The following is a 53286-nucleotide window of genomic DNA, read 5'->3' as shown; positions in this document are numbered from 1 at the left end:
CTTGGCGGGCGCCTTCTTGGCAGCAGGCTTCTTCGCCGGTGCCTTCTTGGCGGCAGGCTTGGCATCCGCCTCGCCCTCGTCAGCCGCCTTCTTGGCCGGAGCCTTCTTGGCCGGCGCTTTCTTCGCGGCAGGCTTTGCGTCCGTCTCGGCGTCGTCGGCCTTCTTGGCAGGGGCCTTCTTCGCCGGAGCCTTCTTGGCCGCGGGCTTTGCCTCGGCCTCATCCTCGGCAGCGTCGTCGGCCTTCTTCGCAGGGGCCTTCTTTGCCGCAGGCTTCTTGGCCGCTGCCTTCTTGGGTGCGGCGTCCGCTTCCGCGCCTTCCTCGGCCTCGATCGCGGCCTGCAGTTCCTCACGCGTCACTTCGCGCTCGGTCACGTCGGCCTTGTCGAACAGGAAGTCGACGACCTTGTCCTCGTACAAAGGCGCGCGCAGCTGGGCGGCGGCCATCGGTTCCGAACGGACATATTCCATGAAGCGCTGGCGATCCTCGGGGCGGTACTGCTGCGCCGCCTGCTGGACCAGCATCTGCATTTCCTGATTGCTGACCTCGACGCCGTTGGCCTGGCCGATTTCCGACAGCAGCAGGCCCAGGCGCACGCGGCGCTCGGCGATCTTGCGATAGTCGTCCTTCTCGGCCTCGATTTCCTTCATCGCGGCTTCGGGATCTTCCTCGTGGCTGGCTTCGTGCTGAAGCTGCTGCCAGATCTGCTCGAACTCGGCATCGACCATCTGGCCGGGGACCGGGAAATCGTGACCGGCGGCCAGCGCGTCGAGAAGCTGGCGTTTCATCTGCGTGCGGGTGAGGCCAGCGGTTTCCTGCTCAAGCTGCGCCTTGAGCAGTTCCTTGAGCTTGTCGAGACCTTCGAGGCCGAGCGACTTGGCGAACTCGTCGTCGATTTTGGTCTCGCCCGGGACCTTCACCGCCTTCACGGTGATGTCGAACTGGGCTTCCTTGCCGGCGAGATGCGCGGCGGGATAATCTTCGGGGAAGGTAACCGTGATGGTCTTTTCCTCACCGGTCTTCACGCCGGTCAGCTGTTCCTCGAAACCGGGGATGAAGCGGCCCGCGCCGATTTCCAGCGGAGCGTCCTCGGCCTTGCCGCCTTCGAATTCCTCACCGTCGAGCTTGCCGACGAAATCGATGATCAGCTGATCGCCTTCGCCCGCCTTGTGCGTCTTCTTGGCGTCCTCGAAGCTCTTCTGGCCCTCGGCGAACTTGGCAACCGCCTCGTCCACGGCTTCGTCGCTGACGGGAACGACCAGGCGCTCCAGCTTCAGCCCGTCGGTGTCGGGCGTTTCGATCGCGGGCAGGATTTCCAGCTCGATCGAGACTTCGGCGTCCTTGCCTTCTTCATAGTCTTCGCCAAGAGAAACGGCGGGCTGCATCGCGGGGCGCAGCTTGTGCTCGGCCATGACCTTGTCGACGCTTTCGCGCACGGTCTTGTTCAGCACGTCGGCGTGGATCGCCTCGCCATGCATCTTCTTGACCAGATTCGCAGGCACCTTGCCGGGGCGAAAGCCGGGCATACGGACCTGCGGCGCGATCTTCTTGATCTCGGCGCTGACCTTGTCGGCGATCTCGCCGGCAGGAATCTTGACGGTGTAGGCTCGGGCAAGCCCGTCATTCTTGGTTTCGGAAATCTGCATGATGTCTCTTTCAGGCGTCGCTGTATTGCGTTCTCTGGGAGCCGCACGGACTGCAAAGGGCCGCGATCAATGCGCGGCGAGCCTGGTGCGGGCGAAGGGACTCGAACCCCCACATCTTGCGATACCAGAACCTAAATCTGGCGCGTCTACCAGTTCCGCCACGCCCGCGTTGCCCCGTGCCGACCAGCGGACAGGATTTTCAGGCTCGCGGGCCTCTATCGGACGTACGGCAAAAGAGCAAGCGCATTGGCGGATGGCGGCCGGATGCCGCAAGCCGCGGCCGGATCATTCGCCGCGCCCACGCGTTTTACCGGCATGGCTACACAACCCAATATCCCATCGCCCGACACGATCGAACCGGCCGCGCCGCCCGAAGCGCCCGTGACGCCCACGCCGCAGGAAGCCCCCGGCGAGCCCGCTCGCCCCGACGAGATCGAAACGCCGACACCCGATATCGACAATCCCGATCCGGTCTTGCCGGAAACGCCGCCCCCGCCCGATTGACCGGATCAGAGACCCAGGCGCGACAATATCAAGCGGGAGAGCGGTTTCTCATCCCCTGCCGCTTGCGCCGTGGGCATCGACGGGCAAGCGAAACACCGCGCCTGCATCCTCGGCCTGTCGAGCAGGGCCGTAATGTCGGCCAGCGACCGGCCCGCAGCCATGTCCCGCCGCGCCATCAGCACCGAGACCATGTCGCCGTCATCCGTCGATTCCTCGGGAGCGGCCATCGCTTCGAAGAACGCCGTGAATGCGTCCGGCTCGTCCTCGATATATTCGGCATGCCACTCGCCCGCCGAAAGCCCCGCCTTTTGCGCGGCATAGGCCAGCGCCTCGTCCATGTTGCCAAAGCGATCGATCAGCCCGACCTGCCGCGCCGGACCCCCAGCCCATGTCCGCCCCGCCGCGATATCGCTGCGCAGGCGCGCGGTGCTGATATTCCGGCTGTCGGAAACGAGTCCAAGGAACAGGTCATAGCTGTGTTCGACCTGCGATTGCAGGATGGCATCCATTTCAGGCGTGAAGCCGCCCAGAAGATCGGGCTGGCCCGATAGCGGGGTGGTGCGGATCGAATCCGTGGTCACGCCCCATTCGGGCAGGGCATTCTCTGCACTGGGTACCGCCAGGAACACGCCGATGGATCCGGTGATGGTTGCGGGATCGGCAAAGATCGCATCGCCCGGCGTCGCCACGTAATAGCCGCCGCTGGCCGCGACATTGGCCATCGACACGACCACCGGTATGCCGCTTGCCTTGTGACGCAGGATCGCCTGCCGGATCCGTTCCGAAGCCGTGACAGAGCCCCCCGGCGAATCGACCCGCACCACCAGCGCCGCCAGATCGTCCTGCAACGCGTCGTCCAGCAGGGCGGCAATGCGGTCGCCGCCAGCCGTGCCCGGCCCCGCCTCGCCGTCGACGATGCTGCCCGCGACGGTGATGACGCCGATGGCACTGCCCGCCTGCGACGGGGCGACGGCCTTCACCCAGTCGTCGTAATAGGTATGCGCAAAGCCATGCGGTTCGTCGGGAGCCTCGGGATCGCCGCCGACCAGCTCCGCCACGCGAAGCGAGAAATCCTCATAGCTCCCGATCCTGTCGACAAGCCCCGTCTTCAGCGCCGCCTGTGCGCCGTTCCCACCCGCCGCGCGAATGGAGGCCACCGGATCGGTCGCGACCTGCCGCACCTGCGCCTTGGGGCGTGCCGTGCGGACTTCATCCAGCCAGTCTTCCCACAACGATTCATAGGTCCCCGAAATGTCGCTGCGCGCCGCATCGGAAAATCCGGTCAGCGTATAGGGTTCGACCGCGCTCTTATACTCGCCCGTCCGATAGACGTGAACGTTGACCTTCAGCCGCTCCGCGATGTTGCCGAAGAACAGATAGGTTCCGCCCGGACCCGCCACCGGCGCGCCGCCCAGCGGATCGACCCACACCTCGCTGGCATGGGCGGCCAACTGCATGCTGTCGCCGGTATAGGCGATGGCATGGGCCAGCACCGGCTTTTTCGCGGCGCGCACCTTGTCGAGCGCCTTGCCGATCTCGCTCATATGCACCTGCCCGCCGCCGAGGAAATAGTCGAGGTCGAGGACCACGGCCTTGATGCGCTCGTCAGTGGCCGCCCCTTCGATGGCGCGGACCACGTCGCGGGCGCGGTGTTCCCGGATCGGCGTGCTTGTCGACAGGAACATCGAGAACGGGTCGGCTCGCTGCGGCTCCTCCACCACGACGCCGTCGAGCCCGACCAGCAGCGCGCCTTCCTGCACCGATGCCGCCATCGGGCGAAAAGTCAGCACGGCATAGAGCGCCGCGAAGAACAGCAGCATGAACAGCAGGACCAGACCGTCCTTGATCGCAACCAGCAGCTTCCAGACCTTGCGCGCGAACGCCATCATGCTTTTCCTTCCTGCTGCGCATGGCGGGACGATTCACCGCGATGCGCGCATTCGCCCGCTAGTTAGGAGCGTGAATGGCCTGTCGCAAATGCGAAACGCGCACAGCTTTCGCCAGCCGGGCCGTGCATCGGCCTTGCCGGACGGCGAAAGGGCGATTAGACGCCCGGTTTCAGAATGAGCGATGAACCCACCCCCTCCTCCACCCGCTATCCCGCCGGTGGCGATGCGTTTCCGCACAAACACCTGATCGGCATCGCGCCGCTCGCCCCATGGGAAATCCATTATCTGCTGGACGAGGCGGAGCAATGGGTCAGGCTGAACCGCCAGCCGGCCAAGCATGCCGATGCGCTGGCGGGCCTTACCATCATCAACGCCTTCTTTGAAAATTCGACCCGCACGCTGCTGTCGTTCGAGATCGCGGGCAAGCGGCTGGGCGCGGATGTCGTCAACATGCATGCCGCGCAGTCGAGCGTGAAGAAGGGCGAGACGCTGATCGACACCGCGACCACGCTCAACGCGATGCGCGCCGATGCGATCGTGATCCGGCATTCATCGTCGGGTGCGGTTCAGCTGATCGCGGACAAGGTCGACTGCCCGGTTCTGAATGCGGGCGACGGGCAGCATGAGCACCCGACTCAGGCGCTGCTCGACGCGCTGACGATGCGGTTCTGGCTGCGCAGCGACGATTGCCCGCTCAGCGACGAATTCGCGAAGCTCAAGATCGCGATCTGCGGCGACATCATGCACAGCCGCGTGGCGCGGTCGAACATATTGCTGCTGACGACACTGGGCGCCGAGGTGCGTGTCTGCGCCCCGCCCGCGCTGATGCCCGCCGCGATCGAACAGATGAAGGTCACGCCCTACCACGATTTCGACGCGGCCATCGAAGGCGTCGACGTGGTCATGATGCTGCGCCTGCAGATGGAGCGCATGGCGGGGCCCTTCATTCCTTCCGCCCGCGAATATCGCCATCTGTTCGGCCTGACGCCCGAGCGTCTGAAACGCGCCGCGCCGCATGCGCTGGTGATGCACCCCGGCCCGATGAACCGCGGGGTCGAGATCGATTCGTCGGTCGCCGACATGCTTGAACGTTCGGCCATCACCCGGCAGGTTGAGATGGGCGTGGCGCTGCGCATGGCCTGCCTCGACGTGTTGACGCGGCGCGCGCGCGGTGTCGAAGGTTGGAATTCGCTATGATCCCGCGCGAGCCCCTGACCATCACCGGCGGCCAGTTGCTGACCGGTAGCGGCGCGCCTTCTGCCGGATCGATCCGCTGCGAAGGGGACCGCATCGTCGCGACCGGAGACGTCGCAGCGCAAAACGGCGACCGCACCCATGATGCCAAGGGCAAGATCGTCATGCCCGGCATCATCGACCTTGGCGTGTTTGAGATCGACAAGCCCGCGTTCCATTTCGGCGGCATCACCCGCGCGGCCCTGATGCCCGACCAGAACCCGCCGCTCGATTATCCGGCGCGGGTCCGTTTCGCCGCCAGCTATGGCAAGCCCGATTTGTGGGTCCACCCCATCGCCGCCGCCACGCGCGGCCTTTCGGGCGAAGAATTGCCGGAACTGGGGCTGATGCAGGAAGCGGGCGCGCGCGCCGTGTCCTCGGGCCGCCAATGGCTGGCCGATTCGGGCATGATGCTGCGCATGATGCAATATGCCGCGATGCTGGGACTGCCCGTCATCTCCCATGCGGAGGACGCAGGGCTGACCGGCGGCGCGGTCGCGACCGCGGGCGAAATGGCGACCCGACTCGGCCTGCCCAGCGCGCCTGCCGAAGCCGAGGCGCTGGCGATCATGCGCGACATCGCTTTGGCAGAGATCGCGGGGGCGCATCTGCACATCAGGCAGGTGACGACGGCGGCGGGTCTCGACCTCGTCCGCGCGGCGAAGAAACGGGGCCTGCGCCTGACCTGCGGCGTATCGCCCGCCTATTTCATGCTGTCGGACATCGCGACGGCGGGGTTCCTGACCTTCACGCGCCTGTCGCCGCCCTTGCGCAGCGAAGCCGACCGTCAGGCCGTGCGGGCCGCGCTGGCGGACGGGACCATCGACACCATCGCATCGGGCCACGATCCGCGCGGCCCGGAAGACAAGCGCCTGCCCTTCGTCGATGCAGCCCCCGGCATGGCGGGCGCAGAGACATTGCTGCCGCTGACGCTCAGCCTTGTCCGTGACGGGGTGATCGACATGGCGCGGCTATGCGAATTGCTGTGCGTGAATCCGGCGCGCATCCTTGGCGTGGAGGCCGGACGGCTTGAGCCGGGGATGGAGGCCGATATCGCGGTGATCGACCCCGACCGCCCGTGGATCGTCGATTCCAACCGCATGGAAGCGCAGGCAGGCAACACGCCTTTCGACAAGCAGCCGGTGCAAGGGCGCGCCATCGCCCTGTTCAAGGGCGGACAGCGGATCGAGCATTAATCGGCGCGCGGATTGCCCGCCGGTCTTTCACTGGTCAGTGTTTCCGGTGATGCCCCATCCGGCCCCGGCACGGTCCAGATCGCGACATTGATCGCCAGCACCACGGCCAGCACCAGCATCAGGCCGCCCTGCTTGCGGTCGCCGCGCCGGAACGCGAAAAAGGCGGCGACGATCATCACCACCGCACACAGAACCATCAGGGAAAGTGCAATATCGGCCATGCCGAGCGCATAGACCGGCACCCCGCGCGCGAACAGTCCAAAATAATGCTCCCCGATGGTCCCCGCCTTGCTATGATGCGAACGGGCTTGGACGGATCACAAGGAGTTCGACATGGGAATTTTCAGCAAGATCCGCGATTCGATTTTCGGCAAGAAGGAAGAGAAGCCCAAAGCGCCGCCGCCCTCCGCGACCAAGCCTGCCGCCGCCCCCAAACCTGCGGCCGCGCCCGCAAAACCGGCGCCGATGGCCGAGGTGGATGTGGAGGCCCGCCTTGCGAAGATGGCCGAGGGCAAGGACCTCAACTGGCGCACATCGATCGTCGATCTGATGAAGCTGCTCGACATCGACCCCAGCTATGCCAATCGCAAGGAACTGGCGACCGAGATGGGCCGCACCGATTACGAAGGTTCGGCCGAGGACAATATCTGGCTGCACAAGAAGGTGATGCGCGCACTGGCCGCGAATGGCGGCAAGGTTCCGGCCTCGCTGACCGACTGACGGATCGGCGAACCGACCGGGCGGACGACACCCGCCCGGTTACGGCGCCACAATCGCATCAAGGCGCCTATTTCTTTCCGAAGAAACCTTGCGCCATTCCCATGATGTCGTTCAGCGGATTGCCGTCGCCATCGCGGTCGAGCATGTCCAGGATGCTGGCCGCTTGCGGATTGTCCCTCAGCATCTGCGCGAAATGGGACAGCGATCCTTCGCCGCCGATCTGCTGCACGATGGTCGACAGAATCGACGGTGCCAGCCCGGTACGCGCCGCGGCAAGCTCTACCGTGTCGCCGGGCGCCTGATGCGCCTGTCCCAGCGCGGCGATGGCTTTTTCTGCCGTGGCAGGCTGGATACCCAGCTTGCGCGCAAGATTGTCGACATCGGGCGTCTCGCTGCCAAGCTGCCCCAGAAGTTCATCGAAAACGGCCATGTCGTGTTCCTCGATACCGGTGGACCCAGCGAAGCGACCTTTCGCTGCGCGCCATGATAATCCGGATAAGGACCGTGACCAGTGACAATCACGACGTTCTGACGCGACCTCACAAAAGAAAACGCCCCGGACGCGCTGGTCCGGGGCGTTTCGCATCAAAGTCGGTCGATCAGGCCGCGGTGGGGGCAGCCTTGCGCACGCCCTCATCGACATGGCTTTCGAACTGGCCGAAATTGTCGACGAACAGCTGGACCAGCTTGTGCGCGGTCGCGTCGAACTCGTCCTTGTCGGCCCAGGTCGCGCGGGGATCCAGGATCGTGCTGTCGACGCCGGGAACCGCCACCGGCACTTCAAAGCCGAAGTTGGGGTCCTTGCGGAATTCCACGTCGTTCAGCGAACCGTCGAGCGCGGCGTTCAGCAATGCGCGGGTCACCTTGATCGGCATGCGATTGCCGGTGCCGTATTTACCGCCGGTCCAGCCGGTGTTGACCAGCCAGCACTGCGCGCCGCCCTGCGCGATGCGCTCTTTCAGCAGATTGCCATAGACGCTGGGATGGCGCGGCATGAACGGCGCGCCAAAGCAGGTCGAGAAGGTCGCTTCCGGCTCGGTCACTCCTATCTCGGTACCCGCGACCTTGGCGGTGTAACCCGACAGGAAGTAGTACATCGCCTGATCGGGCGTCAGCCGCGCGATCGGAGGCAGCACGCCGAACGCATCGGCGGTCAGCATGATGACGTTCGACGGCACGGGCCCGAGGTTTTCTTCCGAGGTGTTCGGAATGAAATCGATCGGATAGGCGCCGCGCGTATTCTCGGTCTTGCTGGTGTCGGTGAAGTCGATGGTGCGGGCATCCTCGTCCATCGCGACATTTTCGAGGATCGTGCCGAACATCTTGGTCGTGGCGTAGATCTCGGGCTCACCCTCGGCCGACAGGTCGATCATTTTGGCATAGCAGCCGCCTTCGAAATTGAAGACCGCCGAATCCGACCAGCCATGCTCGTCATCGCCGATCAGCGTGCGGCTGGCATCGGCCGACAGCGTGGTCTTGCCGGTGCCGGACAGGCCGAAGAAGATCGCGGTCTTGCCGTCTGGGCCGACATTGGCCGAACAATGCATCGGCATCACGCCCTGTTCGGGCAGCAGATAGTTGAGAAGGCCGAACACGCCCTTCTTCATCTCGCCCGAATATTCGGTGTTGGCGATCAGGATCAGCTTTTCCGTCAGGCTGACGGCGATCATCGTGTCGCTGCGGCTGCCATGACGCTCAGGATCGGCCTTGAAGCTGGGCAGGTTGATGATGGTGAATTCGGGGACGAAGCTTTCCAGTTCCTGCTTCGTCGGGCGCACCAGCATGGTGTGCACGAACAGCGAATGCCAGGCCATCTGCGTGATCACGCGCACGTTGACGCGGTAATCGGGCTGCGATCCGCCGAACAGGTCCGCCACATACAGCTTTTCCTGGTCACCCAGAGCATCCATGAAATCCGCCTTGAGATTGGCGAAATGCTCAGGGCTCATGGGCTGGTTGATCTTGCCCCAGTTGATCGTATCCTGCGTCATGTCGTCGCGGACGACGAACTTGTCCTTGACGCTGCGACCGGTGAAACGGCCGGTATCGACGACAAGGGGGCCATCGGCGGCCAGCCGGCCCTCGCCATTGGCCAGTGCATGCTCGATCAGCTGAGCGCGGCCCAGATTGCCGTAGATGCGGGCATTGGTGGCGAAGCCTTGTTCAGACAAGGAAATGTTCAGCGACACGTTGCTCTCCTTCCAGTGCCCCTCGGAAAACGGGGCGACCGCGCGGCGCAAGCGCGGTAGTTGATGCAATCCTCTCGGGATTTTCCGGGGTCGGTAAGCCTGCGACCTTCGCCCCGCTGTTATCGATTTTCAGATGCTCACAAATCATGTGCGAGTCAAATATTCTGCCGAGGCCTGTCACGAATTGCACCGATCCGCCCCCGCTTCCTCTCCGGAAGGGTTATGCATATGTCATCCGCAAGCCGTTTGGCTGGCGCGGACGAATTGGCTAAGCCGAAACGAACAAGGCGAGGCGCACGTTCTGGCGGGCAGGAATCGCGACAAGAAGGTTTTGATTATGGCGCATGTAATCGCCCTGGTGGACGACGACCGAAATATCCTGACCGGGCTTTCGATTGCCCTGCAGGCCGAGGGTTTCGACACGAGGGTCTATTCCGACGGGGCCGCCGCGCTGGAAGCGCTGGTGGAGAATCCGCCGGATCTTGCCGTGTGCGATATCAAGATGCCGCGTATGGACGGGCTGGAACTGCTACGCCGCCTGCGCGAAAAATCCTCGCTGCCGGTCATCTTCCTGACGTCCAAGACGGATGAGCAGGACGAGGCGCTGGGCCTGGCGATGGGGGCCGACGATTATATCGCAAAGCCCTTCAGCCAGCGCCTGCTGATCGCCCGCATCCGCGCGCTGCTGCGGCGCGAGGAGCTGGTGATGAGCCGGCTGTCGGGTGACACCAGCCAGCCGCCTGCCGAGCTGATCACGCGCGGCCGCCTGACCATGGAGCCGGAGCGTCACCGGGTGACGTGGGACGGCCACCCCGTCTCGCTGACCGTGACCGAATTCCTGATTCTGGAGGCGCTGGCGCAGCGTCCCGGCGTGGTGAAGACGCGCAACCAGCTGATGGATGCGGCCTATCAGGACGATGTGTTCGTCGACGACCGCACCATCGACAGCCATATCAAGCGCCTGCGCCGCAAGTTCCGGCAGGTCGACGGCGAATTCACGGGCATCTCCACGCTCTACGGCGCGGGCTACAGCTTTGCGGGGGACTGAACCCCATTCCCAGTCGGCGCATTTGCCGAGCGGCACGCAAAACGCGGCATCCGAATCGCCTGCCGCCTCCGATGGCGATGCCGGTCTCGCCGGAGCAAGGGCACCGGGCGACTCGAAAGGACCGGGCGATGGGCCTGATCCGCTATTCTGGACGCGCCGCTTTTCGCTGACGACGCGCATTCTTGCGGTCAATCTGCTGATCGTGGGGCTGGTGCTGGGCGGGCTGTTCGTGCTCGACACCAATCGCAAGCAGCTGATCGCCGAACGCTCGCGCCTCGCCCGGTCCGAGGTGGAGATCATCGCCAATGCCCTCGCCGAGGCGCCCGCCAGTGAACACGCCGCGCTGCTGGCGCGCATCGGCGACCAGCAGAGGCTGAGGCTGCGGACCTTCGATTCGCAAGGCAAGCTGCAAACCGACAGTTTCGTGGTGGGCGAACCGGCCTTCGCCTTTGCCGATCCGGACGCGCAGGACTGGACCCACTCGCTGGCACGCACGATGGACCGGATCGTCGATTTCCTCGTCTTCGCGCCGCCCGTTCCCGATTACGATCCGGCCAGTGACGCACAGCCCGCGCGCAAGTCGCAGTGGCCCGAGGTCTTCGTCGCCGAACAGGCGCGCGCGGGCACGGTGATGCTGCGCCATGCGCCCGACCGCACCCCCGTTATCACCGCCGCCGCTCCCTATGGCGCGCAGGGCGAGACGCTGCTGACGATGCGCAATGCGACCGACATCACGACATCGATCCGCGCCGCGCGGCAGACGCTGCTGGTGCTGCTGGCGCTGGCGGTGATCTTCTCGATCCAGCTGTCGCTGTTCCTTGCGCGCACCATCGTCCAGCCGGTCCGCACCCTGTCGCGCGCCGCCACCCGCGTCAGCGCCGGGCGCGAGCGCGAGGTCGTGATCCCTCGCCTGCCCGAGCGTCAGGACGAGATCGGCAATCTCGCACGCTCGCTGTCGGACATGACGCAGGCGCTGCGCGACCGGATCGACGCGGGCGAGGCCTTTGCCGCCGATGTCAGTCACGAGCTCAAGAATCCGCTGGCGTCGCTGCGCAGCGCGCTCGACACGCTGGAGACGGTGGAAGACCCCAAATTGCGGCATCAGCTGGCCGAAATCGCGCAGGCGGACCTGCGCCGGATCGACCGGCTGATCACCGAGATCGCCGAGGCGAGCCGCCTGGATGCGGAATTGTCGCGCGCCTCGTTCGAACCGGTCGACCTGCTGGGCGTCGCGCGCAACGTGCTGGGCGGACGCACCGCCGCCACGCGCATCAGCGCCGAGCGCGATCTGCATTTCGTCGTCGAGAGCGCGCCCACCAGCGCCACCATGGTCCGCGGGGACGAAGCGCAGCTTGAGCGCGTGCTCGAGAATCTGGTCGACAATGGCGCCAGCTTCTCCCCCCACGGCGGCACCATCGCCATCGCCTTCCGCGACCTTGGCAAGGCAATCGAGGTGACGGTCACCGATGACGGCCCCGGCATCGCGGAGGAAGAGCGCGAAGCCGTCTTCGAACGCTTCCACTCGCACCGGCCCGAGCCCGAGAGTTTCGGCAAGCATTCGGGCCTCGGCCTCGCCATCGCGCGCTCCATCGTGACTGGCCATGGCGGCACGCTGGTCGTGCGCGGGCGCGAGGACGGGAAAAGCGGCGCGGTCTTCGTCATCACCCTTCCCGCGCTGGACGAGGAGGCGCGTGCATGACCCTCGTACCCGTGCCGGACAATGCCGTAGCCTATCAGGCGACCGCGGTGGCCATCGGCGGCCGCGCCATTCTGATCGAGGGCGTGAGCGGCAGCGGCAAGAGCAGCCTTGCGCTCGCGCTGATCGACCGCGGGGCGTCGCTGGTCGGCGACGATGGTGTTCTGCTGGGCGAGATCGGCGGCGTGCTATGGGCGTTTCCGCATCCGAACACGCAAGGCCTGATAGAGATTCGCAACGTCGGGATAGCCCGCATGCCCTCGGTCCCCGCGCCCGTCGCACTGGCAGTGACGCTGGCCGAAGACGCGCCCCGATATATCGAGGAGGCGGGCACGCGCCTCATCGAAGGCGTCGCCATCCCCGCCCTGTCCCTCTGGCCCGAAACCCCCGCCCTGCCGCTGCGCGCCGAATGGGCCCTGTCATTGCACGGTCTCTCATTGCACGGACTTTCGCTTTCCCGCGCAATCGGGGATAGCGGCGCGCGATGAGCGACGAATCACCCACTGGCCAACAAGCGGCGAGCGACAAGAAGCCTACCCGCATCCTGCTGGTCACCGGCCTGCTGGGCGCGGGCAAGACAACCGCCTTGCGCGCGCTGGAGGATCTGGGCTGGGAACCGGTCGACAATTTCCCGGTCCGCCTGCTCCCCCGCCTCGTCTCCACCGCGCCCGGTCCGGGGCACGAGCGCAGCGGCGACGAAGGCGATCCGCTTGCCATCGGTTTCGATTCGCGCACCCGCGGCTTCGATCCGCAGCGCGTCATTTCCGAAGTGACTGCACTCGGCAAAAAGGACGACATCACGATATCGACGCTGTTCCTCGATTGCGGATCCGAGGAGCTGGAGCGGCGTTATAACGAAACCCGGCGGCGGCATCCGCTGGCGGGCGACCGCACCGTGGCGGCGGGCATCGCCGCCGATCGCGAACTGATGGCCCCGCTGCGCCGCTGGGCGGATGTGGTGGTCAATACCACCGGCTATTCCACCAACGACCTTGGCCGCACGATTCGCGAATTGTTCGCACGCAGCGCGCCGCAAGGGATCACCATCACGGTGTCCAGCTTCGGCTTTGCGCGCGGCATGCCGCCGATGGCGGATCTGGTATTCGACATGCGCTTCCTCGACAATCCGCACTGGGTCGACGAATTGCGCCCGTTGACCGGCCGCGACGCGCCGGTCGCGGCGCATATCGCCGCCGACCCCGCCTGGCAGGAAAATTTCGCCCGCATCCGCGATCTGGTGCTCTCGCTCGTCCCGCTCTACGAGGCGCAGGGAAAGACCTATCTGCATGTCGCGTTCGGCTGTACGGGCGGCAAGCACCGGTCGGTTTTCAGCGCTGAAAGCATGGCGCAAGAGTTGCGCAAAACGGGACATAACCCCGGCGTGCTGCATCGCAATCTTGACACCGGTGCAAGTGATCTGTTCGAAGGCGGAGCTTCGGCGCGGCACACGGATGTTAAGGACGATCCGAAGCCGTAGGACGAGTATTTTTAAACGCGTACGCCGGAAAGGCGACGTAAATCTGGGTGAGGCCATAGTGGGTTTTGGCTGTTTAGAAGGACTGACATGATTGGCCTCATCCTGGTGACCCATGGCGATCTGGCGAAGGAATTCTTCGCCGCCATGGAGCATGTCGTGGGCAAGCAGGACCGCATCGTGCCGGTCTGCATCGGCCCCAATGACGACATGGAAGCACGACGCAGCGAAATCGCCTCCGCCATCGAGGAGGTGAGCGACGGGTCGGGCGTGATCATCCTGACCGATCTGTTCGGCGGGACGCCGTCCAACCTCGCGATCTCGCTGCTGCGAACGGGCGAGGTCGAGGTGATCGCGGGGATCAACCTGCCCATGCTGATCCGTCTGGCCGGCGCCCGCGTCGACATGCCGGTCACGCAGGCGGTCGTCGCCGCGCGCGACGCGGGCCGCAACTATATCACCGTCGCCTCCGAATTCCTGGGCCAGGACGCATGAGCGATCCCGGCGCCTTTTCCTCTGGGCAGGATGGGTCGCCGGACATGCTGCGCCGCAAGGTCACGATCGCCAATCGCCGCGGGCTGCATGCGCGCGCCAGCGCCAAGTTCGTGGGCGCGGTAGCAGGATTGCCCGAGGGAACGACGGTCCGTGTCGCCCGCGACGGGAACGAGGCTGCGGGCGGTTCCATCCTGGGCCTGATGATGCTGGGCGCCGCCAAGGGCGACGAGATCGAGATCCGCGCTTCCGGCCCCTCTGCGGAAGAAGCGCTGGACCTGCTCGTGACCCTGGTCGAAGATCGCTTCGGCGAAGAATGAGGGCCATCGCGGGCCGCATCGGCCCGAACCCGGTTACGCCATGAAAACCATCAGCGGCCTTTCGAATCCGACCGTCAAATATCTCCGCTCGCTGCGCGACAAGAAGCATCGGCGGCGCGAAGGCGTGTTTCTGGCTGAAGGGCTGCGGCTCTTGACCGATGCGCGCGAAAGCGGCCGCGTGCCGCAAATGCTCGCCATGGCTGAGGGGCGCGATCCCCACCCCCTGCTGGACGCGCTGATCGCCGCGGTCGAGGATGCAGGCGGCGACGTGCTGGCCATGTCGGAAGCCGCGCTTTCGAAGATCACCGGCAAGGACAATCCGCAGGCAGTGTGCGGCGTGTTCCCCGAATTCGACACGTCGCTGGAGCGGCTTGATCGCAATGCCGCGCCGCTGTTTCTTGCCGCGCAGGCGCTGCGCGATCCGGGCAATCTGGGGACCATGTTGCGGACCGCGGATGCCGTTGGCGCGGGCGGTCTGGTGCTGATCGACGATTGCGCCGATCCGTTTTCGGTCGAGGCGGTGCGCGCGAGCATGGGCGCGATCTTTACCGTGCCTCTCGCGATGGCGCGCTGGGAGGAATTCCTGCCATGGCTGCGCGGCGGGACGGGCCAGCTTGTCGCCGCATCATTGCGCGACGCGGTCGATTATCGCGGCGCGCCCTATGCCGCGCCCTGCTTCCTGCTGGTCGGCAACGAATCGCAGGGCCTGCCCGAGGATTACGAGATGGCCTGCGACCTGCGCGTCACCATTCCGATGCTGGGCCGCGCCGACAGCCTGAACGCGGCGGTGGCGGGCGCAGTCCTCGCTTACGAGGCGCTTGCGGCCCTCGCCTAGCGGGAATCGGGATGAAACGCGCCGAAGGCTTTGCCCCCGGCGCGTCCCATTTCATCAATCGCCTGCAACGAACGCCGTGACTTTCCATCCGTCGTCGCCGCGATTGGCAAGGATGCGATAGTCAGTGACGGGACGCAGGTGGTCGAGCGCCATGTAGCCGGTCGTCTTGCCGTCAAGCGTGCTGACCTGCACGAATTCGGCGCCCTCTTCCGGCCCGTCGCCGGCCAGCTTGACCAGATCCCAGCCCAGCGACGCATCGCTCGCGGCGGCGGCATCGGCCTCGGCACGAACTGGCGCGTCATTGGCGGTGACCAGATAAGTCGACGTCGCATCCGCGCCATCGGGCAGGTTGGCGAAAACCCAGGGCATGGTGACCGAGGTCTCGTCCTGCGCGCTGCAGCCAAGCGCGATCGCATCGCTCATCTCGCTCCACAGCGCCGGATCGTCGGCAAGACGGGTCTTGAGCTCGTCGACACCCGCGCCGCCGCCGAAATCCAGCTTCACCGCCGGGTCGACAAGCGCGACGAGGCTGTCGACGTTCTGGAACGTGATCGCGCGGCGCAGCTGGCCGCGGAAACTGTCGAAACCGTAAAGCTCGCCGCAATCGTCCTTGGGGGCGAAGGGCCCCTTGGCCGATGCGACGGCCTGCGCCAGCGAGGGCGCTTCTTCGGCGGGTGCGACGGTTTCGGTAACCGGTGCCTCTTCGGCCGGGCTGTCACCGCAAGCCGCAAGAATGAGGGCGAGCGAGCAAAGGCTCGCAATCTGCAATTTCATGGGGGGATTGGTCCGTAAGTCGTTTCAGTCCATGTGCGGAGGCTGCGGCATTGCAGCATTCTCCGCCCGAGGCAAGACGGGCACATCGCTGTTCCCGTAACGCGGCGCGGTCTCGACCTGCGGCACTTCGTCGATCTCTCGCTTTCCGATCTCGATATGCTTGTCCTTCAACCGGCGTCCGGCGGACAACACGTTGCGCTCGAACGAACCGACGAACTTGTTGTAATTATTGACTGCCGTCTCCAATCCCGATCCGACGCGCTTCATGTGCTCGGCCGCGATAGCAAGCCTGTCGTAGAGCTCGCCGCCCATCCGGCCGATCTCCTGCGCCTCCTTGGCAAGGCCGTCCTGCCGCCATACCTGTGCGACGGTCCGTGCAATAGCCACGAGGTTTGTCGGCGTCGCCAGCAGCACCCCCTTCGCAAATGCGAAGTCCCACAAAGTCGGATCCGCCTCGAGCGCGGCAGCGACGAAATGCTCGCCCGGAACGAACATCACCACATAATCGGGCGCTTCCTCGAACTGGCTCTGATACGATTTTGCCGCCAGTTGCTGGACATGGGTGCGCATGGATGAAGCATGCTGGGCGAGCGCGGTCTCGCGCGCCTCGTCATTCTCGGCCTCGAACGCGGACTGATACGCGTTCAGCGACACCTTGGCGTCGATGACCAGCATCTTTTGCCCCGGAATGCGCACGATGGCATCGGGCCGCAGCCGCCCGTCCTCGGTGTCGATCGAATGTTCGAGATGGAAATCCGTATGCTCGGCCAGACCGCAATGTTCGAGCACGTTCTTCAATTGCTGCTCGCCCCACCGGCCCCGCGCCTTGGGCGCATTGCGCAGCGAATTGCCCAGCCTTGCCGCCTCGCGCCGGACGTCTTCCTGCCCCTTGCGCATGCCTTCGATCAGGCCCGACAGCTGGCCGAACGCATCGACGCGCTTCGCCTCCAGTTCCTCGACCTGCTTGCGATAGGTGTCGAGCCGCTCGCCCACCGGCGACAGCAAAGCGCGAATCTTCTCGGCATTGGCCTTTTCGCTTGCCTCGAACCGTTCGTTCGCACGTTCCAGGAAACGGGCCTGCGCGCCTTCCAGCGCCTTGTTGCCCAGCGCCTCGAACTCCTTGCCCAGCGCCTCGCGCGCCTCGGTCAGCAGCTTCTCGCGCTCGGCCAGATTATGCCGGTCGCGCTCGGCCTCGGCGATCCTGACGCGCAGCGCATCGGTTTCCAGCCGGACCGCCCTCAGGTCGCTTTCAAGCGAGGCCGCGCGCTCTGCCCGCTCGCTCATGGTCGCAAGATCGGCGATGGCGGCGCGAAACTTCTCGTCCAGTGCCTTCGCCTCGGCATCGCGCTCGGAATGTCGCGTCCGCCATTCGGCCACGGGCCGGGATCCCAAGAACCATCCAAGACCGGCCCCGACGGCCAGCGCAACGATCACGAGAACAAGGGCAAGCATATCCATCGCCGGAACATAGGCGGAACGCAGCTAGGCGCGCAATATCGCCAGACTGTGATCCGGAACCTATCCCCGACTTTACCGCTGATGGTGTGAAGGAGACGAAGCCATGTCTATCCAGAAGATGATTTCCGAACATCCCGCCGTCGGCAGCGACTATAACGAAAGCCTGGGCCTTGCGGTCAGGCACGCGATGTATTGCGCCGCCATCTGCAACAGCTGCGCCGACGCGTGCAACGCCGAGGAGATGGACATGTCGCGCTGCATCCGCCTGTGCAGCGATTGCAGCGACATCTGCGAGGCGACCTATCGCGTGGCCAGCCGCCGCACGGACGAGAACCGCTCGGTCATTCGCGCGATGCTCGCGCTATGCGTCAAGGCCTGCGAAACCTGCGCCGACGAATGCGAAAAGCACGACAACGCGCACTGCCGCCGCTGCGCCCAGATGTGCCGCGAATGCGCCCGCGACTGCAAGGCCGCGATGGAAGAACTGCACGACGAAGCGGTCGCGTAAGTCCGGCCGACAGCCAGCTGAGGGCGTGCGGATTTCGGCTCAGGCCGGAGCGAAAACCGGTGTGATCGAGAACCGGCGCGCAGCGACCTTTTCGGTCGTGAGCACCGGAAGCGCAGAGAACGCCGGTTTGCAGCCCGGCATGGGCCGAAAGCCGGGCGCCCTCACGCCGCCTTGCGCAGCTTCTCCAGCTTCTTCATCGCCATGTTCCGCTTCAGGCGCGACAGGTGATCGATGAAGACGATGCCGTTCAGATGGTCCATCTCGTGCTGGATGCACACGGCCATCAGACCGTCCATGTCCTCTTCATGGGTCGTCCCTTCCAGATCCTGCCAGCGAACGCGGCAGGTGGCGGGGCGGTCGACCTCGGCGAAGATGTCGGGAACGGACAGGCAGCCTTCCTGATAGGCCTTCACCTCTTCCGATGGATCGAGGATCTCCGGATTGATGAAGACCCGCGGTTCCTTCCTGGTCGGCTGATGCGTGTGTTCGTGCCCGCCATGGTTGCACACCTCGGGCTCGGCATCGGGATCGTCAGGCTGCAGATCGATGACCAGCACGCGCAGCGGCACGCCCACCTGTATCGCGGCCAGCCCGATGCCGGGGGCGTCGTACATCGTTTCGAACATGTCATCGACCAGCTGCTTCAGCTCGTCGTCGAAGGTTTCGACCGGGTCCGACACGCGCTTCAGCAGCGGGTTCGGCACTTCAAGAATCTCGCGTATTGCCATCGCATCGAAATAGTCGCTCGGGCGCGATTCCGCAATATGGCGCGGCCATGACCGCCCTCCCCGCTTGGCCGCCACGGCGCGGCGGTCTAGACGGGCGCCATGCTCGATGCCGTCCATCATGTCGCCCTGATCTGCCGCGACTATGCCCGCTCACGCGCGTTCTACGTCGATCTGCTGGGCCTTGAGGTGGTGCACGAGGTGTTCCGCGAGGAGCGCCAGTCGTGGAAGCTGGACCTGCGCATCGGTCAAGCACAAATCGAACTCTTCTCGTTTCCCGACCCCGCCGAACGCCCGTCCTATCCAGAGGCGACCGGCCTGCGGCACCTCGCCTTTTCGGTGCCGGCACTCGAACCCGTGATCGCGTGGCTGCAATCGGCTGGCGTCGATGTGGAAGCCATCAGGACCCACGAATACACCGGCCAGCGCTTCACCTTCTTTCAGGATCCCGACGGTCTGCCGCTCGAACTCTACGAAACCGGCTGAGTCGATCAGCCGACCGGACGGCGCGCCCTCAGGGCCTGCGCCAGCGTGCCTTCATCGAGATAATCGAGTTCGCCGCCGACCGGCAGTCCATGCGCCAGTTGGGTGATCCGCACTGCGCGGCCCTCAAGCCGCTCCGCGATGTAATGCGCGGTCGTCTGCCCCTCCAGCGTGGCATTCATCGCCAGCACGACCTCGTCGATGCCGATGCCCTCGTCATCCTTGCCGTCGATCCGCGCCAGCAGCGAACCGATCGCCAGATCCTCCGGCCCCACGCCGTCCAGCGCCGACAATCTGCCGCCCAGCACGTGATAGCGCCCCGGAAACAGCTTCGACCGGTCGAGCGCCCACAGGTCCGACACTTCCTCGACCACGCAGAGCGAACGCGCATCGCGGCGCGGATCGCTACAGATGCCGCAGGGATTCTTCGTATCGACATTGCCGCAGATGTCGCATTCGACCAGCAGGTCCTGCACCACCGCCAGCGCTTCCAGCAGGCGCGGCAGGTCGGATTCGCGCCGCTTTACCAGCCACAGCACGGCGCGCCGCGCGGAACGCGGCCCAAGGCCGGGAAGGCGCGCCAATGCGCCGGCGAGTGCTTCGATCTCTTGCGATGCCATGGGTGGGCAGATAGGGACTGCGCCTCTTTCCTGAAAGTCCGAACCCGATGCGCATCATTTTCATGGGAACGCCCGAATTCGCCGTGCCGGTGCTGGAAGCGGTGATCGCTGCCGGGCATCAGGTGATCTGCGCCTATTCCCAGCCCCCGCGCCCGGCGGGCCGCGGCAAGAAGCTGCAGCCCTCGCCCGTGCATCTCGCGGCCGAGGCGCACGGGATCGAAGTGCGCACCCCCGTCAGCCTGAAACCGCAGGAGGAGAAGGACGCCTTCGCCGCGCTGAATGCGGATGTCGCGGTCGTCGCAGCCTATGGCCTGCTGCTCCCCGTCGCCGTGCTTGAGGTGCCGAAACACGGCTGCCTCAACGTCCATGCCTCGATCCTGCCGCGCTGGCGCGGAGCCGCGCCGATCCAGCGCGCAATCCTTGCAGGCGACCCGACGACCGGCGTCACCATCATGCAGATGGAAAAGGGTCTCGACACCGGGCCGATGATCCTGACCCGCACCACCCGCATCGACGACAAGACCGCGGGCGAACTGACCGACGAATTGTCGGCACTGGGCGCGCAATTGATGGTCGAGGTGCTGGAAGACCTGCCCCGCCGCCGCGCCGAGCCGCAGCCCCCGTTCGGTGCGACCCATGCCGCCAAGATCGACAAGGCGGAAGCGCGGCTGGACTTCACCCACGGCGCAGCGCTTCTGGAACGGCAGGTCCGCGCTTTCGCCCCCCGCCCCGGCGCGTTCTTCGAGTATGAGGGCGAGCGCATCCGCGTGCTGGCCGCCGAAGTGATCGGGCGCGAAGGTGTCGCCGGCATGACGCTGGACGACGATCTCACCATCGCCTGCGGCTTCAGCGCGCTGCGCCCCACCATCGTCCAGCGCGCCGGCAAGCCCGCGATGGAAACCGCCGCCATGCTGCGCGGAAAGCCGATCCCCGCCGGTACCGAGATCCGGTGACGCGCTGCCGATGACACGTTTCGCGCTTACCCTGGAATATGACGGCACCGCCTTCTTCGGCTTGCAGCGCCAGGCCGACGGCCCCTCCGTCCAGCAATCGGTGGAGGAGGCCGCGCAGGCGATCACCGGCGAGGAAGTTAGGATGCATGCCGCGGGCCGCACCGATACCGGCGTCCACGCGGCGGCGATGCGCGCACATATCGACGTGGCCAAGGACATCGCCCCCTTCCGCCTGATGGAAGGCATCAATGCCAAGCTGCGCCCCGATCCGGTCGCGGTCACCGCCTGCGAAGCGGTGGACGAGGATTGGCATGCACGCTTTTCCTGCACCGGGCGGCGCTATCTCTACCGCATCGTCAACCGCCGCGCGCCGCTCGCCCTGCTGAAGAACCGCGCATGGCAGGTGCCGCAGGACCTCGACGCCGACGCCATGCACCGCGCGGCGCAGCATCTGGTGGGGCTGCACGATTTCACCACTTTCCGCTCGGCGCACTGCCAGTCGGCCAGCCCGGTGAAGACGCTCGACCGGCTGGATGTCGAGGCGGTAGAGGGCGCATGGGGCCCGGAAATCGCGATCCACGCCGCGGCGCGCAGCTTCCTGCACCATCAGGTCCGGTCGATGGTCGGCTGCCTCGCGCTGGTCGGCATGGGGCGATGGAGCGAGCAGGACATGGCCGATGCGCTGGCGGCGAAGGACCGCGCCGCACTGGGTTACAACGCCCCGCCGCAGGGCCTATATTTCATGGAAGCGATTTATAACGGCCATTGACGACGGCCAACGATCATGGAGAGCAAGCGATGAGTTTCGACGGCAGGCAATTGACGACGCAGCTGGATGCCGATGGCACGCTGACCCTGAAGCTTGCCGAACGAAGCTGGGACGCTCCCACCGGGCGCAATGTGCTGGTCCGGATGGAGGCCGCGCCGATCAATCCCTCGGACCTCGGCCTGCTGTTCGCCTCCGCCGATGTCGAGAATGCCGATTACGGCGATGGCCGGCTGGTCGCGCAAATGCCCGAAAAGGCCACGCGCGCCATGTCCGCGCGCCACGGCAAGGCCATGCCCGCCGGTAACGAGGGCGCGGGCACCGTGGTCGCGGCGGGCGACGATCCTGCGGCGCAGGCGCTGATGGGCAAACGGGTCGCCTGCGTGCCGGGCGCGGCCTATGGCACCTATGCGACATGCGATGCGTCCATGGCCTTCGCGATCGGGGACGACATTACCGCCGAACAGGCCGCATCCAGCTTCGTAAATCCGATGACCGCGCTGGGCTTCACCGAAACCATGAAGGCAGACGGCTATACCGGCATCGTCCATGCCGCTGCCGCGTCAAATCTCGGCCAGATGCTGGTTCGGATATGCACAAACGACGGCATTCCGCTGGTCAATGTGGTGCGCAGCGCGGACCAGGTGAAGCTGCTGAAGGACCTTGGCGCAACCCACGTCATCGACATGACCGAGGACGGCTTCATCAAACGACTGGCCGACGCGGTGGAGGAAACCGGCGCGATGCTGGGCTTTGACCCCATCGGCGGCGGCACGATGGCGAGCGACATGCTGACCGCCATGGAAGCGCAGGCTTCGCGCGGGGCGGAATTCAGCCGCTATGGATCCAGCGCAGACAAAAAGGTCTATATCTACGGCTCGCTCGACACCGGGCCGACCATGCTGTCGCGCGGTTTCGGCTTTACCTGGGATGTCAGCGGCTGGCTGCTGTTCCCCTTCCTGCAGAAGGCTGGAAACGAGGTGCGCAGCCGGATGCAGGACCGCGTATTGAGCGAACTGACCACCACTTTCGCCAGCCATTACAGCGACAGGATCACGCTGGACCAGATGCTGCAGAAGGATTCGGTGATGACCTATAACGCACGGAAAACCGGACAGAAATTCCTGGTGCAGCCAAACGGATAGCGCGGCCTAGGCCCCCGGCACAGCACGCTGCATGAATGCCTTCCAGATGCGTGCCGGGGCATCGCCGCCGGACAGGCCGGTGCGGTCCTTGTCGTCCGCCTCGGCATAGACCCACACGCCCGCGACGATACCGCCCGCCCAGCCGACGAAAACCGCGTTGCGGTTCTGCTGGCTGGTGCCGGTCTTGCCGAAATTGGGGATCTGCAGCTGCGCCGCCCTGCCTGTACCGTCATTGACGGTTTCGCGCAGCATTTCGGCCATTTGCAGACGAACGCGCGGTTCCAGCGTATATTTGCCCGAATGGTCGATCCACTGCCCGTCCGCATCGATCACCGCATAAGGCACCACCGGATATTCGCCCCGCGCCACGCCCGCATAGGCCGCCGTCAGTTCCAGCAGCGACACATCCGCCGTGCCGAGCGGGATCGAGGTGTCATTGGGATCGAGCTGCGCCGAAATGCCGAAACGCTGCGCCAGTTCGACAACCGCCTCGCCGCCGACGCCTTCGTAAAGCCGGGTTGCAGCGACATTGCTGGACTTCGTAAAGGCGCGCTCCAGCGTGATATTACCTTCGTACTTGCCGCCAGAGTTGCGCGGACCGCCTGCCAAAGGCGTGTCGGCCACCATAGTTTCGGGTGTCATCCCCGATTCCAGCGCGGCCAGCCAGACGAAGATCTTGAAAGTCGAACCCGGCTGGCGCCCGGCCAGCGCATGATTGAATTGGTTTTCGTTGTAATCCTTGGACCCCACCATCGCCAGCACCGCGCCGTCGGGGCGCATGGCGACGATGGCGACTTCGGCATCGCCAACGTCCACTGCTTTCACCGCCGCCTCCGCCGCGCGCTGGACCTCGACGTCCAGCGTGGTCGGAATGATCCGCGCATCGGCGTCATAGCCCTGCGCCTCGGCTTCCCGCCGGATCCAGTTGGTGAAATGGGCATAGCGCGGCAAATCGCGTTCACGCGTCAGGCGGAAGGTCGCGGGACCGATGGCGCGCGCTTCGGCGGCCGTGAGATAGCCCGCGGACACCATCGCCTGCTTGACCACTGCCGCCCTCTGGCGCGCAGCCTCGGGGTGGAAGCTGGGCGCGTAATTGCTGGGCGCCTTGGGCAGGCCGGCCAGCACCATGGCCTCTGCCGGGGTCAGCGCCTCGGGTGCCTTGTCGAAATAGCGCAAAGAGGCCGCGCGAATGCCATAGCTGCGGTCCCCAAAATAGATCTTCGACAGGTAACGCTCGAGGATCTCGTCCTTGGTCAGCCATGCCTCCAGCCACAGCGCCGTGGGGATCTCCAGCAGCTTGCGGCCCATCGTCTGGTCGTGGGTGAAATAGGTCACCTTGGCGAGCTGCATGGTTATTGTCGAACCGCCCTGCCGCGTGCCCGAAAACAGGTTCGACACGAAGGCCCGCGCCATGCCGCGCGGGTCGATGCCCCAGTGCGAATAGAACCGGCGATCCTCTGTCGCGATGAAGGCATTCACCACGTGGTCGGGTAGAAGTTCCGCCTCGACCGGAGCGAGCACGACATCGCCGCCGCGCGCGATCGGCTCGCCCTTCTGGCTCACCAGCACATAGGGATCGCCATGCGGCTCAAGCGTTCGCTCGACGGGCTTGGTAAGCGCCAGCCAGCCGATGATGGCCAGCACCGCGACCGCTGCCCCGATCGCCAGCCACTTGATGAAGGCCCAGGCCAGCCGGAAAGGCAGGGCCAGCAGCCACAGGCAGCCCATCCCCGCCCGACCTGCAAGCGAGGGACCGCGGCGTTCGGACAGCGGATCGTCTTCGTCCAGACCGTCCAGTTCGAGGTCGGCGTCGGTCCGGTACCATTCCTCGTCCAGCGCATCCGCGTCTGCGCCGCGATTGCGGCGCGAAGTGGCAAGCAGGTCGCGGGCCTGCGTCAGGAGATCGCGGTTCTTCACGGTCGCGGCACTAGCAGCCGCGATCTTTCGCGGCGATGAGCGGTGGCGGATAGTCGACAGGATGTTGGGGCATCGTGTTCATCGCGGCAGGCTAAACCCCTGACGCGGACGGACAAGTGCCGTTCATCGAGCCATATCGGCAGTTCGTTGGCGCCCTCAGGCGCGTCCGACGACGCTTTCGGGCAGGTCCACGCCGAACACGCGCTGGTAATATTCGGCCACCAGCATGCGCTCGGTCTCGTCGCACTTGTTCAGGAACGACAGGCGAAAGGCAAAGCCCAGATCGCCAAAGATCTGCGTGTTCTGCGCCCAGCTGATGACTGTGCGCGGGCTCATCACCGTGGAAATGTCGCCGTTGATGAAACCCTGCCGCGTCAATTCGGCGGTGCGGACCATCTTGGCCAGCGTCTCGGTCTCCATCGACGGGACCTTGGCGTGGACGATCCTGACCTCAGTCTCTTCGGGCAGATAGTTCAGCCCGACCACGATGTTCCAGCGGTCCATCTGCCCCTGGTTGATCGCCTGCGTGCCGTGATAAAGCCCGCTGGTATCGCCAAGCCCGACCGTGTTGGCAGTCGCGAACAGGCGGAACCAGGGATTGGGGCGGATCACGCGGTTCTGGTCCAGCAGCGTCAGCTTGCCTGCGGTTTCCAGCACACGCTGGATCACGAACATCACGTCGGGACGGCCCGCGTCATATTCGTCGAACACCAGCGCGGTCGGCGTCTGCAACGCCCAAGGCAGCAGCCCTTCGCGGAATTCGGTGACCTGCAGCCCGTCGCGCAGCACGATCGCGTCGCGCCCGACAAGGTCGATGCGGCTGATATGCGCGTCGAGATTGATCCGCACGCAGGGCCAGTTCAGCCGCGCGGCGACCTGCTCGATATGGGTCGACTTGCCGGTGCCGTGATAGCCCTGAACCATCACGCGGCGATTGTGTGCAAAGCCCGCCAGGATCGCCAGCGTGGTGTCCGGATCGAACACATAGGCTTCGTCGGTATCGGGCACACGCTCGTCCGCCTTGGAAAAGGCGGGCACCTTCATGTCAATATCGATGCCGAAGGTGTCGCGCACGTCGACTTCGGTATCGGGCGCCTGCATCAGCGTTTCGTGGCTATTGGTGTTCTGGATCATCTCGTTCATCGCGCCGATGGGTTATACATGGGCGGGCGTTGCTGCAACCGCGATTAGCAATCTGCGGTCACGCCTTCGGGGCAATCTTCGGGGGGAGGCTGAAAATATCGGCGAAGCGCAAGGCCGCGTCTTGGTCGCCTTCGATCCTAAGCCCGGTGGCGGCCATGACCTTATCGGCGTCGCGCTTGCCATAGAACAGCGGCAGGATCGCGCTGGCGGCGGGCGCGCGGAATATCGCCTCCGCGCCTGCCAGTTCCTCGTCGCGGCGGATGTCCAGCACCCCTTCGCAGAGATCGGCCAGAAAACGGTCGCTACCGAAATCGAACCCTATCCGCGCCTTTCGCCCCTCCGCCTTTCGGTGATCCATCATGGTGCGCAGCGACAGCATGGCCGATACGGGCGTCAGCGGCAGCGTCGGATCATGCAGCGGAGAGCGCACCGACCAGCGGCCCAGTTCCTGCATAACCGGTTCGGCCATGTAGCCCCATTCGGTCAGTTCATAGATCTGGCTGGCCGCCGGGGGTGGCAGCCTGCGCCGCGTCAGCACGCCCAGTTCCTCCAGCCGCGCGAGGCGTTCGGTCAGCACCTTGGCGCTGATTCCGGGCAGCGCGGCGCGAATGTCGGAGAAGCGCCGGCCCCCAAGCATCAACTCTCGCATTACGTGGAGCGACCAGCGTTCGCCTAGCAGTTCGAACGCAAAGCTGGCGGCGCATGCATCCTCATACCAGCGTCCATGCGCGCGACGACCAGGCTCCACCGATCCAGTATTGCTTTTATTTTGAAACTTCATAGTTGCTTTTTGTAACTGAAGGGCACACGACTCGCAAGCGCAGCCCGCGAGTCGGTCGCGCGACGAATGCCGGTCTGCACCGTGAAAAAGCAGGAGACGCTTCGATGCCCATCACCGCCGATGCCGATATCGAGATCACCGGTTACAACTGGGTCCCCCCGTTCGCCGAAGGCTTCGTGCGCGATCTGCGCGCCAGATGGTTCTGCGAAGAGGCAGGTCTCCCCTATCGCGAACGGCTGATCAGCGCGGTGAAAAAGCCCCCAGGATGGCGCAGCGAACAGCCCTTCGGGCAAGTACCGGTTCTGCGCGACGGCAATATCCATCTGTTCGAAAGCGGCGCGATCCTGATCCATCTGGCGGAAAAGAACGGCAAGCTGCTGCCCGCGGGCGGACAGGCCCGCGCGGATGTCCTGTCATGGCTGCTCGCCGCCTATAACAGTGTCGAGCCGGTGCAGAACGAACTGGCGAATATCGAGATGTTCAATGCGGACGAGGACTGGGCGAAGCTGCGCAGGCCCGTGGCGCTCGACAATCTGGACAGGCGTCATAGATCGCTCGACCATGCGCTGAAGGATCGCGAGTGGTTCGCCGGCGAATTCTCGATCGCCGACATCGCCATGGTCTCGGTCCTGCGGTCCAGCGTGGCGATGGGGACGCTGACCGAGCATCCGACCCTTGCCGCCTATGTGGATCGCGGGACCGAACGCCCGGCATTCCAGCAGGCGCTTGCGGATCAGCTAGCCGGTTTCGACCCCAGCCACGCCCCCGGCATGGAGCACGCGTGATGTATATCCAAGGCTTCGTCGTCCCCGTGCCCGCGGACAACAAGGCGGCCTATCTCAAGGTCGCGGAGCGTTTCGATCGCTGGCTGATAGACCATGGCGCAATCGAGGTGGTCGAGGCGTGGGAAGAACGCATCGAGGATGGCAAACACACCGATTTCCGCCGCGCGGTCGCTGCCGAACCCGGCGAGAAGATCGTCTTCTCGTGGGTTATCTGGCCCGACCGCGCCGCCGCCGAAGCGGCCGAAAAGGCGATGGAGGGCGATCCGATCATGTCCGAAATGGGCGACATGCCCTTCGATGGTAGACGCATGATCTATGGCGGCTTTTCGCCCATTCTCGAACTTGGCCGGAAATAACCACGGAAAGGAGCAAGCCATGGCAAACCCGCAAGGCGAGCCGATCTGGTACGAGCTGATGTGCCGAGACATGGCAACCGCATCGCGCTTTTATGAAGCGGTTCTCGGGTGGCAGATCACCGGATCGGACATGGGCGGCGTTCCCGACTACCGCTTCATCAAGCATGGGTCTGGCGAATTCGACATGGTGGGCGGCGCGATGCAGCTGACCGGGGAAATGCTGTCTGGCGGGGCACGGCCGATGTGGGCGGTCTATTTCTGCGTCGAGGATGTCGACGCTGCCGTTCAGCGTGTCACCGCCAATGGAGGCCGCATACTGATGCCCGCCTTCGATATCGAGAATGTCGGGCGCATGGCCTTTGTCACCGATCCGCAGGGCAATCCGTTCTACGTCATGCGCGGCTTTTCCGACATGGACAGCCATGTGTTCGCCGCCGACGCCAGCGGCACCGGTCGATGCGGCTGGAACGAGCTGATCACGCCCGAACTGGAAACCACGCTTGGCTTCTACCGCGATGTGTTCGGTTACGACACCGGCGAGCGCATGAACATGGCGCCCGAGATGGGCGACTACGTCTTCCTGAAGGCGGGCGACAAGACCATCGGCGCGGCGATGAATGCGATGCCGGGAAGTTCCCCATGCTGGCGTTTCTATTTCCGCGTGGCCGATATCGACACTGCCCATGCGGCCGTGGAAACGAATGGCGGAACCATCGTGTTCGGTCCTGAGGACGTACCGGGCGACGAAGTCATATTGATGGCGCACGATCCGGAAGGCACGATCTTCGGCCTTCTCGCTCCCAGGAAAGGCTGAACCGTGGCAGACATCACCTTCTTCCATAATCCGATGAGCAGGGGCCAGATCGCCCATTGGGCGCTGCACGAGACAGGCGCCGATTTCGAAACGATCATCGTCGACTGGAACGACAAGCCCGAAGCGCTGATGGCGGCGAACCCGATGGGCAAGATCCCCACCATCATTCACCACGCATCAGACGGCGACATCGTGGTCAGCGAAGCGCCTGCGATCTGCCATTATCTTGCCGAGATTGCGTCGGGACAGACCCTGCTGCCGACCCCGCGCGAGAGGGGCGACTATTTCCGCTGGCTGTTCTTTGCCGCGGGGCCCGTCGAACAGGCGATCACCGGCAAGTCGATGGGTTGGGAAGTGCCCGAAAACCGCATTGGCATGGTCGGTTTCGGCAGCTTTGACCTGACCATCGACACGCTGGACTGGTGGCTGTCAGACCGTGACTATGTCTGCGGAAAACGGTTCACCATGGCCGATGTCTATGTCGGTTCGACCGTCGATTGGGGGCTGGCCTTCGGAACGATGCCCGAGCGTCCATCCTTTGCCGCCTATGCCGAGCGCATCCGTGCCCGCGACGCTTATCGCGCGGCGAAGGAGAAGGACAATGCGATGATCGCGCAGGCGCAGAATGGCTGAAGGCGGCGCAGAACCGGCTGCCGACAAGGCCATCGTCTGCCTGTGGTACGATGGCGATGCCGAGGACGCGGCGCAATTCTATGCCGACACCTTGCCCGACAGCACGATCACACATGTTCAGCGCTCCCCGATCGATTACCCTGCCGGCAAGGCGGGCGACGTGCTGGTCGTGATGATGACGATCGTCGGAATCCCCTATATCCTCATGAACGGGGGTCCGGAGTTCAAGCCGAACCTGACCTATTCGCTGCAGATCCATACCGATACGCAGGAAGAGACAGACCGGCTGTGGAACGCCATCACAGGTAACGGCGGCACGCCCAACGAATGCGGATGGTGCAAGGACCGCTGGGGGTATAGCTGGCAGATCACGCCCCGCGCGCTGACCCGCGGCATGGCGGACCCTGATCCTGCCGTTGCCAGACGCGTGATGGAAGCGATGATGACGATGGGCAAGATCGATATCGCCGCGATCGAAGCCGCACAGCGCGGCCCTTGAGCGGATGAAGCTCTACGGCCATCCCTTCTCAAGCTATACGTGGAAGGCGCGCATTGCGCTGCTGGCGGCGCGGCTGGAGCATGAATTTGTACAGCTCGGTCCCGACCAGCCAGCGGAGCGCAACGCCGTCGTCGCGGGAGCGGGTCCGCTTGGCCGCTTTCCGGTGCTGGACGACGAAGGAAGGCTGGTCTTCGAGGCCAGCTGCATCGTCGAGCATCTTGCCATCCATTATCCGCAGGCCCGCTTCCTCATACCGGAGGACGAAACCGCGGCGCTCGCCATCCGGAAACTTGACCGGATCTTCGACCTCTACGTCATGGCCGAGGCGCAAGCGGTGGTGAACGAATATCTGCGCGCGCCCGCAGCGCCCGACACGGCGCGTGTGGACGAGGCGAAGGAAAAGCTGTCTCGCATTTACGGCTGGCTGGAGCAGCATTTGCCCGAACGCGGCCATGGTCCGCTGACCCTGGCGGACTGCGCCGCCGCGCCTTCCCTGTTCTATGCCGATTGGATCGAGGAGATCGGCGCGGACCGCTCGCATCTTGCTGCCTATCGCGCATGGCTGCTGGCGCAGAACGAAGTGGCATTCTGCGTCGACGAGGCGCGGCCTTGGCGCTCTTGGTTTCCGCCGGGTGCACCGGACCGTGACTGATTTTGCAAGAAAGGCATTCCCGATGCGCGAATTGAAAATCTCCCGCCATATTGCCGCCCCGCCCGCCGCCGTGTGGGAGGTCATGGCCAACCGGCAGGAAGAATGGTGGTGCCCCGCCCCGTGGTCGGTAACGATGGTCGCGCAGGAACGCCGCCCCGGCGGCCGGTGCGAAATGGTCATGCACGGCCCCGATGGCGAGGAAATGCCGCAGCATGGCATCTACCTGGAATGGATCGAGGGCGTTCGTTTTACATCGACCGACGCGGTCCGGATGGATCCGGGCAGCGGCCGTCTTGTCCCTGCCGAGCCCTTCATGATCGGCTGCTGGGAAATCGCACCCGATGGCGATGGCACGCTTTATACTGCCAGCGCCCTGCACTGGAGCGAGAAGGCGATGAAAAGCCACGCCGAAATGGGTTTCGAACCGGGCTGGAGCGCGGTTGCCGACCAGCTCGCGGCGATCTGCGAGGGTTGGACCGTCAAGGCCTGAAGATCAGGCGAACCGCCGCGCCTTGCGCAAGTGCTGATAGGCGTCCACGACGTTCTGCAACCGCTGTTCATGACTACGGTCGCCGCCGTTGCGGTCGGGGTGATAGCGCCGCACCAGTTCCGAATAGCGTCGCCGCAGCGCGGGCCGGTCGGCGTCATGCGAAAGGCCCAGCACGTTCATCGCCTCGCGGTCGGCGCCGGACAATCCGGCATCGCGGGCCTGTGCCTCGCGCTCCCAGCCCTGCCTTGCGCGGCTTTTGATATTGCGCGCACGGGCGGAGATCGCGTCGAGCGGATCGTCGAAATCGGCCCAGCGCGGCATGCCGTCGATGCCCGCCGTCGCCGAGAATGCATTGCGCCCCTTTGACGACCCCGCGCCCCAGCCATAGGCAGGCGACTGGGCGTCGAGTATCTCGTCCGCGCTCATCCCTTCGAAGAAATCATAGCCCGCGTTGAATGCGCGCACATGGTCGAGGCAGAACCAGCGCCAGTCGCCGGGCCCGTCGAATCCCGACGCGCGGCGGCCCGGTGCGCGGAATTCGCCTGCCTCTCTACAACCCGGCGCATCGCATGCGCGCCCCTCATTCTCGAATCGTCCGTGGAACCTGTCGTGCTTCATCGCCCTTGAGATGATGGCAGCGCGCCCCAAATGGAACCCCCGCAGACCACACGAAAGCCAGCCCATGCCCGAATCCGGACCGATCGAAGGCGAAATCCGCCAGCTTCTGACCGATGCGTTCCATCCCGAAACGCTGGTCGTGTCGAACGACAGCGCGATGCATTCGGGCCATGCGGGCGACGACGGCAGCGGCGAATCGCATTTCTCGGTCATCATCCGCGCCGCCGCGTTCGAGGGCGTCAGCCGCCTGCAGCGCCAGCGCAAGGTGCTGGCCGCGCTGGGCGACATTCCCGGCCAGCGGGTCCATGCCTTCGCGATCAAGGCGCTGGCCCCTACCGACCCACTGCCGGAGCGCGCATGATGGCCTATCGCCTGTTCTACTGGCCGGGCCTGCCCGGACGCGGCGAATTCGTCCGCATGGCGCTGGAAGCGGCGGAGATCCCCTATAGCGAACCCGCCCGCGACGACGGCGTGGAAGCGCTGCTTTCCGACATGGAAAAGCGCGAGGAGGCTGGCGGCTTCGCGCCTTTCGCACCGCCCTATCTTGTCGATGGCGATGTTGCGGTGGCGCAGGTGGCGCATATACTGACATGGCTGGCCGACAGGCACGGGCTGGGCGGCGATGATCTGAAGACCGATCTCGGCCTGATCCAGCTGCAATTGACGATTACCGACATCGTGGCCGAGGTGCACAATGTGCATCACCCGGTCGGCAGTGGCGCCTATTACGACGACCAGAAGGACGAGGCGAAACGCGCCGCCGCGCAGTTCCGCGAGGATCGCATCCCCAAGTTCCTCGGCCATTTCGAGCGCGCCGCCGCGCTTCATGACGGGCCCTTCGTGCTGGGCGGGAAATGGACCCATGTCGACAGCTCGCTCGCGCTGCTGATCGACGGGCTGCATTACATGTTCCCCAAGCGCATGGCGGCGGTGAAGGGGGACTATCCGAAACTGCACGCGCTGCGCGATGCCTTCGTGGATTTGCCCGCGATTAACGCCTATCGTGTGTCGGACCGATGCCAGAACTTCAACGAAGACGGCATCTTTCGCCACTATCCGGAGCTGGACGCAGCATGAGCGAGCTTAACCCCGAAACCGCCATCGCCCTTACAGTCGATCCCGTCAGCCACGATCTGGGCGCGTTCGAAGTGCGCCGAGCGGTCCCGCAGGCGGCCTGCCGCATGGTCGGCCCCTTCGTCTTCATCGACCAGTTCGGCCCCGCGCAGTACGACATCGGCAATGGCATGGACGTGCGGCCCCACCCGCATATCGGCCTGTCGACAGTCACCTATCTGATGCAGGGCGCGATCGACCACCGCGATTCGCTGGGCAGTTTCGCCACCATCCGTCCCGGCGCGGTAAACCTGATGACGGCGGGCAGCGGGATCGTCCATTCCGAACGCTCCCCCCAGTCGGAGCGCGAAGCGGGCGGCAGGATATTCGGGACGCAGACATGGCTTGCCCTGCCCGAGGCGAAGGAGGAGATCGACGCGGACTTCGAAAGCGTATTGGCGGACGACCTGCCCATCGTCGAGGATACATGTGCCAAGGCCCGTGTGATCATGGGCAGCCTGTGGGGCGCCACCGCGCCGACCACTTGCCATGCCGCCACGATCAATGCCGACATTATCCTCGCTGCGGGCGGCGCGATGCCGATCGAGGCCGAAGCCGACGAACGCGCCCTGCTGCTGGTCGAGGGCGAAGCCGAGGTGGGCGGCGAGAGGCTGGAGATGTTCAAGCTGGCCGTCCTGCGACCCGGCCGAGCCATGACCCTGCGTTCGGAAAAAGGCGCGCGAGTCGTGCTGATGGGCGGAGAGGCGATGACCCGCCGGCACGTATGGTGGAACTTCGTGTCGTCCTCGCGCGAGCGGATCAACCAGGCCAAGGAAGACTGGCGCGCGGGCAAGTTCGCCAAGGTGCCGGGCGACGAGAAGGAATTCATCCCCTTGCCGGACCATCCAAAGACTGTCAGCTATCCCTGAAAGAAGACAGGGTATGGAGCTGACGCATGAAAAAGGTGGATCTGGGCAATAATATCGAATTGCAGGTTCGTGACGAGGGGCCGCAGGACGCACCCGCGCTGATATTTCTGCACGGCTTTCCCGAATCGCACCGCACGTGGCGGCACCAGTTTCCGCATTTTGCCGATCGCTATCGCTGCATCGCGCCCGACCAGCGCGGCTATCGCCACTCGTCCCGACCGCGCGGGCCGGAGAATTACCGCGCCGATCTGCTGGTCGGCGATGTCTTCGCCTTGGCCGATGCGTTGGGCGTGGGGGAGTTCACCGTGGTCGGCCACGACTGGGGCGGCGCGATCGCATGGGGCGTGGCGATGGCGGGCCAGTCCTCGTCGCAGAGCCCTTATGCTGGCCGGGTGACGCGCGCGATCATCGCCAATGCGCCGCATCCCGCAGTGATGCAGCGGCTTCTCTACACCGACCGCGACCAGCGTGCGGCGTCGCAATATATTCGCACCTTCCGCGACACGGACAACGACCCGCTGATACGCGAGGGCGGATTGCTGCCCCTGCTTGCAAAGGCCTTCCCGGACCGCGGATCGTCCACCCAGCCAGAGCCGGAGGAACAGGCCGCGCTGCTGCAGGACTGGTCCGATCCGGACAGCGCGCTGGGCATGATCAACTGGTACCGCGCGTCCACCATCGATGTCCCGCCGATGGATGCCCCCTTTGCCGTGCCAGCCGACGCAAGGCCGATCGAAGTGCCGCCAATCACGATCCCCACGCTCGTCGTCTGGGGCATGGAGGACCACGCGCTGCGCCCCGCCAATCTCGACCGGCTGGGCGATCACGTCAGCGACCTGACAGTGGAGCGGATCGAGGATGCGGGCCATTTCGTCGTCTGGGAACGCGCGGATGCAGTCAACGCCGCGATGGACCGCTTTCTGGACTGCACCCAAGGGTAACGCCCATTGCCAGCCGCAGCCTGCGCGCCTAAGTCGCGGCTGTCATGACCCAGCCGCTCACTTTCGCCGTGCCCAAGGGGCGCATCCTCGACGAAGCCCTGCCCGTGATGGCGCAGGCCGGAATCGTGCCCGAGGCGGGCTTCCACGACAAGAAGAACCGCTCGCTGTCCTTCGCGTGCGAGGATCCGTCGATCCGCCTGATCCGGGTGCGCGCCTTCGACGTCGCCACCTTCGTCGCGCATGGGGCGGCGCAGGCGGGGATCGTCGGTTCCGACGTGATCGAGGAGTTCGACTATGCCGACCTCTATGCGCCGGTGGACCTGGGCATCGGCCATTGCCGCCTCTCCATCGCCGAACCGAAAGACGCGCCGCCGACAGAGATCCGCAGCGCCAGCCATTTGCGGGTCGCGACCAAATATCCCAATCTCACCCGCCGCTGGTTCGAGGCGCGCGGCATCCAGGCCGAATGCGTCAAGCTGAACGGCGCGATGGAGCTTGCGCCGATGCTGGGTCTTGCCAACCGGATCGTCGACCTCGTCTCCACCGGCAAGACGCTGAAGGAAAACGGGCTGGTCGAAACCGCCGAATTGCTACCCGTCTCGGCGCGGCTGATCGTCAATCGCGCCGCTCTCAAGACCGATAGCGCGCGGCTTGGCCCGCTGATCGACAAGTTCCGCGCCTTGGCAGCGCAGCCGATGCCAGAAACCGTCGGGGCCGCCTGAATGAAGCGCCTGAAATCAAGCGACCCCGGCTTTGCCAAGGCCTTCGCCCGCATCGTCGCCGACCGGCGCGAGGCGGATGACGATGTCAGCCGCGATGTCGCCAATATCATCGACCGGGTAAAGGCCGACGGCGACGCGGCGCTGGCCGACTACACCACGCGCTTCGACAAATGGACACCCGTCGGCGAGGACGACTGGCGCATATCGAAGGGCGCCTGCGAGGCGGCGTTCCACGCGCTCGCCCTTGAATTGCGGCAGGCGCTGGAGACCGCGGCGGACCGCATCGCGGCCTATCACCGCGAGCAATTGCCCGCGCGCCGCGACTATCGCGATGATCAGGGCGTGCGGCTGGGCGCGATCTGGCGGCCGGTCGATGCGGCGGGGCTGTATGTGCCGGGCGGACGCGCGGCCTATCCCTCCTCGCTGCTGATGAATGCGATCCCTGCCCGCGTGGCAGGCGTCGAACGACTGGTGATCGCAACCCCCACGCCCGGCGGGCAGGTCAACGATCTGGTGCTGGCCGCTGCGCATCTGGCGGGCGTGGACGAGATCTGGCGTATAGGCGGCGCGCAGGCGATCGCCGCACTGGCCCACGGGACGAAGCGCATTGCGCCGGTCGATGTCGTCACCGGCCCCGGCAATGCCTGGGTAGCAGAGGCCAAGCGCCAGCTTTACGGCACCGTGGGCATCGACATGGTCGCGGGGCCGAGCGAGATTCTGGTCATCGCGGATAAGGACAATCGCGCGCGCCACATCGCCGCCGACCTGCTCAGCCAGGCCGAGCATGACCCGCTGGCGCAGGCGATCCTGATTACCGACAACAATGATTTCGCCGACCGCGTCGCCGATGCGGTCGGCGTCGAGCTTGCGCAATTGCCGACCCGCCGCGTGGCCGAAGCCAGCTGGCGCGACCACGGCGTGATAATAGAGGTCGCCTCGCTGGACGAAGCGCCCGCGCTCGCCAACGCGCTGGCGGCGGAGCATGTCGAACTGGCCGTCGCCGATCCCGAACCGATGCTGGAAGCGATCCGGCACGCGGGCAGCGTCTTCATCGGCCGCCACGCGCCCGAAGCGGTCGGCGATTACGTCGCGGGGCCCAACCACGTCCTGCCCACCGGCCGCCGCGCACGCTTCGCCAGCGGCTTGTCGGTGCTCGACTTCATGAAACGCACCAGCTTTATCGAACTTGACGAGGCCGCGCTGGCCGCGATCGGCCCCGCCGCCGTGGCGCTGGCCGAGGCGGAGGGGCTCTACGCTCACGCCCGCTCGGTATCGCTGCGCCTGCAAGGAAACGCGAAATGACCCTGTCCCTTCACGCCGCCACCATTCCCGGCTTCCTGCGCATGCTCGCCAACATGGACCATCTGATCGGCAAGGCCGAGGCATGGTGCGCCGAGCAGGGCCGCAGCGAGGAGGATGTCTGCAGCGCGCGCATCACGCCCGACATGCTGGACTTCGCCTATCAGGTGAAATCGACCGTTTCGCACTCGGTCGGCGCCGTCGCGGGCATCCGCGCTGGCGTGTTCTCGCCCGACCGCAGCGAGCCGCCGCGCGGTTTCGCCGCGATGCGCGCGATGCTGGCGGACGCACGCGAAGAACTGGGCGAGTTGACCGAGGCCGACATGGAAACCGTGGGCACCGCCGAGATGGAGTTCCGCATGGGCGAGCAATTCGTCGTGCCATTCACGGGGCAGAATTTCCTGCTCAATTTCTCCATCCCCAATTTCTATTTTCACGCCACCACCGCCTATGACATCCTGCGCCAGCTGGGCGTTCCGATCGGCAAGCGCGACTATCTGGGACCGGACTGGACCAAGCAATGACCGCCAAATCGCAATCCCGCTCCGCCGCCCGCCTCGCCGCGGTGCAGGCGCTGTACCAGATGGACATGGAGAAGACGCCGCTCGCGCGCCTGCTCGACGAATTCCACCAGCACCGGCTGGGCAAGGAGATTGAGGAAGAGCAATATGCCGATGCCGAAGTCGCCTTCTTCGACGATGTCGTAAAGGGCGTCGATGCGCGCCGGGATGAAATCGACCTGCTGATCAGCGAGAAACTGGCTCAGGGCTGGTCACTGGCGCGGCTGGACAAGACCATGGTGCAGATCCTGCGCTGCGGCACCTATGAGCTGCTGGCCCGGCCCGACGTGCCAAAGGCGGCGGCAATCACCGAATATGTCGATGTCGCCCATGCCTTTTTCGAACCGCGCGAGGCGAAATTCGTGAACGGCCTGCTCGACGCCATCGCCAGGGAGGTGCGGGCCTGAGCGGACCCGCGCCTTCGTCTGGCGAGGAAGCGTTCATCGCGGCGCTGCGCCAACTGGCGCACGATCCGGCGGCGCGCGGACTTTCCGACGATGCGGCCGTGCTGCGTCTGAACGGCGCACTGGTTGCGACGCACGACACCATGGTCGAGGGCGTGCACTGGCTGCCCGGTCAGGACCCCGCCGATGTCGCGTGGAAGCTGGTCGCGTCGAACCTGTCCGACCTTGCCGCCAAGACATGCCGCCCGGTCGGCCTGCTGCTAAGCTTCATGCTGGGCGACGAGGCCTGGAACACCCGCTTCGCCGCCGGGCTTGGCGAGGCGCTGGCCGCGTTCGATGCGCCGCTGCTGGGCGGCGATACGGTTTCCGCCCCTTCCCCCGATGCGCCCAAGGTCATTGGCCTGACCGCGCTGGGTCAGCCGCGGCGTGATCCGCCCCCGTCCCGCGCCGACGCGGCGCCGGGACAGGCCCTGTGGATCACCGGCCAGTGCGGCGCCGCGCTCGCCGGGTTCGAGGCGCTGCAGGCGGGCAGCGACGACCAAACGCTGACCGCCCCCTATCGCCGCCCCGTACCGCGCGTTGCCGAAGGGCAGGCGCTGGCCCCCGTGGCCGGCGCGATGATGGACCTGTCCGACGGGCTGCTCCTCGACGCGGCGCGCATGGCCGAAGCCAGCGGCACCACCATCTCCATCGAAACGTGCCTCGTGCCCGTCCACCCCGCCCTCACCCGCCGCAAGCGCGAGGCGATGAGCTGGGGTGACGATTACGAACTGCTGTTCACCCTGCCCGAAGGCGCTGCCTGCCCGGTCGAAGCCGTTCGCATAGGCAGCGTCCAGCCGCGCGGGGCGCATGCGCTGCTGCTCGACGGATCGCCGCCGCTGGCAGGCCAGTCCCTCGGTTACCGGCACGGCATCTGATCTTGCGGTGATCGGGCGAAAAGCTTTCGCCCAGCTGAACAATGCCTGCTTGCGCCAGATCGTTTAGCGTGTAGCTTCCCCGTCACGACGCCCGAAAAGGGCGCGAGCATTATTGGAGGGGAAGCGAAGTGAGTCTTGTCACGGTCGCAATTGCACTTGGCCTTCTGGCCATCATCTACGGATTCGTCACCAGCAGGCAAGTACTCGGCGCGGATGCCGGGTCGGAACGCATGCGGGAAATCGCCGGTGCCATCCAGGAAGGCGCACAGGCCTATCTGAAGCGGCAATACACCACCATTGCCATCGTCGGTGTCGTCGTTGCGGTGATCGTGGGCGTGGCCCTCGGTGCACTCAGCGCAATCGGCTTCGTGATCGGCGCGGTGCTGTCGGGCGTGGCGGGCTTTATCGGGATGAACATTTCGGTCCGCTCGAACGTGCGCACGGCGGCGGCGGCGCAGAAGGGCCTGCAGGAAGGGTTGACGCTGGCGTTCCGCGCGGGCGCAATCACCGGCATGCTGGTGGCGGGCCTCGCCCTGCTCGCGATCGCGGTGTTCTATTGGTACCTGACCGCCGTGGCCGGATATGGCGTGGGCGGAGAGGACCGCACCGTGGTGGACGCGCTGGTGGCGCTGGCCTTCGGTGCGTCGCTGATCTCGATCTTCGCGCGGCTGGGCGGTGGCATCTTCACCAAGGCGGCAGACGTGGGCGCGGACCTCGTCGGCAAGGTTGAGGCGGGCATCCCTGAGGACGATCCGCGCAACCCCGCGGTGATCGCCGATAACGTCGGCGACAATGTCGGCGACTGCGCGGGCATGGCCGCGGATCTGTTCGAAACCTATGTCGTCACCGTCGGTGCGACCATGGTTCTGACCGCGCTGCTGCTCGCCGATACGGCGGGTTTGCTGCTGGGCAATCTGATGGTGCTGCCGCTGCTGATCGGCGGGGCCTGTATTTTGACCTCCATCGTCGGCACCTATTTCGTGCGACTGGGAGGCGGCACCAACATCATGGGTGCGATGTACAAGGGCTTTCTTGTTACCGCCGCCCTGTCCGTGCCCGCGATCTGGTTCGTGATGCAGCTGGTACTGGGCGACATGAACACGCTGATCGGCGGCGAACCCATCGGCGATGTCGTGCAGATCGTCGACGGCAGCAATATCGCCGAGGAGGGACTGTCGGCCCAGATCACCGCCTTCACCGGCTGGGACCTGTTCTGGTGCTGCATGCTGGGTCTGGTCATCACCGGGCTGATCATCTGGATCACCGAATATTACACCGGCACCAATTTCCGCCCGGTGCGCTCCATCGCCAAGGCTTCGGAAACCGGCCACGGCACCAATGTGATTCAGGGCCTTGCGATCAGCCTTGAGGCGACCGCGCTGCCCACGCTGGTGATCGTGGCGGGCATCATCATCGCCTATCAGCTGGCAGGCCTGATCGGCATCGCCTATGCGGCGACCGCGATGCTGGCGCTGGCCGGCATGGTCGTGGCGCTGGACGCATACGGGCCGGTTACCGACAATGCGGGCGGCATTGCCGAAATGGCGGGGCTGGACGATGCAGTGCGTGAAAAGACCGATGCGCTGGACGCGGTGGGCAATACCACCAAGGCGGTGACCAAGGGTTATGCGATCGGCTCTGCGGGTCTGGCCGCGCTGGTCTTGTTCGCGGCCTATACAACCGATCTGGCGCATTTCTTCCCCACGCTGGACGTCGATTTCAGTCTTGAGAACCCATATGTCATCGTTGGCCTGCTGCTGGGCGCGCTGCTGCCCTATCTGTTCGGCGCGATGGGCATGACCGCGGTGGGCCGCGCGGCGGGCGACGTGGTCAAGGACGTGCGCGACCAGTTCGCCGCCGATCCCGGCATCATGGCGGGTACGTCGAAACCGAACTACGCCAAGACGGTCGACCTCGTCACCAAGGCGGCGATCAAGGAGATGATCGTTCCCTCGCTGCTGCCCGTGGTGACGCCGGTGGCGGTCTATTTCGTCATCACCCTCGTCGCGGGCCAGCAGAACGGCTTTGCGGCGCTGGGCGCGTTGCTGCTGGGCGTCATCGTGGGCGGATTGTTCGTCGCGCTGTCGATGACCAGCGGCGGCGGCGCGTGGGACAATGCCAAGAAATATATCGAGGACGGCAATCACGGCGGCAAGGGTAGCGAGGCCCACAAGGCCGCAGTGACCGGCGATACGGTCGGCGATCCCTACAAGGACACGGCGGGTCCTGCGGTGAACCCGATGATCAAGATCACCAATATCGTCGCCTTGCTGCTGCTGGCGGCTCTGGCGGGCTGATCGCTGACATCAGCAAAACCCTCGTCCGGCATCGTCCGGACGGGGGTTCTTTGTGCCAGCGGCGATTGACGGGGGGCGCGGGGACGGCCATTCGCGTTCGCATGGAAGACGACGAAAACCCCATGCCCGACACGATGAGCGACCCCGAAAAGGTTGCCGCCACCGTGCGCCTGCTGACGCTGGACAAGCAGACTGAAAATCATTTCCTCGGCCATCGCAAGCCGGGCGGCATCGGCCGCATCTATGGCGGCCAGGTCGTCGCCCAGGCATTGGCGGCGGCGCAGAACACCGTCGATCCCGCACGCCGACCCCATTCGCTGCATGCCTATTTCCTGCGCGGCGGGGACGAGGATTATCGCATCGAATTCTCGGTCGCGCGCGATTTCGACGGCGGCAGCTTTTCGAACCGCCGCGTTATCGCGGCGCAGAACGGCGTGCCGATCCTGAACCTCACCGCCTCGTTTCATCGGCAAGAGGATGGGCTTTCGCACCAAATGCCGATGCCCGAAGTGCTGATGCCCGAGGATCTGGAAACCGAGGACGAGGTGATGAAGCGCCTCGGCCGCCCGATAAAGGCAATGGCCGCGTTCCGCCGCAACCGCTCCTATGAAATCCGCATGCCGCCCATTTCGCCGGACGGCAGGCTGAACGATCGCGGGCACGCCTATTTCTGGTTCCGGATGAAGGCGCCGCTGCCCGCCGATACAGCGATGCACCGGTTGGTGCTTGCCTATATCTCGGATTACGGCCTGCTTTCTGCGCCCATGGCCATGCATGGACGGGCGTGGTGGCGCGGAGGGTTTCGGGCCGCCAGCCTCGATCATGCGATCTGGTTCCACGCTGATGCGCGGATCGACGACTGGGTGCTTTACGCGCTCGATTCCCCGTGGTCGGGCGATGCACGCGGCTTTGGGCGCGGCCTGTTCTTTACGCGCGACGGCCAGCTGATTGCCTCCACCGCGCAGGAGGGGCTGATGCGGGTGGTCGAGGAGAAGTCTGAATAAGAAAGGGGCGCTGCCGGTTTAGCAGCGCCCCGTTTTCAGAGGAATTGGACCCGATCAATCGGCCTTGGCAAGGCGGGCCTTGTTCGGGACCGATTTGCCGCTTGGCCCATTGCCGCCCGCCTGCGCGATCGGAATGCAGCCATTGCCGCTGGCCTTGACGGCCGAGCACATGGCGTTCGCACCCTGGCGATCGAAACCGCCCGCAGCCACGCGCCAGTAATCCTTGCCGTCGACATTGGCCTTGGTAATCACCGGCTGGCTACCCTTCAGATTGGCATAGCGGCTCTGGAACACCTTCCACCCGGCCTCGGCTGCCTCGGGGCTGGCATAGGAGCCGAGCTGCGCGATATGCGTGCCGTTCGCGGCAGGCACGGGCAGCGGCGGCTTTGCCGCCGGTTTGGAAGCCGGCTTGGCGGCAGGCTTCGGCTCCGCCTTGGGCGCCGCAGCCACTTTGACCGGCGCAGGTGCGGGCTGAACTGCCGGTTTCGCGGCAACCGCGGGCTTGCTGTCGGCCGGTGCTGCCGAACGCGCCGCCGAACTGGCGGGCAGCGAAGCCACCACGACCGCCTTGGGCGCAGTGCGAGACGACGGTATCGGGGCCGGCTTCGGTTCCGCGGCAGGAGCCGGCTGGACCACCGCGAGCGAAACGGTCGAGGGCTCAGGCGCGGCCCTTACCGCCGTGTCCGCCTTCACCGGCGGTAGTTCGGCCTCGGCGGTCGGCGCTGCCGCCACGAGCACTTGCTCGCGAGCTGGAGCCGGTGCGGGCGCAGCTGCCATCCGGGGCTTCGGTTCGGGGGCCGCCATCACCGGGGCCGAATTGGCCAGCGCAAGCTGCTGCGGCATGCCGCGATCCTCGACGGCTTCTGCGCCCATCAGAGCGGCGACGCGCTGGGCATAAAGGTCGGGGCGGGCGGTGCTGGCCCATTCGGTCATCCGTTCACCGATCTCGTTCGCGGGCACGTCCTGCGCGGCCATGGCGCGCGCCTCGCGCCAGCGACCGTCGAGCGCGAACGCATAGGCCAGGTTCTGACGCGATTTGGGCGTGTTGTTGCCCGCGCGAATGTCGGACGCGATGATCTCAACCCCTCGCGCGGTTTCGCCCGCAAGCGCCAGCGCAAGACCGCGATCGGCCGCCGGAATCGCGCTGCCCTGCATATTGATCGTACCAACGGCAAGACGAGGCTCGCCCGCACCCGTTTGCGCCAGTGCCAGCATCAGCGCCGTGCGCGGGCTGGCATCGCCCAGCTCGACCGCCGCCGCCAGCGAATCGCGCGCCGAAATCATGCGGCCCGCCTTCAGATAGGCCTGGCCCAGCAGCACGCGGGTTTCCGGATCGCGCGGATTTTCCAGCACGGCCCGCTCGGCATAGGAGACGGCCTTGTCGGCATTTTCCTTGGCCAGCGCGGCCTCGGCCTTTTCGGCATTGTCGCGGGCCGGTGCCGCGGCGGGAAGCGCCATGGCGCTCGCGCCGATCAATGCGATCATCAGGGCCTTGTGGCGGATACGGATATTCATGATTGGCGTCCTTGCATATCGCTCGCAGTCAGGCGTTGCCCATGACATGCGAGGAAGTGAAGCCGCTTTTCGGCGCGGGATCGACATAGCGCAGGATCGCGCGCTCGGCGATATCGACCTCGCTGCAACCCTCGCGGGCGGCGGCATTGGCGATCTTTTCGCGCATGGCATGGTCCGGATGGACCACCAGCACGGGACCGCGGCCGAAGATCATGGCGAACAGATGGGCGAACATCGCGCGGACATGGCCGAACAGGCCAACCGGTGCTTGCCCGGCCTGTTCCGCATATGCCTGTTCGTCATATGCGGAAGGCTGCTCGAACGACGGCGCATGGCTGGCGACATAGTCCGGCGCTGGCGTGGCCGCTTCGCGCAGCCGGTTCTGCATCGCGCCGACGGGATTGGCGGCGGCGACGGGCTTCGAAGCGGCGACCGGCGCCGGAGTCCAGCCGGGTTCGGCCCGCTGGTCTTCGTCATAGCCTTCGGCTTCGTCCCAGTCCTCGCCATTCGAATGCAGATAGAGCGAATCGGGCTTGTCGCTGACAGGTGTAAGGCCGATCACGCTTCCGGCCGGATCGTGCGCGGGCGTGTCGCCCATGTCGTTCCAGCCGCAATCGTCCTCGGCACCGGTCAGCCAGCCGGACATGCCGGCCATGCTGCTGCCCGCTCCGAAACCGGTCTGCTGGACCGGGGACTGGCGCCGCATGGCGGGCTTTGCCGCGCCCTTCTTGGCCAGCAATCCGGCGGGCATGGCGTTCATGGTGATACCGTTCATCATCGCCTCCCGATCAGGATCCGGCCGCGCGGCGACCGAAACCGCCGCCCGTGCGAGGAGCGCCAACGGCAGGCGCTGCGCCCTGCTGTCCGGCGAAAACATTGCGGCGGAAATTCTTTTCCAGACGTTCCGCAAGGAAGGCCCAGAGCTGTTCCATCTCTTGCGCCGAACGGCCGTGCGGATCGATTTCCATGACGGTGCGGCCATCGATCATCGATGCCGCGAAATCGGTGCGGTGATGCAGGACGACGGGCGCGACCGTGCCATATTGCGCAAGCGCGGCGGCGGCTTCCGAGGTGATGCGCGCCTTGGACAGCGCGGAGTTCACCACGAAGACCAGCGGCTTGTTGGCGCGGGCGCAGATGTCGACGGTGGCACCGACAGCGCGCAGGTCATGCGGGCTGGGACGAGTCGGCACGACCACCAGTTCGGCGACCGAGATCACCGACTGGATCGCCATGGTGATGGCGGGCGGCGTGTCGATCACGGCCAGCTTGAAACCCTGCTGCCGCAGCGTGGCAAGGTCGTTTGCAAGACGGGCGACGGCAGTCTGGGCAAAGGCGGGAAATTCGTCCTCCCGCTCGTTCCACCAGTCCGCCAGCGATCCCTGAGGGTCGATGTCGATAAGCACGACGGGGCCGGCGCCGGCACGCTGAGCCTGAACGGCCAGATGGCCGGACAGCGTGGTCTTGCCGGACCCACCCTTTTGTGAAGCCAATGCGAGAACGCGCACCAAGAATCCCCCTGAACATTTCGGTCGACCTCCAATCTTGCGGTTCAAACCTAATTTTGGGTTAATCGCTGATAATATTCTACAAGCACCGCTTTCAATTCCCTCGTCCCTCAGAGCCACGAGACAGGCCAAAAAGCTGCTCTTGCAATTCAGTCGCAAACGTATTGCTTTTGAGAGCGCCTCGCATTAGAACGTGATTCGACAGGATTGAGAGGGTTCTTTTCCGATGATCATCTGCATCTGCAACGCCGTACGCGAAGGGGACCTCAGGGCCGCGGCCCGTTGCTGTTCGGGCGATGCGGAAGAGGTGTATCGCTGCATGGGGGTCGAGCCGCAATGCCGCCAGTGCCTGGAAGAGGCCGCCGACATTTGCATGGAAGAACGCGCCTGCGCCGCCTGAACCTTTCTGCAGCCGTGCTTTTCGAAAACTGCTAATTCAAACCTCTCGCATCAGGCTTTATTGCTTGCATGCGCCGCCCTGCTTCGCGATGAGCGGGTGCGACCGGCCATTTGAATGCAAGGACAGTTTCGATGAAAAGCGATCCCAAAGTCGTCGAGTACCTGAACAAGGCGCTCACCAACGAGCTGACGGCGATCAACCAGTACTGGCTGCACTATCGCACCTTGCACCATTGGGGCGTCCGCAAGCTGGCGGATTACGAACGCCACGAATCGATCGACGAGATGAAGCATGCCGACGTTCTGGCCGAACGCGTGCTGTTCCTTGACGGACTTCCCAATTTCCAGGCGATCCACAAGCTGAAGGTGGGCGAAACGGTCGAGGAAATCCTCAAGGCCGATCTCGCGCTGGAAATGGAGGCGATCCCGCTGCTGCGCGATGCCATCGAATATTGTGAGAAGGTGCGCGACTATGTCAGCCGCGAGATCTTCGAGCGCATCCTCGAAAGCGAGGAAGAGCATGTCGATTTCCTCGAAACGCAGTTCGACATGATCGAACGCATGGGCCTGCATAATTACGTACAGCTGCAAAGCAGGCCGGCAGGCGACGACGAGGAATAGGCGCTACGGGCGTGGCCGGCCGGAGGGCGACGTGACAGCAATCGGAGAGCCGCTGAAAAGCCGCCGCCAGAGCCGGTTCAAGGGCGCGATGATCCTTGCCATGGGCCTGCTGGCGATCACGATGGTGGTCGCGATCTGGCTGGCCTTCACCGCTGACGCGCCGACCGAGATCACCACCAACCCCGCAACCGGCGCGCTTGTCGTCAGTGGACCGGAGCAGGATTTCGTCGGGCGCGTCGATGGGCGCATCGATGGACAGGACATCTCCGTGCTTGGCCTGCCCGCATATCACGAACTGGCCGACAATGCGGAGGCACTGGCCATGGTCTGCGCCTTGCGGGCCGATCCGACTGCGCAATGGTCCGAAGGCAGCGAGACCTTGCGCGCGCATCTCAATTCGCCGGAGATGACGCGCTATTGCACGAACGGCCCGTGACGATTTTGACCGCGCCTCAGTCCTTGTTGGCGTAGGGGTTTTTCGCGCTACGCAGCATCAGCCGGACCGGCACCGCGCCAAAACCAAGCTCGCGCCTGATGCCATTCACCAGATAGCGGCGATAGCTTTCGGGCAGTTCGTCCAGCCTGGTGCCGAATATCACGAAACGCGGCGGGCGCGCGCCGACCTGTGTGATATAACGCAGCTTGATCCGCTTGCCGCCGGGTGCGGGCGGCGGATTGGCGGCCATCGCATCGTCGAACCACCGATTGAGCCCTGCGGTCGGGACGCGGCGGTTCCATTGATCGCGAATGTCGAAGGCGGCCTGCAGCAACTGGTCGGTGCCCTTGCCGGTCTTGGCCGACACGGCGACCAGCGGCACGCCGCGCACCTGCGCCAGCCCTTCGTCCAGCGCAGCGCGTATCCCGTTGAACAGCGACGAAGGCTCTGCCGCCACGTCCCATTTGTTGATCGCGACGATCAGCGCGCGGCCTTCCTCGACCGCATGGGCGGCGATCTTCAGATCCTGATGCTCCAGCCCCAGCGTCGCGTCGAGCAGCAGCACCACCACCTCGGCAAAATCGACCGCGTGGCGCGCGTCTGCCACCGCCATGCGCTCAAGCTTGTCGGTCACGCGGGCGCGCTTGCGCATGCCGGCGGTGTCGATCAGCTTCACTTCGCGCGGCTCGTCGGTGCGCGGATCGGTCCAGTGCCAGTCGATCGTGATCGAATCGCGCGTGATCCCCGCCTCGGGCCCGGTCAGCAGCCGGTCTTCCTGCAGCAGGCGATTGATCAGCGTCGACTTGCCCGCATTGGGGCGGCCCACGATGGCCAGCTTGAGCGGACCCAGCGGCTTTTCCTCGCCGTCGTCCTCGACCGGCAGTTCCTGTTCGGGCTGCAAGGGATCGAGGATCGGCAGGATCGCCTCGAAGAGATCGGCCACGCCCTCGCCATGTTCGGCGGACAGCGCGACCGGATCGCCAAAGCCCAGCGCGAAACTCTCGTAAAGACCCGCGTCACCCGCCTTGCCCTCGGCCTTGTTGGCGACGAGCACGACCGGCACGCTCTGTCCGCGGAGCCAGCGGGCGATTTCCTCGTCCAGCGGCGTCACGCCTGCGCGCGAATCGATCACGAACAGCGCCATCGCCGCGCCGACCAGCGCCGCCTCGGTCTGGGTGCGCATCCGGCCCGGCAGGCTGGCGGGATCGTCGTCCTCCCAGCCGGCGGTGTCTACGATCTGGAACTTTAGCCCCAAGAGCTCGGCATCGCCGAAACGGCGGTCGCGCGTCACCCCCGGCTGGTCGTCGACCAGCGCGAGCTTCTTGCCGACCAGCCTGTTCCACAGGGTCGACTTGCCCACATTGGGGCGTCCGATGATCACGACTTGGGGTAGCATGGCTGTCAGGTGGCGCTTATCACGCCGCCTTGCAACACAATTGCGCAGGCGCTGTGCCGGTCAGCCGGCTTTCGCGACCGGAGCGTCCTCGCCCAGATCCTCGAACCATGCCTCGACCGGACCGTTCAGCTTTATCGTCAGCGGACGGCCCTTGCGGTCCATCGTCTTGCCAGCCTGCACGCGCACCCAGCCCTCGGAAATGCAATATTCCTCGATATTGGTGCGCTGCGTGCCCTTGAAGCGGATACCCACGCCGCGGCGCAGGACATCCGCATCGAAATGCTTGCTGCGCGGATCGATCGCCAGATGATCGGGCGGCACGTCGGGTCCCGAGGTTGCGGGCGCGGTTTCGGGTGAGCTGTTCTCTTCGGTCATGAGGACGGGGCCTCTACCCGGAACGGGGTGCTTGTCAACGGCTTCACGCTCTGGCAAAGGCGCGCCTCTGCCGACGCAAGGATGATTCTTCTCCTGCAATGACGTCAGCGGGCGCGTAGCTCAGTGGTAGAGCACACCCTTCACACGGGTGGGGTCGCAAGTTCAATCCTTGCCGCGCCCACCACTTTTCAAAGACTTACGGCGCGACTCGTCATTTGTATGAAACGAGTATGAAAAAACACGTCGGGCATTCCTCCGTAACCGGGACCCACGCACAATAGGCCTTGTTCGCGGTGCGAACATCCAAGCTGCGCTAGAATCTCGAAGCGGGGGACTTTGCGGCCCACGCGAGGCTTGCGTAGCGATTCCTGCCAATGGCTTTTCATGGGCCGGTTGCAGACTGTCTGCTATCGGCAATCAGATCGCAAAAAGCTGCCATTCGGCTAGCGACCCAGTTGCGGATACATGTTTATCCAGCCTAAGGTTCCTGCGATGACGGTTGACGAGAACACTGTTGCTCGAGGTGGATGCCCTCGCTGTCAGACGACGATACCATTAAAGCGCTGTTTGTTGCGTCGAGGCCATCCTTTCAAATGCCGTAGATGCGGAACATCGATCGTCGTTCCGAAGACAAGCGTCCGCCTAGCGATCTCGTTGTTCGTTTTATTTTCAGCAACACTCAAAGAAGCGCCTTACTGGTTCGTAGCAAGTATCATCGTTTGTTTAATAATAATGGGATGGATGTTATCAAAAGTTACCATATACAAAGGCGAGGTAAACACGGCTACTTGATTTACGGGCAGCTTTCCACCCCACTTCCTGCCGTCTAAGCTTGCGTAGCGGCCTCTCAAAAGCTGCCACGCGTTCAAGTTGCAGTTCTTCGGCTGCAATTGGGCCGGTTGCTGACTGTCTGCTTTGGGCAGGCAACCAATGCAAATCGGCCATTTTGCTTCCGACCCCATGGCAGACCACCCATGTATGCCCAGCACCTGTTCAATGGCAGCCGTTTGTCGTGTCTCTACAATACATCAGGTAGCAGAAGCCCATGAAGTTCATCACTCTCAATCGCGCCTCGACCCTTTCCGTTGGGCTGAGCTGGCCGGGTTTCCGGCTCGTGAAGCAGCAATGCCGCTCGACCATACGCGCCTAATCGATACTTCTCTGCGCTTGGCGCAGATGCCATTGCCCGCTTCGTTCGCGACGGCTTCGTCTGGGTGGGTGCTGCATTTTCATCCAAGGTGGCCGCAGAAGCGCGCGCGATCCTGTGGGTGGCCACGGGATGCGATCCCGATGACTCGACCACCTGGACCCGGCCCGTCTCGAGCGGTTCGATCAGGCTCCGTTTCACGAAGCGGCAAACACAACCGCCCTGCATACAGCATTCGACCAGCTTGTGGGCAAAGGTCGGTGGCTGCCGCGGGGCGGACTCGGAACATTTGCTGTTGGCTTTCCATCTGCCGAAGAACCTGGAGACGACGGGTGGCACATCGAGGTCAGCTTCGCTTATGAGAAGCCCGACTTCATGGAGTGGCGGGCCAATGTGCACCGCAAGGGCCGCGCCCTGTTGATGCTGTTCCTATTCTCGGATGTGGGTATTCACGATTCCTCAACGCGCATTCGGGTCGGCTCGCATATCGATACAGCGCGACAACTCGCACCGGCCAAGGAAGCCGGTCTGACCCTTCGAGAGTTGGCCTCGAACGGATTCGCCGGATCGGCCCATCGCCTGGAGCAACTGGCAACGGGTCCGGCCGGCAAGGTGTATCTGTGCCACCCTTTCCTCGTGCATTCTGCATATAAGGATTACGGTAAGCAGCCGCGCTTCATTGCGCAGCCGCCGCTGCTACCGCGTGAGCCGATCAGTCTCGAGCGTTCCGACAATAGCTACTCGCCGGTCGAGAAGACTATTCTGAGGGCTTTGGGCAGGTGACGCGGTCAGAATTTGACGCAAAGGCGTGTCTGCCAGCATGACGCGCCTTGCAAGTTATATATTGCGCACAATATAATTGGATACTATTTATCCTGCTGTCTAACCGTAAGGAGCTAACATGAAAAATCTCTACAACACTCGCGTTAACGCCTATGGTGGCCGCGCCGGAAAGGTCAAAAGCGAAGATGGCATTCTCGAGCTCGACCTCGCTCTACCGAAGGAACTCGGTGGCAAGGGCGACGCGACTAATCCCGAGCAACTCTTCGCTGCTGGTTATGCGGCTTGCTTCGAAAATGCCGTGATCCATGTAACGCGGGCACAGACCGACAAGGTGGGTGACGACGACATTGAAGTCTCCTGCCAGGTCGGCCTCTTGCCGAATGGTAATGACGGGTTTAATCTCGCTGTCACACTGGATGTCGAAATTGCCGGGGTCAATCAGGCAAAGGCTGACGAGATCGTGAAGAACGCCCACGCTGCTTGCCCCTATTCCAACGCAGTCAGCGGAAACGTCGATGTGAAAATTAATGTGTTCGCCCAATGAATGACGGGGTGGCAGCAGCACAGGACCCGCGCGATCCCTTGTTGCTCGATCGACAGGTTTGCTTTCCCCTTTATGCTGCCACCAACCTCCTCAGCCGCCTCTATGGCCCTGTTCTTCGGGAGCTGGGTCTCACCTATCCGCAATATCTGGTCATGCTGGTATTATGGGAGAAAGAACCCCAGACGGTGGGCTCCCTCGGCGCGCGGCTTTACCTCGATAGCGGAACTCTCACCCCTCTGCTGAAGCGTATGGAGGCCGCCGGCCTGGTTCGACGAACACGCGATCCGGAAGACGAGCGCCGAGTGGTTATCGAACTGACCGAGAGTGGAAAAATACTGCGCAACCAGGCAGTGTATGTTCCCGAAACCCTCGCGAGGGGGCGCAAATCCGAAGGGATTGACGAACTGCGGGACAGCGTGCGCAGGCTTGTCGAACTGCTTGCGGAGCAAACCGGCTCGAAGAGGTGAAGCCTCTCAGCAGGTGTCGCACGTCTGCGAGGATTGCCTGTCCGATCTTCGTGGGGCGTCCACTGGGACGCTTGGCGATAGTCGAGCGACCTTGCGATGCAGTTCGTTTCCTCTCGCCCGCCCGCGTAAATGAGGACTGCCGACCCGACTTTACAGACCTATCTCGACCGCAATGTCGCCGGTGCCACTCTACTGGTGGCACCCGAGACCGGACAGCCAACATCGGGCGATCCGATCGAAATCGTCCTGACCGGCCCCGACATGTTGAAGCTGCAAGAGCTGTCGCAGGACGTGCAGGCGCTGCTGGAAGACGAGGTTGGCGTAGTCGACGTTCGCGACAATCTCGGCAGCATCAAAGGTGAGATCGCACTTCAGCCAAACCGCGAGGCTTTCCGATGAATCGGCAAGGTCAGAGACGTCGAGCCGTTCCACCGACCTGGCTCTTGCCGATATCCCGTTCAACCATGGCCGCCGCATTTCTGGAGAATGGCCAGGCGCGGACCCTGTGGCTGTCGGGCGTTCACCGGAGAAGTGCCACGAAGGCCGATGCCAAGATCCTTGCCGGACAGGATCTGGACTATTCGCTCGACCCCTTTGATGACCAGAGCTTCTACCGGTCGGCCGCGCGTTCGCGCAATGCCGCGCTGGAAGTTACCGTGGGCGTGTCGCCCAAGGCCTCGCGGGTCTGGCTTGGCAAGGCAAATTCAATCGAAGGGTTTGCCGCTTCGGCGGCGCTGCTCATCAACGCTGTCGCGGCCGCGAAGCAAGGAACCGCCGAGCCATTCCGCTTTCTCGCAACCCCGGTGCAGGCGCTCGACCCTGCACAAGTCAAAGGCGGATAAAGACCGAACCCAGGTCGCTTTGTTGCCACCGTTCGAGATGTCCTTAAGCCCAATCCATCTCCGTTAAGCCGACTAATCCTATTGTCCGATATGGGCATCGCTCCGACGCCCTCGAACCGACGTCCGCTTTCGGAACGTAGCCCTCAATGCTCGGATGACTGGGATGAGAGGGCGAAGCCGACCTGAGCGCATGCCATGCGAACATCTGCTTCTGGCGAACCGCCGAGTTGGTGGTTAGGACCGACATTAGAGTCGCAACCCGCCATTCCACTTTTGACCATCCAGTCTACGCAAGCGCCAAGCCCCAGACTATTTGTCGAAACCCGGGCGGATCGGCGTTTTCTACTTGGACAAGGCGATGCGGGTAGAGTGGGCAGGCACAATCGTTTATGCTAGCCAAAGTGAGCCGGTTCTGTACGAAGTCATTCTGCCGTCGAAATGTGGGATCGCGTCGAACTGCCTTTCTCCTCGCGCACCTGACCCACGAATTCGAGAAGAAACGCAGTGCTCAAACCGAACATGACGAGGCCGTTGGCAGCCACGATCGCAGACAGCAGCCGCACATCCTGCGAGAGGATAACGTCGCCGAAGCCTAGCGTCGTCAGGGAAACCGTTGCGAAATAGAGCGCCGGTTCCAGCGCTTCGAAGGCACCCAATACAATAAACAGGCCCGCCCAAATCCAAGCCGCCAGCGTGATAGCGAGCAGCATCCATATCGTAGAAGCGGCAAGAAGCAAGGTCGCTCCAAAGCGTGTTGTTCGCGTGCGAGGCGGCGTGAAGCGATCATCGACTGAGAAGGCTATTGCGGCAAAACACGCTTGCATGATGATGGTAAGTGCAACGGTCACCGTTCCGATCGCGAGTTGAGCGACGATACTCATCGTTGATGATCCTCAATTTTATCAATTTGATTTACTCCTCCGATTATTATCAGTCTGCAGTGGAGTCTCGCTCATTCTGAGCTTCTACCCGCCGACAACAGCACGACTTGCACATGCAGTCCTCGGCCCGGCTTGGACCGGAACGAGACGGAGCCGCCTATGGCTTCGGCAAGTCCGCAGACGATCGCTAAGCCAAGGCCGGCTCCGCCCGTCTGTCGATCGCGTGACGGATCGAAACGGGCATAGGCCGTGCCTAACGTCAGTTGTTGGTCGGGCGCAACTCCCGGGCCATCGTCCTCAAACGACCAGCAGGTCTTACCGCCATCCGAAACATTCCTTACCGTGACGGTCGAGGCGTGGCGCAGGGCATTATCGACGAGGTTATCAAAAATCCGTCCGAGCGCGGTGGGATCACCCAGCACATGGCTTGCCGGCGAAAGGTCGAGGCCGATGCGGTCCTCATCTGAATGCAGCGCCAATAGATCACCAGTCAGAGCCGTAAGGTTGACCTCCACCGTCGCCCAGACCGCGGCGTCGCTCTCTTTATAGTAAGAGGGCGACGCTGCGCTTCGTGAAAGTTTTGAGGTCAGGAGAGAGGCTCCCGACCGGCCCGTCATGGAGAAAACTCATGGGCTCCGCCGCGAACCCGAACTGCCCGATCATCTCGATATCGCACGAGAAACGCCGGACTCGTTACCGACCGGCGAGTTCGCGATTTTCGAGGATGACCCGGATGAAGCTGCGCGCGCATCGGCCTTGCGGCGACGGATGCAAGGGCTGGCGCGACAGGCCTCGCAACCCCGACGACGGCATTGATCTGTAGGAGATCGTGATGCGAAGCGTTACTAAGGGTTTATCGAGACGCTCGGGCGGCGGTACGCCTCTG

At 64.4% G+C, this 53286-nt stretch carries 63 protein-coding genes and 2 tRNA genes (1 of these 65 only partly in view); 43 read left to right on the top strand and 22 right to left on the bottom strand.

The genetic code is table 11. The features are described 5' to 3' along the window. A protein-coding gene (tig, locus tag AC4FIJ_RS12060) for a trigger factor (protein WP_490336965.1) crosses the window boundary here: on the bottom strand, nt 1–1644 show its 5' portion. It extends 18 nt beyond the left edge of the window; only the first 1644 of its 1662 coding nucleotides appear in the window; the start codon lies at nt 1642–1644; its stop codon lies beyond the left edge, outside the window. Between the two features lie 83 nt (nt 1645–1727). Further along, nucleotides 1728–1812: transfer RNA gene (locus AC4FIJ_RS12055), tRNA-Leu, on the bottom strand. 96 nt (nt 1813–1908) lie between these two features. Between AC4FIJ_RS12055 and AC4FIJ_RS12050 the strand changes: the two genes are divergently transcribed. Continuing rightward, entirely contained in the window at nt 1909–2148 is a 240-nt protein-coding gene (locus AC4FIJ_RS12050) for a hypothetical protein (protein WP_490336964.1), read from the top strand. 5 nt (nt 2149–2153) lie between these two features. Here the strand turns inward: AC4FIJ_RS12050 and sppA are convergent, their stop codons facing one another. Continuing rightward, entirely contained in the window at nt 2154–4037 is a 1884-nt protein-coding gene (sppA, locus tag AC4FIJ_RS12045) for a signal peptide peptidase SppA (protein WP_490336963.1), read from the bottom strand. A gap of 174 nt (nt 4038–4211) precedes the next feature. Here sppA and AC4FIJ_RS12040 point away from each other — a divergent pair, with 174 nt between their 5' ends. Continuing rightward, entirely contained in the window at nt 4212–5234 is a 1023-nt protein-coding gene (locus AC4FIJ_RS12040; protein WP_490336962.1) for an aspartate carbamoyltransferase catalytic subunit, read from the top strand. Continuing rightward, nucleotides 5231–6466 carry a dihydroorotase gene (locus AC4FIJ_RS12035; RefSeq protein ID WP_490336961.1) on the top strand — a complete coding sequence of 412 codons (1236 nt, stop codon included), beginning with the start codon at nt 5231–5233 and terminating at the stop codon, nt 6464–6466. Before AC4FIJ_RS12040 ends, AC4FIJ_RS12035 begins: the two co-directional genes overlap by 4 nt. Here the strand turns inward: AC4FIJ_RS12035 and AC4FIJ_RS12030 are convergent. Continuing rightward, on the bottom strand, nt 6463–6687 hold the full coding sequence (locus tag AC4FIJ_RS12030) for a hypothetical protein (RefSeq protein WP_490336960.1): 225 nt from the start codon (nt 6685–6687) through the stop codon (nt 6463–6465). The genes AC4FIJ_RS12035 and AC4FIJ_RS12030 overlap by 4 nt on opposite strands. A 112-nt stretch (nt 6688–6799) precedes the next feature. Between AC4FIJ_RS12030 and AC4FIJ_RS12025 the strand changes: the two genes are divergently transcribed. Then, entirely contained in the window at nt 6800–7186 is a 387-nt protein-coding gene (locus tag AC4FIJ_RS12025; protein WP_490336959.1) for a DUF3597 domain-containing protein, read from the top strand. Between the two features lie 67 nt (nt 7187–7253). Here the strand turns inward: AC4FIJ_RS12025 and AC4FIJ_RS12020 are convergent, their stop codons facing one another. Next, on the bottom strand, nt 7254–7616 hold the full coding sequence (locus tag AC4FIJ_RS12020; RefSeq protein WP_490336958.1) for a hypothetical protein: 363 nt from the start codon (nt 7614–7616) through the stop codon (nt 7254–7256). 169 nt (nt 7617–7785) lie between these two features. After that, on the bottom strand, nt 7786–9375 hold the full coding sequence (locus AC4FIJ_RS12015; protein WP_490336957.1) for a phosphoenolpyruvate carboxykinase: 1590 nt from the start codon (nt 9373–9375) through the stop codon (nt 7786–7788). Between the two features lie 337 nt (nt 9376–9712). Here AC4FIJ_RS12015 and AC4FIJ_RS12010 point away from each other — a divergent pair, with 337 nt between their 5' ends. From AC4FIJ_RS12010 to AC4FIJ_RS11980, 7 genes are all read left to right on the top strand, one after another. Then, nucleotides 9713–10423 carry a response regulator transcription factor gene (locus tag AC4FIJ_RS12010; protein WP_490336956.1) on the top strand — a complete coding sequence of 237 codons (711 nt, stop codon included), beginning with the start codon at nt 9713–9715 and terminating at the stop codon, nt 10421–10423. A gap of 22 nt (nt 10424–10445) precedes the next feature. Beyond that, nucleotides 10446–12122 carry an ATP-binding protein gene (locus AC4FIJ_RS12005; protein ID WP_490336955.1) on the top strand — a complete coding sequence of 559 codons (1677 nt, stop codon included), beginning with the start codon at nt 10446–10448 and terminating at the stop codon, nt 12120–12122. Next, complete coding sequence (locus AC4FIJ_RS12000) at nt 12119–12607, top strand: HPr kinase/phosphorylase (protein WP_490336954.1); 489 nt, start codon at nt 12119–12121, stop codon at nt 12605–12607. Before AC4FIJ_RS12005 ends, AC4FIJ_RS12000 begins: the two co-directional genes overlap by 4 nt. Further along, nucleotides 12604–13596, top strand: coding sequence for an RNase adapter RapZ (gene rapZ, locus AC4FIJ_RS11995; protein ID WP_490336953.1), 993 nt, complete (start codon nt 12604–12606; stop codon nt 13594–13596). Before AC4FIJ_RS12000 ends, rapZ begins: the two co-directional genes overlap by 4 nt. 87 nt (nt 13597–13683) lie before the next feature. After that, complete coding sequence (locus tag AC4FIJ_RS11990; protein ID WP_490336952.1) at nt 13684–14088, top strand: PTS sugar transporter subunit IIA; 405 nt, start codon at nt 13684–13686, stop codon at nt 14086–14088. Nucleotides 14089–14132: 44 nt separating this feature from the next. Beyond that, nucleotides 14133–14405: an HPr family phosphocarrier protein gene (locus tag AC4FIJ_RS11985; protein WP_490336985.1), complete on the top strand. Its 273-nt coding sequence runs from the start codon at nt 14133–14135 to the stop codon at nt 14403–14405. A 40-nt stretch (nt 14406–14445) separates the two neighbouring features. Then, entirely contained in the window at nt 14446–15240 is a 795-nt protein-coding gene (locus AC4FIJ_RS11980; protein ID WP_490336951.1) for a TrmH family RNA methyltransferase, read from the top strand. A 54-nt stretch (nt 15241–15294) separates the two neighbouring features. On the opposite strand, the gene AC4FIJ_RS11975 is transcribed toward AC4FIJ_RS11980, so the two are convergent. Then, entirely contained in the window at nt 15295–16014 is a 720-nt protein-coding gene (locus tag AC4FIJ_RS11975) for a hypothetical protein (protein WP_490336950.1), read from the bottom strand. A 24-nt stretch (nt 16015–16038) separates the two neighbouring features. Continuing rightward, a complete protein-coding gene (locus AC4FIJ_RS11970; protein ID WP_490336984.1) occupies nt 16039–17466 on the bottom strand; it encodes a DNA recombination protein RmuC in 1428 nt (475 codons plus the stop codon). Between the two features lie 109 nt (nt 17467–17575). Between AC4FIJ_RS11970 and AC4FIJ_RS11965 the strand changes: the two genes are divergently transcribed. Next, nucleotides 17576–17980, top strand: coding sequence for a four-helix bundle copper-binding protein (locus AC4FIJ_RS11965; protein WP_490336949.1), 405 nt, complete (start codon nt 17576–17578; stop codon nt 17978–17980). Nucleotides 17981–18141: 161 nt separating this feature from the next. Here the strand turns inward: AC4FIJ_RS11965 and AC4FIJ_RS11960 are convergent, their stop codons facing one another. Beyond that, nucleotides 18142–18708, bottom strand: a complete 567-nt coding sequence (locus AC4FIJ_RS11960; protein WP_490336983.1) for a peptide deformylase — start codon at nt 18706–18708, stop codon at nt 18142–18144. 99 nt (nt 18709–18807) lie between these two features. Here AC4FIJ_RS11960 and gloA2 point away from each other — a divergent pair, with 99 nt between their 5' ends. Then, a complete protein-coding gene (gene gloA2, locus AC4FIJ_RS11955; protein WP_490336948.1) occupies nt 18808–19191 on the top strand; it encodes an SMU1112c/YaeR family gloxylase I-like metalloprotein in 384 nt (127 codons plus the stop codon). A 5-nt stretch (nt 19192–19196) separates the two neighbouring features. Here the strand turns inward: gloA2 and recR are convergent, their stop codons facing one another. After that, complete coding sequence (gene recR, locus AC4FIJ_RS11950) at nt 19197–19808, bottom strand: recombination mediator RecR (RefSeq protein WP_490336947.1); 612 nt, start codon at nt 19806–19808, stop codon at nt 19197–19199. A 47-nt stretch (nt 19809–19855) separates the two neighbouring features. Between recR and fmt the strand changes: the two genes are divergently transcribed. The 3 genes from fmt to AC4FIJ_RS11935 are packed head-to-tail and all read left to right on the top strand — an operon-like array spanning nt 19856 to nt 22672. Then, entirely contained in the window at nt 19856–20761 is a 906-nt protein-coding gene (gene fmt / locus AC4FIJ_RS11945; protein WP_490336946.1) for a methionyl-tRNA formyltransferase, read from the top strand. A gap of 10 nt (nt 20762–20771) precedes the next feature. After that, complete coding sequence (gene truA, locus AC4FIJ_RS11940; RefSeq protein ID WP_490336945.1) at nt 20772–21530, top strand: tRNA pseudouridine(38-40) synthase TruA; 759 nt, start codon at nt 20772–20774, stop codon at nt 21528–21530. Between the two features lie 29 nt (nt 21531–21559). After that, nucleotides 21560–22672 (top strand): zinc-binding dehydrogenase, encoded by a 1113-nt coding sequence (locus AC4FIJ_RS11935; RefSeq protein ID WP_490336944.1) that lies wholly within the window; start codon nt 21560–21562, stop codon nt 22670–22672. 6 nt (nt 22673–22678) lie between these two features. Here the strand turns inward: AC4FIJ_RS11935 and AC4FIJ_RS11930 are convergent, their stop codons facing one another. The 3 genes from AC4FIJ_RS11930 to AC4FIJ_RS11920 form a co-directional block, all read right to left on the bottom strand. Then, on the bottom strand, nt 22679–24589 hold the full coding sequence (locus tag AC4FIJ_RS11930; protein WP_490336943.1) for a transglycosylase domain-containing protein: 1911 nt from the start codon (nt 24587–24589) through the stop codon (nt 22679–22681). A 156-nt stretch (nt 24590–24745) separates the two neighbouring features. Continuing rightward, a complete protein-coding gene (gene cobS, locus AC4FIJ_RS11925) occupies nt 24746–25723 on the bottom strand; it encodes a cobaltochelatase subunit CobS (RefSeq protein WP_490336982.1) in 978 nt (325 codons plus the stop codon). Nucleotides 25724–25790: 67 nt separating this feature from the next. Continuing rightward, on the bottom strand, nt 25791–26480 hold the full coding sequence (locus tag AC4FIJ_RS11920; protein WP_490336942.1) for a winged helix-turn-helix transcriptional regulator: 690 nt from the start codon (nt 26478–26480) through the stop codon (nt 25791–25793). Between the two features lie 137 nt (nt 26481–26617). Here AC4FIJ_RS11920 and AC4FIJ_RS11915 point away from each other — a divergent pair, with 137 nt between their 5' ends. The 7 genes from AC4FIJ_RS11915 to AC4FIJ_RS11885 are packed head-to-tail and all read left to right on the top strand — an operon-like array spanning nt 26618 to nt 30742. Next, nucleotides 26618–27298: a glutathione S-transferase family protein gene (locus AC4FIJ_RS11915; protein ID WP_490336941.1), complete on the top strand. Its 681-nt coding sequence runs from the start codon at nt 26618–26620 to the stop codon at nt 27296–27298. Further along, nucleotides 27298–27654 carry a DUF1428 domain-containing protein gene (locus tag AC4FIJ_RS11910; protein WP_490336981.1) on the top strand — a complete coding sequence of 119 codons (357 nt, stop codon included), beginning with the start codon at nt 27298–27300 and terminating at the stop codon, nt 27652–27654. The genes AC4FIJ_RS11915 and AC4FIJ_RS11910 overlap by 1 nt, the downstream gene beginning before the upstream one ends. Nucleotides 27655–27673: 19 nt before the next feature. After that, complete coding sequence (locus AC4FIJ_RS11905; RefSeq protein ID WP_490336940.1) at nt 27674–28468, top strand: VOC family protein; 795 nt, start codon at nt 27674–27676, stop codon at nt 28466–28468. Between the two features lie 3 nt (nt 28469–28471). Next, nucleotides 28472–29101: a glutathione S-transferase family protein gene (locus AC4FIJ_RS11900; protein WP_490336939.1), complete on the top strand. Its 630-nt coding sequence runs from the start codon at nt 28472–28474 to the stop codon at nt 29099–29101. After that, the gene (locus AC4FIJ_RS11895) at nt 29094–29600 is read left to right on the top strand and encodes a VOC family protein (RefSeq protein WP_490336938.1); all 507 of its coding nucleotides are present in this window, start codon (nt 29094–29096) and stop codon (nt 29598–29600) included. Before AC4FIJ_RS11900 ends, AC4FIJ_RS11895 begins: the two co-directional genes overlap by 8 nt. Nucleotides 29601–29604: 4 nt before the next feature. Beyond that, entirely contained in the window at nt 29605–30252 is a 648-nt protein-coding gene (locus AC4FIJ_RS11890) for a glutathione S-transferase family protein (protein ID WP_490336937.1), read from the top strand. Nucleotides 30253–30274: 22 nt separating this feature from the next. After that, a complete protein-coding gene (locus AC4FIJ_RS11885) occupies nt 30275–30742 on the top strand; it encodes an SRPBCC domain-containing protein (protein WP_490336936.1) in 468 nt (155 codons plus the stop codon). Between the two features lie 3 nt (nt 30743–30745). On the opposite strand, the gene AC4FIJ_RS11880 is transcribed toward AC4FIJ_RS11885, so the two are convergent. After that, nucleotides 30746–31360, bottom strand: coding sequence for a J domain-containing protein (locus AC4FIJ_RS11880; protein WP_490336980.1), 615 nt, complete (start codon nt 31358–31360; stop codon nt 30746–30748). A gap of 64 nt (nt 31361–31424) precedes the next feature. Between AC4FIJ_RS11880 and AC4FIJ_RS11875 the strand changes: the two genes are divergently transcribed. From AC4FIJ_RS11875 to AC4FIJ_RS11825, 11 genes are all read left to right on the top strand, one after another. Further along, nucleotides 31425–31721, top strand: coding sequence for a BolA family protein (locus tag AC4FIJ_RS11875; protein WP_490336935.1), 297 nt, complete (start codon nt 31425–31427; stop codon nt 31719–31721). Continuing rightward, on the top strand, nt 31718–32437 hold the full coding sequence (locus tag AC4FIJ_RS11870) for a glutathione S-transferase (RefSeq protein ID WP_490336934.1): 720 nt from the start codon (nt 31718–31720) through the stop codon (nt 32435–32437). The genes AC4FIJ_RS11875 and AC4FIJ_RS11870 overlap by 4 nt, the downstream gene beginning before the upstream one ends. Further along, nucleotides 32434–33342 carry a pirin family protein gene (locus tag AC4FIJ_RS11865; RefSeq protein ID WP_490336933.1) on the top strand — a complete coding sequence of 303 codons (909 nt, stop codon included), beginning with the start codon at nt 32434–32436 and terminating at the stop codon, nt 33340–33342. The genes AC4FIJ_RS11870 and AC4FIJ_RS11865 overlap by 4 nt, the downstream gene beginning before the upstream one ends. 26 nt (nt 33343–33368) lie before the next feature. Then, complete coding sequence (locus AC4FIJ_RS11860) at nt 33369–34283, top strand: alpha/beta fold hydrolase (RefSeq protein ID WP_490336932.1); 915 nt, start codon at nt 33369–33371, stop codon at nt 34281–34283. A gap of 44 nt (nt 34284–34327) precedes the next feature. Continuing rightward, a complete protein-coding gene (gene hisG, locus AC4FIJ_RS11855) occupies nt 34328–35005 on the top strand; it encodes an ATP phosphoribosyltransferase (protein WP_490336931.1) in 678 nt (225 codons plus the stop codon). Beyond that, nucleotides 35006–36307: a histidinol dehydrogenase gene (hisD, locus tag AC4FIJ_RS11850; protein ID WP_490336930.1), complete on the top strand. Its 1302-nt coding sequence runs from the start codon at nt 35006–35008 to the stop codon at nt 36305–36307. After that, nucleotides 36304–36828: a DUF1993 domain-containing protein gene (locus AC4FIJ_RS11845; RefSeq protein WP_490336929.1), complete on the top strand. Its 525-nt coding sequence runs from the start codon at nt 36304–36306 to the stop codon at nt 36826–36828. The genes hisD and AC4FIJ_RS11845 overlap by 4 nt, the downstream gene beginning before the upstream one ends. Next, complete coding sequence (nusB, locus tag AC4FIJ_RS11840) at nt 36825–37271, top strand: transcription antitermination factor NusB (protein WP_490336928.1); 447 nt, start codon at nt 36825–36827, stop codon at nt 37269–37271. The genes AC4FIJ_RS11845 and nusB overlap by 4 nt, the downstream gene beginning before the upstream one ends. Continuing rightward, nucleotides 37268–38185 carry a thiamine-phosphate kinase gene (thiL, locus tag AC4FIJ_RS11835; protein WP_490336979.1) on the top strand — a complete coding sequence of 306 codons (918 nt, stop codon included), beginning with the start codon at nt 37268–37270 and terminating at the stop codon, nt 38183–38185. Before nusB ends, thiL begins: the two co-directional genes overlap by 4 nt. A 128-nt stretch (nt 38186–38313) precedes the next feature. Continuing rightward, nucleotides 38314–40482, top strand: a complete 2169-nt coding sequence (locus tag AC4FIJ_RS11830) for a sodium-translocating pyrophosphatase (protein ID WP_490336927.1) — start codon at nt 38314–38316, stop codon at nt 40480–40482. 101 nt (nt 40483–40583) lie between these two features. Further along, a complete protein-coding gene (locus AC4FIJ_RS11825; protein ID WP_490336926.1) occupies nt 40584–41486 on the top strand; it encodes an acyl-CoA thioesterase in 903 nt (300 codons plus the stop codon). Between the two features lie 54 nt (nt 41487–41540). Here the strand turns inward: AC4FIJ_RS11825 and AC4FIJ_RS11820 are convergent, their stop codons facing one another. Genes AC4FIJ_RS11820 through AC4FIJ_RS11810 form a run of 3 tightly spaced genes read right to left on the bottom strand, consistent with a single transcriptional unit; the run spans nt 41541 to nt 44509 of the window. Further along, entirely contained in the window at nt 41541–43001 is a 1461-nt protein-coding gene (locus AC4FIJ_RS11820) for an SPOR domain-containing protein (protein ID WP_490336925.1), read from the bottom strand. 28 nt (nt 43002–43029) lie between these two features. Then, nucleotides 43030–43776: a hypothetical protein gene (locus AC4FIJ_RS11815; RefSeq protein ID WP_490336924.1), complete on the bottom strand. Its 747-nt coding sequence runs from the start codon at nt 43774–43776 to the stop codon at nt 43030–43032. A gap of 13 nt (nt 43777–43789) precedes the next feature. Further along, a complete protein-coding gene (locus AC4FIJ_RS11810) occupies nt 43790–44509 on the bottom strand; it encodes an AAA family ATPase (protein WP_490336978.1) in 720 nt (239 codons plus the stop codon). 226 nt (nt 44510–44735) lie between these two features. Between AC4FIJ_RS11810 and AC4FIJ_RS11805 the strand changes: the two genes are divergently transcribed. From AC4FIJ_RS11805 to AC4FIJ_RS11795, 3 genes are all read left to right on the top strand, one after another. After that, complete coding sequence (locus AC4FIJ_RS11805) at nt 44736–44909, top strand: (2Fe-2S)-binding protein (RefSeq protein ID WP_490336923.1); 174 nt, start codon at nt 44736–44738, stop codon at nt 44907–44909. A gap of 131 nt (nt 44910–45040) precedes the next feature. Further along, nucleotides 45041–45529 (top strand): bacterioferritin, encoded by a 489-nt coding sequence (bfr, locus tag AC4FIJ_RS11800; RefSeq protein WP_490336922.1) that lies wholly within the window; start codon nt 45041–45043, stop codon nt 45527–45529. Nucleotides 45530–45560: 31 nt separating this feature from the next. Continuing rightward, the gene (locus tag AC4FIJ_RS11795; RefSeq protein ID WP_490336921.1) at nt 45561–45965 is read left to right on the top strand and encodes a hypothetical protein; all 405 of its coding nucleotides are present in this window, start codon (nt 45561–45563) and stop codon (nt 45963–45965) included. 16 nt (nt 45966–45981) lie between these two features. Here the strand turns inward: AC4FIJ_RS11795 and der are convergent, their stop codons facing one another. Both der and AC4FIJ_RS11785 read right to left on the bottom strand, forming a co-directional pair. Next, nucleotides 45982–47361 carry a ribosome biogenesis GTPase Der gene (gene der, locus AC4FIJ_RS11790; RefSeq protein WP_490336920.1) on the bottom strand — a complete coding sequence of 460 codons (1380 nt, stop codon included), beginning with the start codon at nt 47359–47361 and terminating at the stop codon, nt 45982–45984. 60 nt (nt 47362–47421) lie between these two features. Then, complete coding sequence (locus tag AC4FIJ_RS11785; RefSeq protein WP_490336919.1) at nt 47422–47736, bottom strand: DUF3297 family protein; 315 nt, start codon at nt 47734–47736, stop codon at nt 47422–47424. 109 nt (nt 47737–47845) lie between these two features. Here AC4FIJ_RS11785 and AC4FIJ_RS11780 point away from each other — a divergent pair. From AC4FIJ_RS11780 to AC4FIJ_RS11755, 6 genes are all read left to right on the top strand, one after another. Further along, nucleotides 47846–47920: transfer RNA gene (locus tag AC4FIJ_RS11780), tRNA-Val, on the top strand. A 1338-nt stretch (nt 47921–49258) separates the two neighbouring features. Continuing rightward, nucleotides 49259–49666, top strand: coding sequence for a hypothetical protein (locus AC4FIJ_RS11775; RefSeq protein ID WP_490336918.1), 408 nt, complete (start codon nt 49259–49261; stop codon nt 49664–49666). 118 nt (nt 49667–49784) lie between these two features. After that, nucleotides 49785–50210, top strand: a complete 426-nt coding sequence (locus AC4FIJ_RS11770) for an organic hydroperoxide resistance protein (RefSeq protein WP_046903468.1) — start codon at nt 49785–49787, stop codon at nt 50208–50210. After that, entirely contained in the window at nt 50207–50677 is a 471-nt protein-coding gene (locus tag AC4FIJ_RS11765) for a MarR family winged helix-turn-helix transcriptional regulator (RefSeq protein WP_046903469.1), read from the top strand. Before AC4FIJ_RS11770 ends, AC4FIJ_RS11765 begins: the two co-directional genes overlap by 4 nt. A gap of 129 nt (nt 50678–50806) precedes the next feature. Next, entirely contained in the window at nt 50807–51076 is a 270-nt protein-coding gene (locus AC4FIJ_RS11760) for a hypothetical protein (RefSeq protein ID WP_046903470.1), read from the top strand. 65 nt (nt 51077–51141) lie between these two features. Continuing rightward, nucleotides 51142–51519 (top strand): hypothetical protein, encoded by a 378-nt coding sequence (locus AC4FIJ_RS11755; protein WP_063612560.1) that lies wholly within the window; start codon nt 51142–51144, stop codon nt 51517–51519. Nucleotides 51520–51941: 422 nt separating this feature from the next. On the opposite strand, the gene AC4FIJ_RS11750 is transcribed toward AC4FIJ_RS11755, so the two are convergent. The 3 genes from AC4FIJ_RS11750 to AC4FIJ_RS11740 form a co-directional block, all read right to left on the bottom strand. Further along, on the bottom strand, nt 51942–52400 hold the full coding sequence (locus AC4FIJ_RS11750) for an ion channel (RefSeq protein WP_087910621.1): 459 nt from the start codon (nt 52398–52400) through the stop codon (nt 51942–51944). Nucleotides 52401–52471: 71 nt separating this feature from the next. Next, nucleotides 52472–53017 (bottom strand): sensor histidine kinase, encoded by a 546-nt coding sequence (locus tag AC4FIJ_RS11745; protein ID WP_082347913.1) that lies wholly within the window; start codon nt 53015–53017, stop codon nt 52472–52474. A gap of 76 nt (nt 53018–53093) precedes the next feature. Continuing rightward, nucleotides 53094–53286, bottom strand: a 193-nt coding sequence (locus AC4FIJ_RS11740) for a hypothetical protein (RefSeq protein ID WP_490336917.1), incomplete at its 5' end; no start/stop codon positions are given.

This window comes from Croceicoccus sp. (genome assembly GCF_983967925.1).
The sequence above is the reverse complement of the archived record's forward strand: the minus strand, read 5'-3'. Positions and strand labels throughout refer to the sequence as shown.

Excerpts from the sequence above, each read along its gene's own strand:
- AC4FIJ_RS12050 (WP_490336964.1), top strand. The coding sequence starts at position 1,909 with ATGCCGCAAGCCGCGGCCGGATCATTCGCCGCGCCCACGCGTTTTACC.
- sppA (WP_490336963.1), bottom strand. The coding sequence starts at position 4,037 with ATGATGGCGTTCGCGCGCAAGGTCTGGAAGCTGCTGGTTGCGATCAAG.
- AC4FIJ_RS12040 (WP_490336962.1), top strand. The coding sequence starts at position 4,212 with ATGAGCGATGAACCCACCCCCTCCTCCACCCGCTATCCCGCCGGTGGC.
- AC4FIJ_RS12035 (WP_490336961.1), top strand. The coding sequence starts at position 5,231 with ATGATCCCGCGCGAGCCCCTGACCATCACCGGCGGCCAGTTGCTGACC.
- AC4FIJ_RS12030 (WP_490336960.1), bottom strand. The coding sequence starts at position 6,687 with ATGGCCGATATTGCACTTTCCCTGATGGTTCTGTGTGCGGTGGTGATG.
- AC4FIJ_RS12025 (WP_490336959.1), top strand. The coding sequence starts at position 6,800 with ATGGGAATTTTCAGCAAGATCCGCGATTCGATTTTCGGCAAGAAGGAA.
- AC4FIJ_RS12020 (WP_490336958.1), bottom strand. The coding sequence starts at position 7,616 with ATGGCCGTTTTCGATGAACTTCTGGGGCAGCTTGGCAGCGAGACGCCC.
- AC4FIJ_RS12010 (WP_490336956.1), top strand. The coding sequence starts at position 9,713 with ATGGCGCATGTAATCGCCCTGGTGGACGACGACCGAAATATCCTGACC.
- AC4FIJ_RS12000 (WP_490336954.1), top strand. The coding sequence starts at position 12,119 with ATGACCCTCGTACCCGTGCCGGACAATGCCGTAGCCTATCAGGCGACC.
- rapZ (WP_490336953.1), top strand. The coding sequence starts at position 12,604 with ATGAGCGACGAATCACCCACTGGCCAACAAGCGGCGAGCGACAAGAAG.
- AC4FIJ_RS11990 (WP_490336952.1), top strand. The coding sequence starts at position 13,684 with ATGATTGGCCTCATCCTGGTGACCCATGGCGATCTGGCGAAGGAATTC.
- AC4FIJ_RS11985 (WP_490336985.1), top strand. The coding sequence starts at position 14,133 with ATGCTGCGCCGCAAGGTCACGATCGCCAATCGCCGCGGGCTGCATGCG.
- AC4FIJ_RS11980 (WP_490336951.1), top strand. The coding sequence starts at position 14,446 with ATGAAAACCATCAGCGGCCTTTCGAATCCGACCGTCAAATATCTCCGC.
- AC4FIJ_RS11975 (WP_490336950.1), bottom strand. The coding sequence starts at position 16,014 with ATGAAATTGCAGATTGCGAGCCTTTGCTCGCTCGCCCTCATTCTTGCG.
- AC4FIJ_RS11970 (WP_490336984.1), bottom strand. The coding sequence starts at position 17,466 with ATGCTTGCCCTTGTTCTCGTGATCGTTGCGCTGGCCGTCGGGGCCGGT.
- AC4FIJ_RS11965 (WP_490336949.1), top strand. The coding sequence starts at position 17,576 with ATGTCTATCCAGAAGATGATTTCCGAACATCCCGCCGTCGGCAGCGAC.
- AC4FIJ_RS11960 (WP_490336983.1), bottom strand. The coding sequence starts at position 18,708 with ATGGCAATACGCGAGATTCTTGAAGTGCCGAACCCGCTGCTGAAGCGC.
- gloA2 (WP_490336948.1), top strand. The coding sequence starts at position 18,808 with ATGCTCGATGCCGTCCATCATGTCGCCCTGATCTGCCGCGACTATGCC.
- recR (WP_490336947.1), bottom strand. The coding sequence starts at position 19,808 with ATGGCATCGCAAGAGATCGAAGCACTCGCCGGCGCATTGGCGCGCCTT.
- fmt (WP_490336946.1), top strand. The coding sequence starts at position 19,856 with ATGCGCATCATTTTCATGGGAACGCCCGAATTCGCCGTGCCGGTGCTG.
- truA (WP_490336945.1), top strand. The coding sequence starts at position 20,772 with ATGACACGTTTCGCGCTTACCCTGGAATATGACGGCACCGCCTTCTTC.
- AC4FIJ_RS11935 (WP_490336944.1), top strand. The coding sequence starts at position 21,560 with ATGAGTTTCGACGGCAGGCAATTGACGACGCAGCTGGATGCCGATGGC.
- cobS (WP_490336982.1), bottom strand. The coding sequence starts at position 25,723 with ATGATCCAGAACACCAATAGCCACGAAACGCTGATGCAGGCGCCCGAT.
- AC4FIJ_RS11915 (WP_490336941.1), top strand. The coding sequence starts at position 26,618 with ATGCCCATCACCGCCGATGCCGATATCGAGATCACCGGTTACAACTGG.
- AC4FIJ_RS11910 (WP_490336981.1), top strand. The coding sequence starts at position 27,298 with ATGTATATCCAAGGCTTCGTCGTCCCCGTGCCCGCGGACAACAAGGCG.
- AC4FIJ_RS11905 (WP_490336940.1), top strand. The coding sequence starts at position 27,674 with ATGGCAAACCCGCAAGGCGAGCCGATCTGGTACGAGCTGATGTGCCGA.
- AC4FIJ_RS11895 (WP_490336938.1), top strand. The coding sequence starts at position 29,094 with ATGGCTGAAGGCGGCGCAGAACCGGCTGCCGACAAGGCCATCGTCTGC.
- AC4FIJ_RS11890 (WP_490336937.1), top strand. The coding sequence starts at position 29,605 with ATGAAGCTCTACGGCCATCCCTTCTCAAGCTATACGTGGAAGGCGCGC.
- AC4FIJ_RS11885 (WP_490336936.1), top strand. The coding sequence starts at position 30,275 with ATGCGCGAATTGAAAATCTCCCGCCATATTGCCGCCCCGCCCGCCGCC.
- AC4FIJ_RS11880 (WP_490336980.1), bottom strand. The coding sequence starts at position 31,360 with ATGAAGCACGACAGGTTCCACGGACGATTCGAGAATGAGGGGCGCGCA.
- AC4FIJ_RS11875 (WP_490336935.1), top strand. The coding sequence starts at position 31,425 with ATGCCCGAATCCGGACCGATCGAAGGCGAAATCCGCCAGCTTCTGACC.
- AC4FIJ_RS11870 (WP_490336934.1), top strand. The coding sequence starts at position 31,718 with ATGATGGCCTATCGCCTGTTCTACTGGCCGGGCCTGCCCGGACGCGGC.
- AC4FIJ_RS11865 (WP_490336933.1), top strand. The coding sequence starts at position 32,434 with ATGAGCGAGCTTAACCCCGAAACCGCCATCGCCCTTACAGTCGATCCC.
- AC4FIJ_RS11860 (WP_490336932.1), top strand. The coding sequence starts at position 33,369 with ATGAAAAAGGTGGATCTGGGCAATAATATCGAATTGCAGGTTCGTGAC.
- hisG (WP_490336931.1), top strand. The coding sequence starts at position 34,328 with ATGACCCAGCCGCTCACTTTCGCCGTGCCCAAGGGGCGCATCCTCGAC.
- hisD (WP_490336930.1), top strand. The coding sequence starts at position 35,006 with ATGAAGCGCCTGAAATCAAGCGACCCCGGCTTTGCCAAGGCCTTCGCC.
- AC4FIJ_RS11845 (WP_490336929.1), top strand. The coding sequence starts at position 36,304 with ATGACCCTGTCCCTTCACGCCGCCACCATTCCCGGCTTCCTGCGCATG.
- nusB (WP_490336928.1), top strand. The coding sequence starts at position 36,825 with ATGACCGCCAAATCGCAATCCCGCTCCGCCGCCCGCCTCGCCGCGGTG.
- AC4FIJ_RS11825 (WP_490336926.1), top strand. The coding sequence starts at position 40,584 with ATGGAAGACGACGAAAACCCCATGCCCGACACGATGAGCGACCCCGAA.
- AC4FIJ_RS11820 (WP_490336925.1), bottom strand. The coding sequence starts at position 43,001 with ATGAATATCCGTATCCGCCACAAGGCCCTGATGATCGCATTGATCGGC.
- AC4FIJ_RS11815 (WP_490336924.1), bottom strand. The coding sequence starts at position 43,776 with ATGAACGGTATCACCATGAACGCCATGCCCGCCGGATTGCTGGCCAAG.
- AC4FIJ_RS11805 (WP_490336923.1), top strand. The coding sequence starts at position 44,736 with ATGATCATCTGCATCTGCAACGCCGTACGCGAAGGGGACCTCAGGGCC.
- bfr (WP_490336922.1), top strand. The coding sequence starts at position 45,041 with ATGAAAAGCGATCCCAAAGTCGTCGAGTACCTGAACAAGGCGCTCACC.
- der (WP_490336920.1), bottom strand. The coding sequence starts at position 47,361 with ATGCTACCCCAAGTCGTGATCATCGGACGCCCCAATGTGGGCAAGTCG.
- AC4FIJ_RS11785 (WP_490336919.1), bottom strand. The coding sequence starts at position 47,736 with ATGACCGAAGAGAACAGCTCACCCGAAACCGCGCCCGCAACCTCGGGA.
- AC4FIJ_RS11775 (WP_490336918.1), top strand. The coding sequence starts at position 49,259 with ATGGAGTGGCGGGCCAATGTGCACCGCAAGGGCCGCGCCCTGTTGATG.
- AC4FIJ_RS11770 (WP_046903468.1), top strand. The coding sequence starts at position 49,785 with ATGAAAAATCTCTACAACACTCGCGTTAACGCCTATGGTGGCCGCGCC.
- AC4FIJ_RS11765 (WP_046903469.1), top strand. The coding sequence starts at position 50,207 with ATGAATGACGGGGTGGCAGCAGCACAGGACCCGCGCGATCCCTTGTTG.
- AC4FIJ_RS11760 (WP_046903470.1), top strand. The coding sequence starts at position 50,807 with ATGAGGACTGCCGACCCGACTTTACAGACCTATCTCGACCGCAATGTC.
- AC4FIJ_RS11755 (WP_063612560.1), top strand. The coding sequence starts at position 51,142 with ATGGCCGCCGCATTTCTGGAGAATGGCCAGGCGCGGACCCTGTGGCTG.
- AC4FIJ_RS11750 (WP_087910621.1), bottom strand. The coding sequence starts at position 52,400 with ATGAGTATCGTCGCTCAACTCGCGATCGGAACGGTGACCGTTGCACTT.
- AC4FIJ_RS11745 (WP_082347913.1), bottom strand. The coding sequence starts at position 53,017 with ATGACGGGCCGGTCGGGAGCCTCTCTCCTGACCTCAAAACTTTCACGA.